The sequence below is a fragment of the Amycolatopsis sp. NPDC003865 genome (assembly GCF_053605345.1).
The window spans coordinates 1-43,458 of record NZ_JBSGJA010000043.1; the positions used below are offsets into that span (position 1 = coordinate 1).

The 43,458-nt window shown below is 73.1% G+C and carries 43 protein-coding genes; 18 read left to right on the forward strand and 25 right to left on the reverse strand.

Annotation, left to right across the window (positions count from 1 at the left end; genetic code table 11):
* Positions 1-162: 162 nt before the first annotated feature.
* Positions 163-651: a glycosyltransferase gene (locus ACWEVP_RS49155; protein WP_452069507.1), complete on the forward strand. Its 489-nt coding sequence runs from the start codon at positions 163-165 to the stop codon at positions 649-651.
* 55 nt (positions 652-706) lie between these two features.
* On the opposite strand, the gene ACWEVP_RS49160 is transcribed toward ACWEVP_RS49155, so the two are convergent.
* The 7 genes from ACWEVP_RS49160 to ACWEVP_RS49190 form a co-directional block, all read right to left on the reverse strand.
* Positions 707-1,192, reverse strand: a complete 486-nt coding sequence (locus ACWEVP_RS49160; RefSeq protein ID WP_452069508.1) for an N-acetyltransferase family protein — start codon at positions 1,190-1,192, stop codon at positions 707-709.
* Positions 1,189-1,926: an SIR2 family NAD-dependent protein deacylase gene (locus tag ACWEVP_RS49165; RefSeq protein ID WP_452069509.1), complete on the reverse strand. Its 738-nt coding sequence runs from the start codon at positions 1,924-1,926 to the stop codon at positions 1,189-1,191. Before ACWEVP_RS49165 ends, ACWEVP_RS49160 begins: the two co-directional genes overlap by 4 nt.
* Before the next feature lie 218 nt (positions 1,927-2,144).
* Complete coding sequence (locus ACWEVP_RS49170) at positions 2,145-2,339, reverse strand: ferredoxin (RefSeq protein WP_452069510.1); 195 nt, start codon at positions 2,337-2,339, stop codon at positions 2,145-2,147.
* Positions 2,336-3,466: an NADH-ubiquinone oxidoreductase-F iron-sulfur binding region domain-containing protein gene (locus ACWEVP_RS49175; protein WP_452069511.1), complete on the reverse strand. Its 1,131-nt coding sequence runs from the start codon at positions 3,464-3,466 to the stop codon at positions 2,336-2,338. The genes ACWEVP_RS49170 and ACWEVP_RS49175 overlap by 4 nt, the downstream gene beginning before the upstream one ends.
* Positions 3,463-4,020: a ferric reductase-like transmembrane domain-containing protein gene (locus ACWEVP_RS49180; RefSeq protein ID WP_452069546.1), complete on the reverse strand. Its 558-nt coding sequence runs from the start codon at positions 4,018-4,020 to the stop codon at positions 3,463-3,465. The genes ACWEVP_RS49175 and ACWEVP_RS49180 overlap by 4 nt, the downstream gene beginning before the upstream one ends.
* Complete coding sequence (locus ACWEVP_RS49185) at positions 4,020-4,964, reverse strand: FAD:protein FMN transferase (protein WP_452069512.1); 945 nt, start codon at positions 4,962-4,964, stop codon at positions 4,020-4,022. The genes ACWEVP_RS49180 and ACWEVP_RS49185 overlap by 1 nt, the downstream gene beginning before the upstream one ends.
* Positions 4,961-5,218 carry a hypothetical protein gene (locus ACWEVP_RS49190; RefSeq protein WP_452069513.1) on the reverse strand — a complete coding sequence of 86 codons (258 nt, stop codon included), beginning with the start codon at positions 5,216-5,218 and terminating at the stop codon, positions 4,961-4,963. The genes ACWEVP_RS49185 and ACWEVP_RS49190 overlap by 4 nt, the downstream gene beginning before the upstream one ends.
* Before the next feature lie 236 nt (positions 5,219-5,454).
* Here ACWEVP_RS49190 and ACWEVP_RS49195 point away from each other — a divergent pair, with 236 nt between their 5' ends.
* Genes ACWEVP_RS49195 through ACWEVP_RS49205 form a run of 3 tightly spaced genes read left to right on the forward strand, consistent with a single transcriptional unit; the run spans position 5,455 to position 8,568 of the window.
* A complete protein-coding gene (locus tag ACWEVP_RS49195; protein WP_452069514.1) occupies positions 5,455-6,327 on the forward strand; it encodes an alkaline phosphatase family protein in 873 nt (290 codons plus the stop codon).
* Between the two features lie 4 nt (positions 6,328-6,331).
* On the forward strand, positions 6,332-7,576 hold the full coding sequence (locus ACWEVP_RS49200; RefSeq protein WP_452069515.1) for an MFS transporter: 1,245 nt from the start codon (positions 6,332-6,334) through the stop codon (positions 7,574-7,576).
* Positions 7,573-8,568: a hypothetical protein gene (locus ACWEVP_RS49205; protein ID WP_452069516.1), complete on the forward strand. Its 996-nt coding sequence runs from the start codon at positions 7,573-7,575 to the stop codon at positions 8,566-8,568. The genes ACWEVP_RS49200 and ACWEVP_RS49205 overlap by 4 nt, the downstream gene beginning before the upstream one ends.
* Here ACWEVP_RS49205 and ACWEVP_RS49210 read toward each other — a convergent pair.
* Positions 8,543-9,127 carry a dihydrofolate reductase family protein gene (locus ACWEVP_RS49210; protein WP_452069517.1) on the reverse strand — a complete coding sequence of 195 codons (585 nt, stop codon included), beginning with the start codon at positions 9,125-9,127 and terminating at the stop codon, positions 8,543-8,545. The two genes, ACWEVP_RS49205 and ACWEVP_RS49210, sit on opposite strands and share 26 nt — an antisense overlap.
* Positions 9,128-9,197: 70 nt before the next feature.
* Complete coding sequence (locus ACWEVP_RS49215; RefSeq protein WP_452069518.1) at positions 9,198-9,665, reverse strand: hypothetical protein; 468 nt, start codon at positions 9,663-9,665, stop codon at positions 9,198-9,200.
* A gap of 246 nt (positions 9,666-9,911) precedes the next feature.
* Between ACWEVP_RS49215 and ACWEVP_RS49220 the strand changes: the two genes are divergently transcribed.
* The gene (locus ACWEVP_RS49220) at positions 9,912-10,862 is read left to right on the forward strand and encodes a glycoside hydrolase family 6 protein (protein ID WP_452069519.1); all 951 of its coding nucleotides are present in this window, start codon (positions 9,912-9,914) and stop codon (positions 10,860-10,862) included.
* Between the two features lie 9 nt (positions 10,863-10,871).
* On the opposite strand, the gene ACWEVP_RS49225 is transcribed toward ACWEVP_RS49220, so the two are convergent.
* Positions 10,872-12,200: a 3-hydroxybutyrate oligomer hydrolase family protein gene (locus ACWEVP_RS49225; protein WP_452069547.1), complete on the reverse strand. Its 1,329-nt coding sequence runs from the start codon at positions 12,198-12,200 to the stop codon at positions 10,872-10,874.
* 189 nt (positions 12,201-12,389) lie between these two features.
* On the opposite strand from ACWEVP_RS49225, the gene ACWEVP_RS49230 reads away from it, so the two are divergent.
* A complete protein-coding gene (locus ACWEVP_RS49230) occupies positions 12,390-13,595 on the forward strand; it encodes an extracellular catalytic domain type 1 short-chain-length polyhydroxyalkanoate depolymerase (RefSeq protein WP_452069520.1) in 1,206 nt (401 codons plus the stop codon).
* Here ACWEVP_RS49230 and ACWEVP_RS49235 read toward each other — a convergent pair.
* The 3 genes from ACWEVP_RS49235 to ACWEVP_RS49245 form a co-directional block, all read right to left on the reverse strand.
* Positions 13,592-15,670 (reverse strand): TOMM precursor leader peptide-binding protein, encoded by a 2,079-nt coding sequence (locus ACWEVP_RS49235; RefSeq protein ID WP_452069521.1) that lies wholly within the window; start codon positions 15,668-15,670, stop codon positions 13,592-13,594. The genes ACWEVP_RS49230 and ACWEVP_RS49235 overlap by 4 nt on opposite strands.
* Complete coding sequence (locus tag ACWEVP_RS49240; RefSeq protein ID WP_452069522.1) at positions 15,667-15,846, reverse strand: hypothetical protein; 180 nt, start codon at positions 15,844-15,846, stop codon at positions 15,667-15,669. Before ACWEVP_RS49240 ends, ACWEVP_RS49235 begins: the two co-directional genes overlap by 4 nt.
* A 73-nt stretch (positions 15,847-15,919) precedes the next feature.
* On the reverse strand, positions 15,920-16,456 hold the full coding sequence (locus ACWEVP_RS49245) for a TetR/AcrR family transcriptional regulator (RefSeq protein ID WP_452069523.1): 537 nt from the start codon (positions 16,454-16,456) through the stop codon (positions 15,920-15,922).
* Between the two features lie 49 nt (positions 16,457-16,505).
* Here ACWEVP_RS49245 and ACWEVP_RS49250 point away from each other — a divergent pair, with 49 nt between their 5' ends.
* Positions 16,506-17,399, forward strand: coding sequence for an NADP-dependent oxidoreductase (locus ACWEVP_RS49250; protein ID WP_452069524.1), 894 nt, complete (start codon positions 16,506-16,508; stop codon positions 17,397-17,399).
* Here the strand turns inward: ACWEVP_RS49250 and ACWEVP_RS49255 are convergent.
* Positions 17,389-18,399, reverse strand: a complete 1,011-nt coding sequence (locus ACWEVP_RS49255) for a LacI family DNA-binding transcriptional regulator (RefSeq protein WP_452069525.1) — start codon at positions 18,397-18,399, stop codon at positions 17,389-17,391. The genes ACWEVP_RS49250 and ACWEVP_RS49255 overlap by 11 nt on opposite strands.
* Before the next feature lie 30 nt (positions 18,400-18,429).
* Here ACWEVP_RS49255 and ACWEVP_RS49260 point away from each other — a divergent pair, with 30 nt between their 5' ends.
* Positions 18,430-19,578: an MFS transporter gene (locus tag ACWEVP_RS49260; protein WP_452069526.1), complete on the forward strand. Its 1,149-nt coding sequence runs from the start codon at positions 18,430-18,432 to the stop codon at positions 19,576-19,578.
* Here ACWEVP_RS49260 and ACWEVP_RS49265 read toward each other — a convergent pair.
* Genes ACWEVP_RS49265 through ACWEVP_RS49285 form a run of 5 tightly spaced genes read right to left on the reverse strand, consistent with a single transcriptional unit; the run spans position 19,567 to position 24,619 of the window.
* Positions 19,567-21,435 (reverse strand): helix-turn-helix domain-containing protein, encoded by a 1,869-nt coding sequence (locus ACWEVP_RS49265; RefSeq protein ID WP_452069527.1) that lies wholly within the window; start codon positions 21,433-21,435, stop codon positions 19,567-19,569. The genes ACWEVP_RS49260 and ACWEVP_RS49265 overlap by 12 nt on opposite strands.
* A gap of 1 nt (position 21,436) precedes the next feature.
* Positions 21,437-22,765: an MFS transporter gene (locus tag ACWEVP_RS49270; protein WP_452069528.1), complete on the reverse strand. Its 1,329-nt coding sequence runs from the start codon at positions 22,763-22,765 to the stop codon at positions 21,437-21,439.
* 25 nt (positions 22,766-22,790) lie between these two features.
* Positions 22,791-23,540: a 3-hydroxybutyrate dehydrogenase gene (locus ACWEVP_RS49275; RefSeq protein WP_452069529.1), complete on the reverse strand. Its 750-nt coding sequence runs from the start codon at positions 23,538-23,540 to the stop codon at positions 22,791-22,793.
* A gap of 49 nt (positions 23,541-23,589) precedes the next feature.
* Positions 23,590-23,778: a DUF397 domain-containing protein gene (locus ACWEVP_RS49280; protein ID WP_452069530.1), complete on the reverse strand. Its 189-nt coding sequence runs from the start codon at positions 23,776-23,778 to the stop codon at positions 23,590-23,592.
* Positions 23,771-24,619, reverse strand: a complete 849-nt coding sequence (locus tag ACWEVP_RS49285) for a helix-turn-helix domain-containing protein (RefSeq protein ID WP_452069531.1) — start codon at positions 24,617-24,619, stop codon at positions 23,771-23,773. The genes ACWEVP_RS49280 and ACWEVP_RS49285 overlap by 8 nt, the downstream gene beginning before the upstream one ends.
* An 86-nt stretch (positions 24,620-24,705) precedes the next feature.
* On the opposite strand from ACWEVP_RS49285, the gene ACWEVP_RS49290 reads away from it, so the two are divergent.
* Positions 24,706-25,146 carry a hypothetical protein gene (locus ACWEVP_RS49290; protein ID WP_452069532.1) on the forward strand — a complete coding sequence of 147 codons (441 nt, stop codon included), beginning with the start codon at positions 24,706-24,708 and terminating at the stop codon, positions 25,144-25,146.
* On the opposite strand, the gene ACWEVP_RS49295 is transcribed toward ACWEVP_RS49290, so the two are convergent.
* Positions 25,100-25,480 (reverse strand): VOC family protein, encoded by a 381-nt coding sequence (locus tag ACWEVP_RS49295; RefSeq protein WP_452069533.1) that lies wholly within the window; start codon positions 25,478-25,480, stop codon positions 25,100-25,102. The two genes, ACWEVP_RS49290 and ACWEVP_RS49295, sit on opposite strands and share 47 nt — an antisense overlap.
* A 96-nt stretch (positions 25,481-25,576) precedes the next feature.
* On the opposite strand from ACWEVP_RS49295, the gene ACWEVP_RS49300 reads away from it, so the two are divergent.
* From ACWEVP_RS49300 to ACWEVP_RS49310, 3 genes are all read left to right on the forward strand, one after another.
* On the forward strand, positions 25,577-26,518 hold the full coding sequence (locus tag ACWEVP_RS49300) for a helix-turn-helix transcriptional regulator (protein WP_452069534.1): 942 nt from the start codon (positions 25,577-25,579) through the stop codon (positions 26,516-26,518).
* A gap of 253 nt (positions 26,519-26,771) precedes the next feature.
* A complete protein-coding gene (locus ACWEVP_RS49305; protein WP_452069535.1) occupies positions 26,772-28,838 on the forward strand; it encodes an AMP-binding protein in 2,067 nt (688 codons plus the stop codon).
* Positions 28,838-29,101 (forward strand): hypothetical protein, encoded by a 264-nt coding sequence (locus ACWEVP_RS49310; protein ID WP_400886749.1) that lies wholly within the window; start codon positions 28,838-28,840, stop codon positions 29,099-29,101. The genes ACWEVP_RS49305 and ACWEVP_RS49310 overlap by 1 nt, the downstream gene beginning before the upstream one ends.
* Here ACWEVP_RS49310 and ACWEVP_RS49315 read toward each other — a convergent pair.
* Together ACWEVP_RS49315 and ACWEVP_RS49320 are read right to left on the reverse strand one after the other, a co-directional pair.
* Positions 29,086-29,685: a GyrI-like domain-containing protein gene (locus tag ACWEVP_RS49315; RefSeq protein ID WP_452069536.1), complete on the reverse strand. Its 600-nt coding sequence runs from the start codon at positions 29,683-29,685 to the stop codon at positions 29,086-29,088. The two genes, ACWEVP_RS49310 and ACWEVP_RS49315, sit on opposite strands and share 16 nt — an antisense overlap.
* Positions 29,685-30,188: a PadR family transcriptional regulator gene (locus tag ACWEVP_RS49320; protein WP_452069537.1), complete on the reverse strand. Its 504-nt coding sequence runs from the start codon at positions 30,186-30,188 to the stop codon at positions 29,685-29,687. Before ACWEVP_RS49320 ends, ACWEVP_RS49315 begins: the two co-directional genes overlap by 1 nt.
* 106 nt (positions 30,189-30,294) lie before the next feature.
* Between ACWEVP_RS49320 and ACWEVP_RS49325 the strand changes: the two genes are divergently transcribed.
* From ACWEVP_RS49325 to ACWEVP_RS49350, 6 genes are all read left to right on the forward strand, one after another.
* Positions 30,295-31,599 (forward strand): SWIM zinc finger family protein, encoded by a 1,305-nt coding sequence (locus ACWEVP_RS49325; protein WP_452069538.1) that lies wholly within the window; start codon positions 30,295-30,297, stop codon positions 31,597-31,599.
* Positions 31,596-32,981, forward strand: coding sequence for a DUF5691 domain-containing protein (locus ACWEVP_RS49330; protein ID WP_452069539.1), 1,386 nt, complete (start codon positions 31,596-31,598; stop codon positions 32,979-32,981). Before ACWEVP_RS49325 ends, ACWEVP_RS49330 begins: the two co-directional genes overlap by 4 nt.
* On the forward strand, positions 32,978-34,063 hold the full coding sequence (locus ACWEVP_RS49335) for an ATP-binding protein (protein ID WP_452069540.1): 1,086 nt from the start codon (positions 32,978-32,980) through the stop codon (positions 34,061-34,063). The genes ACWEVP_RS49330 and ACWEVP_RS49335 overlap by 4 nt, the downstream gene beginning before the upstream one ends.
* Entirely contained in the window at positions 34,060-36,240 is a 2,181-nt protein-coding gene (locus ACWEVP_RS49340; protein WP_452069541.1) for a DUF5682 family protein, read from the forward strand. Before ACWEVP_RS49335 ends, ACWEVP_RS49340 begins: the two co-directional genes overlap by 4 nt.
* Positions 36,237-37,406 (forward strand): VWA domain-containing protein, encoded by a 1,170-nt coding sequence (locus ACWEVP_RS49345; protein WP_452069542.1) that lies wholly within the window; start codon positions 36,237-36,239, stop codon positions 37,404-37,406. Before ACWEVP_RS49340 ends, ACWEVP_RS49345 begins: the two co-directional genes overlap by 4 nt.
* Before the next feature lie 75 nt (positions 37,407-37,481).
* The gene (locus tag ACWEVP_RS49350) at positions 37,482-37,604 is read left to right on the forward strand and encodes a ribosomal protein bL36 (RefSeq protein ID WP_086684836.1); all 123 of its coding nucleotides are present in this window, start codon (positions 37,482-37,484) and stop codon (positions 37,602-37,604) included.
* A gap of 148 nt (positions 37,605-37,752) precedes the next feature.
* Here ACWEVP_RS49350 and ACWEVP_RS49355 read toward each other — a convergent pair whose 3' ends face one another.
* The 3 genes from ACWEVP_RS49355 to ACWEVP_RS49365 all read right to left on the reverse strand — a co-directional run bounded on the left by ACWEVP_RS49355 (position 37,753) and on the right by ACWEVP_RS49365 (position 43,391).
* Positions 37,753-39,222 carry a flavin-containing monooxygenase gene (locus ACWEVP_RS49355; protein WP_452069543.1) on the reverse strand — a complete coding sequence of 490 codons (1,470 nt, stop codon included), beginning with the start codon at positions 39,220-39,222 and terminating at the stop codon, positions 37,753-37,755.
* 70 nt (positions 39,223-39,292) lie between these two features.
* A complete protein-coding gene (locus tag ACWEVP_RS49360) occupies positions 39,293-41,644 on the reverse strand; it encodes a polysaccharide lyase 8 family protein (protein WP_452069544.1) in 2,352 nt (783 codons plus the stop codon).
* Positions 41,645-41,954: 310 nt separating this feature from the next.
* Positions 41,955-43,391, reverse strand: a complete 1,437-nt coding sequence (locus ACWEVP_RS49365; protein ID WP_452069545.1) for an aldehyde dehydrogenase (NADP(+)) — start codon at positions 43,389-43,391, stop codon at positions 41,955-41,957.
* Positions 43,392-43,458: the final 67 nt, after the last annotated feature.

The following is a 43,458-nucleotide window of genomic DNA, read 5'->3' on the forward strand; positions in this document are numbered from 1 at the left end:
GTGGGGGGGGGGGGGGGCGGGGGCGGGCCGCCCCCGCGGGGGGGGGGCGGGCCCCCCTGTCTGGACGATCCGCGGATCGTCCAGACGGGGGCCTGGACCTGGCCGGACGAGCGGCCGCTCCCGGACGAGCTGCTGGAGTTCCTCGACGCGGGCGAGCCACCGGTGTACTTCGGGTTCGGCAGCATGCGCGCGCCGGGCGAGGTCGCCGAGGCCGCGCTCGCCGCGGCGCGGGCGCACGGCCGCCGGGCGGTCGTCGCCCGCGGGTGGGCGGACCTCGTCGCCGCCGACGCGCCCGACTGCCTCGGCATCGGCGAGATCAACCAGCAGGCGCTGTTCGAGCGGGTGGCTGCGGTCGTCCACCATGGCGGCGCGGGCACGACGACGATGGCCGCCCGCGCGGGCGCGCCCCAGGTGGTGGTACCGCAGATGTACGACCAGCACTACCACGCGGACCGGATCCGCACGCTCGCCCTCGGCGCGGCGACCGCCCCGGGCGTGCCGACGGCTTCCGCGCTGACTTCGGCCCTCGAAGTGGCGTTGCGGCCCGAGGTGGCTTCGCGGGCGAAGGCGTTCTCGGGCCGGGTGCGCGGGGACGGCGCGAGTGTCGCGGCCCGCCACCTGCTGGCGACGGTGCCGCTCGCGTCCGCCTGAGTGTTCGGTCTCCCGGGGTGCCGTCCGCCGCGGCCCCGGGAGACCGCGACGGTCGTCAGCGCAAGTCCAGCCACAGGATGCGCAGGCCGACGTCGCCGCGCTCCGGATGGCGGAACGCGCCCGGCGCCGTGCCCAGCGTGACGAACCCCAGGCTTTCGTACAGCCGGATCGCCGGGGTGTTCACTTCGACGACCGCGTTGAACTGGACGGCCGCGAACCCGCTCCGCCGCGCCCACGCGACCAGGTCCGTGGCGAGCGCGCGGCCGACCCCCGTGCCGCGCGCCTCCTTCGCCACCATCAAACTGCCGGACGCGACGTGGCTGCCGGGCCCTGGCCGGTTGGCGTACATGTTCGCCGTGCCCGTCACCCGCTCCCCCTCGACGGCGACCACCACCCGGGCCGGCGGCCGCAGCAGCCACGTCCGCCGGGCCTCGGGTTCGGTCATCGCGGGGTCGTAGGCGAACGTCCGCTGCTCGGTGACGACGTCGTGGACGATCGGCCAGATGCCCGGCCAGTCGCCGTCGCGGGCTTCGCGGATCACGCGCGGACCGCCGCGCAGAGTTCGGGGACCACCGTTTCGATGTCGTCGCGCAGCACGAAGTCGGCGTCCTCGTCGTACGGCGTGGGCTGCCGGTTGACGATCACGAGCGTCGCCCTCGCCCCCGTGGCGACCGCGCACAGCGACGCGGCCGGCTCCACCTGCAGCGAACTGCCGACGGCCAGGAACACCTCGCTCGCGGCGGCGACGTTCCGCGCGCGGCCGAGGACTTCGCCGTCCAGCCTCTGTCCGAAGAGGACGACGTCGGGCTGCAGGATGCCACCGCACCGCGGGCACCGCAGGTCTTCCTCGCGGCGCTCCAGCACCTCGGTGGTCGGGACCCGGGCCGCGCAGGCGGTGCAGCGCGTGGTGTGCATGGTTCCGTGCAGTTCCAGGACCTTCCGCGCGGCGAGGCCGGCTTTCTGGTGCAGGCCGTCGACGTTCTGGGTGAGCACCCGCACGGCAGTACCGCCGCCATCCAGATCGGCGAGGGCGCGGTGGGCGGCGTTCGGCTCGGCGCGCCAGGCCGCGTGACCGCGGTAGCCGCGCCAGAATTCCCCGCGGACCCCGGCGTCGGCCATGAAGTTCTCGACGGTGAAGGCGTTGGCGGCACCCGGCGAGCGCGTCCAGACGCCGTCCGGGCCACGGTAGTCGGGGATGCCGGACGCGGTGGAGATCCCGGCCCCGGTGAGCACGCCGACGAGCCGGGCACCACGGATCCGGTCGATGAGCTTCATACCCGGAGGTTAACGACCGGCGGGCCGCCCGGACGACCGGTTTTCCCGCCGCGATGTCACACCGGGGCCGCCCGGAACCGTGGGCCGCCCACGAACGGCGGTGCCGGTCGTCGACGCCGCGCTGAAGTCGACCGGCATCGCGCCGCTCGTCGCCGCGGAACTGCTGCGCCGCAACGCGCACACCGTCTGAACCCGTGCCGGTCGCTGCTCTCGCAGGCTCAGTCCTTCCGCAGCCGCAGCGCCAGCGCCGGGCACGCCGCCGCCGCTCGGCGGGCCTCCGCCAGCAGCGCCTGGGGTACCGGCCCGGACGCGACGATCGGGTAACCCCACTCGTCGAGGCGGACGGCCTCCGGCAGCAGGTCCGCGCACAACCCGTGCGCCCGGCACCCGATCGGGTCCACTGTCACCCTCATGCGACACGCTCCAGGGTCCGGCACCGGCCACCGGCCGTGTGCGCGACGACGTCCGCCTCGAACACCCGCAGCGCGCTGGCCGCGAGGCGGGCCGCGCCGTCCGGGTGCGCGCACGCCCCGCGGCCGCTCAGCAACGGCAGCCGGCGGGCCAGCCGGTCCGTGGCGGGACCGCCGCGCAGCAGCTCGGCGAAGTCCGCCGCGATCGCGGGAAGGCCGAACATGCACGGCCCGCACTGCCGGGCCGACTCCGCCGCCAGGAACGCCAGCACCTTCGCCGTGTACTCGAGCCCGCACACCCGGGCCGGAAGCGCGTACACCGCCGCGATGCCCGAAAGCCCGGACCGGAAGTCCGAAGTCCACGTCCCGCCGTAGCCGCCGGACAGCACCGCCCGCACCGGCTCGGTCTCACCGCCCGCCGCCGCCAGCACCGCGGCCGGCGACGCCCCCGCCGCCACCTCCACGACCCCCGGCCGCCGGACCGCGCCGGTCACCGTGACCAGCTCGGACCGCGCCGCGCGGTAGTGCCGCGGGCCCTGGAGGACCACCAAAGCCAGCTGCGCCAACGTATCGACGTTGTCCACGAGCGTCGGCCGGCCGCGCACGCCGCGTTCGCCGGGCCGCGGCGACTTGCCCAGCGGCCGTGCGTCCCCCGACGTCAGGTGGTGGACGAGCGCGGTCTCCTCGCTGGCGACATACCGGCGCGGGACCTCCTCGACGCGCACGGGCACGCGGTCGTCGCGTTCGGCGAGCGCCGCCAGGACGCTCGGCCGCACGGGGCTCCCCGCGTGCACGCAGAGCACGGCTTCCACGGCGCCGATGGCGTGCGCGGCCAGCTGCACGCCGTCGAGCACGAGGTGCGGCGACAACGTGAGCAGCGCGGCGTCCTTGTGGCTGAGCGGGTCGCCTTCGCACCCGTTCGCGACGACGATCGAACGCGGTTTCCGGGCCGAACGCAGCTTTACGGCGGTCGGGAAGCCCGCGCCGCCGCGGCCACGCAGGTCCGCCGCGGCGACCGCCTCGATCAGCCGGTCGCGGCCGTCTTCGCCGTGGTAGGCGACCCAGGGCAGGACGCCGTGGCGGCGCCGGTGGCCGGCCAGGTCGAGGCGGTGGGGCGGGAGGATGGTCATCGGGTGCCTCCGAGCGGCGAGAGCTTGCGGGTCGCGGTGTCGGCGTCCTGACGGGTGGCGCGGTAGGCGACGGCGCCGAGCACGGCCAGCACGCACAGCACGTCGAGGGCGACGATCCAGCCGTACGCGGCGTCGTCCTCGGCCATGCCGAAGCCGTGCACCAGCGCGACGGGCCAGCAGAGGTAGGCCAGCCAGTGCACGGCGCGCCAGGCCCGCGCCGGGATGCGCGTGCGCAGCAGGCTGGTGACGACGATCGCGAGCAGCAGATCGATCGCGACGGCACCGAGCCCGACCCACAGCGGCCGGTAGGCCGAGCCGAACGGCACGAGCACGTCGAGCCAGCCCAGCGGCACGTAGCCGTCGAGGATCGCCGTCGCGATGTGCGCGACGAGGAACGCGACGCTGGTGAGCGCGACGTTGCGGTGCACGGCGGCGACGGTGAAGCGGGGCCACGCCCGCGTCGCGAACCGGCCGGCGCCGAGTGCCCCGAGGACGACGACAGTGGTGAAGAGGACGAGCGAGACGAGACCGGTCGCGCGGCTGAAGTACCACATCACGCGGCTTCCCTTTCGCGGGGCCAGCCGGGCGTCGTGACGACGTCGCCGCCGGCGCCGACGAGCCGCGCGGGCAGCCGTCGCCGCGCGAGCCAGCCGGGCGCGTCCTCGCCGAGGACGACGGCGGCGGTGCTCGCCGTGTTGGCGTCCACAGTGGACTTGGCGGCGACGGAGACGGTACGCCACCGGGGTTCGGCGGCGTCCCCGGTGCGCGGGTCGACGATGTGGTGCACCGTCCGGTCGCCGTGGCGCCACCGCCGCCGGGTGGTGCCGGAGCTGGCGAGGGCGCCGTCGCGGTGCAGGGCGACGGTGGTGTCGGGCCGGACGACGGCTTCGGCGTGGTCGTCGCCGAGCGCGATCTGCCAGCCGCCGTCGGGTTCCGGGCCGGCGGTGCGCAGGTCACCGCCGAGGTTGACGAGCACCCCGCAGCCGAGCGAGGTGTGGATCCGCCGGGCCGCCCGGTCGGCGGCGAGGGCTTTCGCGGTGGCGCCGAGGTCGAGCTGAACTCCCCGCGGCAGGACGACGAGCCGCCGCGCGGGATCGAAGAGCACGCGGTGCCAGCCGGGCGCGGGAACCGGCTCCGCTCCAGCAGGTCGTGCGCGGGAACCCGGTTTCCCGCTCACGACCGAGGCGAAGTCGCGGTCGTAACCCAGGGCGCGGACCGCCGCCCCGACCGTCGGGTCCACCAGGCCGTCCGTCAACCGGGCCGCCCGCAGGGCCGCGTCCAGCGCCGCCGCCAGGAGTGCCCCGACCCGGACCTGACGCCCCGGCGTCTCGTGCAGCCGGGAAATGTCCGAATCCTCCCGGAACCGGCTGCACGCCAGGTCGATCGCGGCCAGTTCCGCCTCCAGCAGATCCACGGCCGGACCGAGCAGGGCGGGGTCGGTGACCACCACCTCCGCCGTCGTGCCCAGTGCCGGGAACGCCCGCGCCGCCGTCGTCACGACGCACCCGAGCCCGTGTGCGCGCTGCCCAACCCCGGGCTCAGCCCGCTGTCCGAAGACTGCAGCTGGTCCTGGGAACCGGTCGAGGTGGAGGTGCTGGTCGAAGTGTCGTCCGAAGCGGAGGCCGTCGAGAGGCCGAAGCCGATCGCGCCCGCCGCGGCGGCGCCCAGCACCGCCACCGTGGCCGTGACCAGTGCGGCCTTGCGCCGGCCGTGCTCGCGGCGGGCCGCGCCGCCGGTCGTGTAGGGGTCCATGGCATCGAGTCTCGGCACCGTTCCTTTGAACGGGCTGGGAGCGACCTGTCAACTCCCTGACTCTCCACAGTGGACACCTACCAAAGGAGGTTGACACCGGTGAACGGTTAACCCAGTCTTTCCCTTGTCCGCCGGAGGTTCCCTGGAGTTCACGAACCGGACCACGACACGGCACGCACCGGCCCTCCGGCGTCGGCATCATGAGGCGCCCGCACCCACCACACGCTGGAGGACCCATGATCCGCAAGCGGATCTTCGCCGTGTTCGCCGCCGCCGCACTCGTCACGGCCGGCGCGGTCACGACCTCGGTCGTCACCCGGACGGCGGAGCCGGCCGTGCAGCCCGCGGCGGCCACCGTGCCGGTGTTCGACCACATCGTCCTCGTGATGTTCGAGAACAAGAAGTACTCCTCGATCAACGGCAGTTCCAGCGCCCCCTACTTCAACACCCTCGCTTCGCAGAGCGCGAAGTTCACCAGCTCCTTCGCGATCACCCACCCGAGCCAGCCCAACTACGTCGCCCTCTTCTCCGGCGCGACGCAGGGCATCACCGACGACAGCTGCCCCGCCGACCTCGGCGCGAAGGCCAACCTCGGCCAGCAGCTGATCGGCGCTGGCAAGACCTTCAAGGGCTACTCCGAGGCCATGCCTTCGGACGGCTACACCGGCTGCTCCAGCGGCACCTACCGGCGCAAGCACAACAGCTGGGTCGACTTCTCGAACGTCCCGGCCGCGAGCAACGTCCGCTACTCGAGCTTCCCGTCCGACTTCACCCAGCTGCCCACCGTTTCGTTCGTCACGCCCGACATGTGCAACGACATGCACGACTGCTCCATCGGCACCGGCGACACCTGGCTGAAGAACCACCTCGACGCCTACGCCCAGTGGGCCAAGACGCACAACAGCCTGCTGATCACCACCTTCGACGAGGACAGCGGCACGTCGGTCAACCAGATCTTCACCAGCTTCACCGGCGCGCACGTCAAGGTCGGCAGCTACAGCGAATCGATCAACCACTACACCGTGCTGCGCACGATCGAGGCGTCCTACGGCCTGCCGGGCATCGGCGGCGCCGCGAGCAAGTCGCCGATCCTCGACGTCTGGCAGTAGCCGCGTGTACCTCGCCACCATCGGCCGCCGAGAGCACACCACCAAAGGCAAGCTCTCGGCGGTCGGCGCGAACGTCTTCGCGCTCGGCGCCGTCAGCCTGGTCACCGACGTCTCCTCCGAGATGGTCACCGCGGTCCTCCCGGTCTACCTCGTGCTCGGGCTGCACCTGAGCCCCGCCGCGTACGGCCTGGTCGACGGCCTCTACACCGGCGCGACGGCGCTCCTGCGGATCGTCGGCGGGTACGTCGCCGACCGAGTCCGCCGCCGCAAGGTCGTCGCCGGCGCCGGCTACGCGCTGTCGGCGGTGATGAAGCTCGGCCTGCTGGCCGTCGGGTCGTCGGCGGCCGCGATCGGCGCGGTGATCACGCTCGATCGCACCGGCAAGGGCCTCCGGACCGCGCCGCGCGACGCGCTGATCACCCTGTCGGCGCCGGAACCGCTGCTCGGGCGCGCCTTCGGTGTGCACCGGGCGATGGACAGCCTGGGCGCGTTCGCCGGGCCGCTGGTCGCGCTCGCCGTGCTGGCCGCGGTCGGCGCGACGAACCCCGAGGCGTTCGACGCCGTGTTCGTCGTCAGCTTCTGCGTCGCCGCGATCGGCGTCCTGCTGCTGGTGCTGTTCGTCCGCGACCACCGGACGCCGAAAGCCGCGGCGAACCCGGTGTCCCCGCGGGCGGCGGCCGCCTTGCTGCGCGGCAGCGGCGTGCGGCGCCTGCTCGTGGCGGCCTGCGTGCTCGGGCTGGCGACCGTCGGCGACGGGTTCGTCTACCTCCTGCTGCAGCACAAGGAGGACATCGCGACCGGCTGGTTCCCGCTGCTCGCGGTGGGTACCAACCTCGGCTACCTGCTGCTGGCCGCGCCGCTGGGCGCGCTGGCCGACCGGGTCGGGCGGCTCCCGGTGGTGCTCGGCGGCTACGGCGCGCTCGCGCTCGTCTACCTGCTGCTGGCCGGTCCGGTGTCCGGCTGGCCGCTGTTCGTCCTGTCGCTGGCGTTGTACGGCGCGTTCTACGCGGCGACCGACGGCGTCCTGATGGCACTGGCCGGCCCGCTCCTGCCGGAGTCGTTGCGCACCACAGGGATTTCCCTGGTGCAGACGGCGCAAGCGCTCGCGTACTTCGCCTCGTCCGTCCTTTTCGGACTGGCGTGGCAGTTCTGGGGACCGGGGCTCGCGATCGGCTTCGCCGCCGGCGCGGCCGTGCTCGCGATCGCCGTGACGTTCGTGGTCCTCTCCCCGCGGAAGGCGGCCGCGTGAAGACCCGGATCCTCATCGCGATCGCCGGCGTGGTCGTGCTGGCCGGGGCGGCGGTCGCGTACGTCGGGTTCGCGAGCGCACGGGGCCACGACGTCACCGCGACCGGTGCGGTGAGCCTCTCCCCCGGCCCGAGGCTGCTCTTCCGCAGCACCGCCGACGCCGACCGCGGCCACGTCGCCACGGTGTCGGCCACCGAGCCGGGCGGCGCGCGGACGGTGTCGCCGCTGTCCTGCAGCCGGGTCTACGCCGCCGGCGGCACCGGGCTCTGCCTGCGTCCGGACGGCGACCTGACCACCTACCAGCTGGTCGTGCTCGACGCCGGGCTGACCTCGAAGCGCGAGATCCCGCTGGTCGGGCTGCCGAACCGGGCGCGGGTGTCGGCGAGCGGCCGGATGCTCGCGTGGACGGTGTTCGTCACCGGCGACTCCTACAACGGCGGCATGTTCTCCACCCGCGCGGGCATCCTCGACACGGCGACCGGCGACCTCGCCGGCACCCTCGAGGACTACGCCGTGACGCTCGACGGCAAGCCGTACCAGGCGGCGGACCTGAACTTCTGGGGCGTCACGTTCACCCGCGACGACCGCCACTTCTACGCGACGATGTCGACGGCCGGACGCCGCTACCTCGTCGAGGGCGACTTCGCCGCGCACACGGTCCGGACGTTGCGCGAGAACGTCGAATGCCCGTCGCTGTCACCGGACCAGACGCGCGTGGCGTTCAAGTCCGCTGTGGACGGTGACCCGGCGCGCGGGTGGCGGCTGTCGGTGCTCGACCTGGCGGCGGCGAAGGTGACGCCGCTGGCCGAGACCCGCAGCGTCGACGACCAGCCGGCGTGGCTCGACGACCACACGATCGGCTACAGCGTCCCCCGCGGGCCGGGCCACGCGGACGTCTGGTCGGTCCCGGCCGACGGCTCGGGCGCCCCGCGGCTGCTGATCCCGGAGGCCGAGTCCCCGGCGGCGCTCAGCGACGCCGGTAGTGGGCGATGAGCACACCTTTCGTGGTCGTGACGCTGCGGGTGAGCGTGAACTCGGTGAGCGGCGCCGGTCCGTCGAAGAGACGGCGGCCTTCGCCGAGGGTCAGCGGGCAGATCAGCAGCGTGTAGCGGTCGACGAGGCCGGCGGCGTGCAGGCTGCGCACGAGCGACGCGCTGCCGACGACGGAGAGGTCCCGGCCTGGCTCGGCCTTCAACCCGGCGACTGTCTTCTCGGCGTCGCCGGGCAGGAGGATCGAGTTCTGCCAGGCGCCGGCGTCGGCGAGGGTGGTCGAGGCGACGTACTTGGTGACGGCGTTCAGGTGCGTGGTGAAGGGGTTGCCGTCGTCGCGGTGCGCCCAGGCGGTGACGAAGTCTTCCCAGGTCCGGCGCCCGAAGAGCATGTCACCGGGTCGGTTCATGCCTTCGGCCATCTCCCGGGCCATGACGTCGTCCTGGTACCGGGTGCCCCAGCCGCCGTGGGCGAAGCCGCCGCGGGTGTCCTCGTCGGGCCGGCCGAGGCCTTGCACGACGCCGTCGAGGGTGACGTTCATGGTGACGTGGATCGAGCGCATCCCGGTGTCCTTCCGTTCGGGGAGCTGGTCACCTCCTGTACGAACGGCGGACCCGGGGATCGACAGCGGGTCAGTCCATTTTGCGCAGACCGTCGAGGATGCGCTGCATCAGCTCGGTGTCCGGGGCGGCGAACGCCAGCCGGGGCACGAGGAAGCGGCCCGACGGCGGCCGTGGTGGCGGGAGCGTGCGCGGCACCCGCCACGGCAGCCGGTCCGGGGACGAGTCGCGGCCCGTCTGCTCCGGGATCGGCAGGGTCGGCAGCGCGATCGTGCCCGCCTCGGCCAGCCGCACCGCCGCCTGCTCGAAGCGGAGGCGGGCCTGGATGCCGGCCACCGTCCAGTCCGGCTCGGTGTCGGCACCGGGGTCCGTCCGGCGGGGACGGCGTTCGAGCGCGTACGCCCAGGCGGCCGCGGCGAGCGCCGGCAGCAGCAGGCCGGCGACGATGGCGAAACCGGGCAGGTCCGCGGCCATCAGGAGGCCCCGGCGACGGGTAGCAGCATGGCGTTCACTTCCGGACTTGCGGTTCTTCCGAAGCATGGCCGACACCTGGATATTCGACGTGAACGAATGTTTTCGCGGACCCCGGAGCCCCATCATGAACGAGGGGCAACGCTCCCGCAAGCGGCCGAACGGGGTGCCCCGTCCGGGCGGTGAAACAGCAGGTCAAGGCCGGTTTTCGGGTAGCCGGAACGAGCCCCTCACCTGGTAGTACGGCCCGCGGCGGGATCCGGTTCACTTTCCTTTTTGTACGTTCCCTGTACACCGCCTCGGCACACTCGCCGAATGCGCACAACGACCCTCCTCGTGGCCGCCGCGCTGGCGCTCGCCGGGCTCGCTTCCCCGGCCGTCGCCGCCGACGGCACCCCGCTCGAGAAGACGAACGGCTTCTACGTCGACCCGGACTCCAACCCGGCGGTCTGGGTCCGCGACCACCCCGGCGACAGCCTGGCCGGCCCGATCCGGACGGCGATCGCGACCAAGCCCGGCGCCCGCTGGTTCGGCACCTGGAGCGGCGACATCCGCGCGTCCGTCGACCGGTACACCTACGCCGCCGACCTCGCCGACAAGCTGCCGGTGCTGGTCGCCTACAACATCCCCGGCCGTGACTGCGGTGGCGACTCGACCGGCGGCGCGGGCAGTCCGCAGGCCTACCGCGACTGGATCTCCGCGTTCGCCGACGGCATCGGCGGCAAGCCGGCCGTCGTGATCATCGAGCCGGACGCGCTCGCCCAGCTCGACTGCCTGCCCGGCGACGCCCGCCAGACCCGCCTGGACCTGCTGGACTACGCGGCGGCGCAGTTCGCGCAGAAGGCGCCGAACACGTGGGCGTACCTGGACGGCGGCAACGCGACCTGGATCCCGGCGGCGACGATGGCCGCCCGCCTGCGGTCGGCGGGTGTGCAGTCCATCCACGGGTTCGTGCTGAACGTGTCCAATTTCTCCACGACAGCCGACTCGACGACGTACGGCAAGGCGGTCGACGCGGCCCTGGGTTACGCGGCACCGTTCGTGGTGGACACCAGCCGCAACGGCAACGGCCACGGCACGGACAGCGAGTGGTGCAACCCGCCGGTGCGCAAGCTGGGCACCCCGTCCCAGCTGGGCGGCGGCCCGGAGATGCAGCTGTGGATCAAGGTCCCGGGCGATTCCGACGGCAGCTGCGGCTACGGAACGGGCATCCCGGCAGGCACGTTCAGCCCGGCCCTGGCCACCCACCTGATCACCGGCGACTGACCCGAGGGCTCAGGTCAACGAGCAGGTGCGGGCCAGGTCGGCGGGGGTCGCGCCGGACGGGACGGGGATCGTGGCCGACGCCGGTGGGCGCACCCCGCGCAGCCAGCCGCCCAGTGCGTCGAACGCCGTGCGGAAGCACGGGCCCAGCGGCCGCAGGCGGTCCGGGTAAGCGTCGACCAGCCCGTCGACGTGGTTGCCGCCCTCCACCCGGTAGTAGCGGTGCAACGCCCCGCGCCCCGCCGCCGTGATCATGCGGTCGTAGACGTCGGAGTCCCGCGTGATCGGCAGCAGGGTGTCGAGCGTGCCGTGCAGGGTGAGCAGCGGCTTGCCGATCCGCCCGGTCAGCGAGATCCGCTCCACCGCCCGGGTCACCGACGCGGGCCGGGACGCATACGAGTAGTCCGCGTCACAAGACGGCGTTCCCGAGGCACAGAAAGGAATGCCCGCCGAAAGCGAGCCGTCGAACGACGGGTCTACCTCTTCCCGGTAGATCCGCTGGGTCAGGTCCCAGTAGACGCGGTAGTGGTAGTCCCACAGGAACTCCGAGCCCGGCGCGAATCCCGCGTCCAAAATGGACTGGTGCGCCGAAGCCGATCCCGCCGCGTAAGCCGGGTACGCGCGCAGAGCGGGCGGCAGGAACGTCAGCAGATTCGGTCCATCGGCACGCCACAGCGTCCCCTCCCAGTCGACGCCCCCGTCGTAGAGCCACGGCCGGTTCTCCAGCTGCCACCGCACGAGGTAGCCGCCGTTGGACAGCCCCGCCGCCAGCGTGCGCGTGACCGGACGGCGGTAGTGCGCGACCGCGGCCGCGCGGGCCGCCAGCGTCAGCTGCGTGACGCGCGTGTTCCACTCGGCCAGCGCGTCGCCCGGCCGGACGCCGTCGTCGTAGAAGGCCGCGCCGGTGTTGCCCTTGTCGGTCGCGGCGAACGCGTAGCCCTCGGCCAGCGCCTGGTCGCCGATGGCGCGGTCGTTCGCGTACTGGCGCCGGACGCCCGGCGAGCCGGAGACGACCAGGCCGCCGTTCCATCGGGACGGCAGCCGCAGCACGAACTGCGCGTCGTGGTTCCAGCCGTTGTTCGCGTTCGTCGTCGACGTGTCCGGGAAGTACCCGTCGACCTGGACGCCGGGGACGCTGCCGTACGTCGGCAGCCCGGCCGACGTCAGCCCGGCCCAGTCGGCCTGGACCGTGTGCCCGGACACGACCGTCCCGGTCGTGGTCAGGTCGTCCAAGCAGACGGAGACGGACTTTTCGGCGCCGGGCACGGTGACCCGGCAGTCCCCGGCCGAAGCCGACGCCGAAGCGGGCAGCCCCGCCGCGAGCGCCCCCGCCAGAACCACAACCAGCCATCTGCGCACGGTCCACCTCCGGTCTCGATGAAAGAGAACCCAAGCGCGTGCGCCCGGCGAGAGCCACCCCGGCGGTCACCATGAATCGCCGCCGGGATGTGGTGGCAGGACACATGGTCCGGACCGCGAGACCGACCTAGCGTCGCTGGAAACCCTCTCAACGACGAGAAGGACTTCCCCATGCGCAAGCTCGCCTTCGCCGGACTCGCCGCGATCACCGCCGCCGTGCTCACCACCGTCGGGGTGGCGAGCGCCGATCCACCGCCGTCGTCCCTGGTCCAGGTCTCGAACTTCGGCGCCAACCCCGGCGCCCTCGCGATGTACACCTACACGCCGTCCGGGCTCGAAACCGGCCGGCCGGTGGTCGTCGCCCTGCACGGCTGCACGCAGGGCGCGTCGGACTACTACGCCCATTCCGGCTGGCCCGAGCTGGCCGACAAGTGGCGCTTCGAGGTCGTGTTCCCCCAGCAGTCGACGTCGAACAACTCGCTCAAGTGCTTCAACTGGTTCTCCACCGCCGACGACACCCGGGGCAACGGCGAGGCCGCCTCCGTCAAGGCCATGGTGGACAAGGCGATCGCCGACCACGGCTCGGACCGCTCGCGGGTGTACGTCACCGGCCTGTCGGCGGGCGGCGGCATGACGGCGGACCTGCTCGCGGCCTACCCGGACGTCTTCGCCGGCGGCGGCATCGACGCCGGGCTGCCCGCGCAGTGCGCCACGAGCGTCACCGAGGCGACGAACTGCCAGCAGAACAACCAGAACCTGACGCCGGCGCAGTGGGCTTCGAAGGCCAAAGCCCAGTACCCCGGCTACGGCGGCCCGTGGCCGCGCGTCGCGATCTGGCAGGGCACCGGCGACTACACGGTCTACCCGGTCAACGGCACCGAGCTGCGTGACCAGTGGACGGCGGTGCACGGCGTCTCCCAGACCCCGACGAGCACCCAGTCCCTGCCGGGAAGCACGACGCTGACGAACTACGCCGACAAGGTCCAGCTGTACTCGATCGCCGGGATGGGCCACGGCACCGCCGTCGACCCGGGCACCGGCGCGACGCAGTGCGGCAGCACCGGCGCGTACTTCCTCGCGGGCATCTGCTCCAGTTACTACACGGGCGTGTTCTGGGGCCTGGACAAGGCTTCCGGCGGCACCACGACGACTCCGCCGGCGACGACCACCACGACGTCGACGTCCACCCAGCCGTCGGGCACCTGCGTGAACGCGAGCAACTACGCCCACACGCAGGCGGGCCGCGCGCACCAGATCTCCGGCCAGGTCTACGCGAACGGCTCCGACCAGGCCATGGGCCTGTGGAACACGTTCACCACGCACGCCCTGCGCGAGACGTCCCCGGGGTACTGGGTCCTCGCCGACGGGCAGTGCTAGAGGAAGATCGGGAAGGGGTTGAGGTCGTCGTAGCCACGCGGCTCGGTCAGCCGGCCGAGCCGCACCGGCACGTCGTAGAGCCGGCCGGGCGCGAACCGCGCCCACAACCCGCGCATCCCCGGCACGATCACCTTGACCACGGGCAGGCCGATGTCCGGACGCGTCTGGTCGAGCACGAACACCTCGAGCCCGGCACGCTCCAATTTCGCCCGCACCGGAAGGACATCCGTCGGCGCACCGGCCGCGGACGGCGCCGGGAGCAGGTAGGGCTGGTCGGCCACCGACGCCTCACGCAGCCAGCGCGCCGCGTCCGGGTCGTCCCCGAACCGGCCGTCGAGGACCGCGGGCATCAGCTGGTTCAGCTCCGTCAACGCGCGCCGCAGCGCGACCGCCGGGTCCGGGTGCGCGCCGAAGCCCAGCATGATCTCTTCGGGCGGTTCGGTGCGCCGGGACACCGCGGCCACCACCGGCACACCGAGGTCGGACGTCACGTCCAGCGCCCACACCTCGCGGCCCAGCCCGGCGTACACCTCGCGCAGCTCGACGGTCCACGGGTCGCCGGGCAGCTCGACGCCCGGCTGCCGGGTGCGGTTGTACCACCAGAGCGCGACGGCGTCGCGCTCCACGACCTCCAGCATTCCGCGCGCCACCGCGTCTTCGAGGGTGCTGCCCGCCGCGCTGCCGTTCGAATCGGCCACTACGGACGCCGGCCCGGGTGCACCGAAGTACAGCAGGGCGGTCGGGAACAGCCGGTGCTCGCCGCGCGTGAGCGACCACACCGGCGTCCAGTCCAGTTCGGCGTCCTCGTCGAAGGGCTCGCCGACGAACTGGAACGGGCCGTGCCGCGCGTTCCCGCGCACCCGGTCCGCGACTTGCCGCGGGTGGAAGAGCTGGCAAGTGTCGGGGTGCACCGCCTGGTCGCCCAGTGAGCGGAAGCCGGCGCGCACGCGTTCCTCGTCGCCGTCGTACCGGGCGCTGTGCCGTTCGAGCGCTTCGCACAACGCACTGACTTCGGCCTGTAGCGGCGTAACGCCCTTGCCGCCGTTCTCCGCGCGCAGCGCCGTCTCCAGCCGGTCCGCGCCCCGCAGCCCCCGCACGACGTTCGGCCCGGACCGGACGGAGTTGAAGAAGGCCGGCCCGTCCCGCCTCAGCTCCTTGACCACGCCGGTCAGCGGGCTGACCAGGTGGCGATACGTCTCGAGCACCTGTTCCGGCGGCGCCGCGCGGCGCCCGCCGAGCACCACGGGGCGGCGGGTCCGCTCGCGGACCAGTTCCGGGTTCCCGCAGGACGCGCACTGCGGGCGGACGCGCACCTCGTGCCGTTCCCCGGTCAGGTCCCGGCTGTCGAACGTCCACAATGCACGCTGGCCGGGGTACCGCTGCCCGGCCAGCCACTTGACCGCTTCCAGCGCCACGAGGCCGACCGCGACGGCCGACAGCGCCGGGAGCGTGACCTCGGGGCGCGGGACCGGGCCCGGCAAGCCCAGCGCGTCCCGCACGTGGGCTTCAGCCGCCCGGTTGCCCCACAGCCGCGTCGCGAGGCAGTGCCAGCAGGGACCGGTGCCGGGGGTGAAGAACGGGCCGATCCACACCCGCGCACCGATGGTCCTGGCGAGCAGCCACGGCCGTCCGGTCGCGCGGTGCTCGGCGTCCACTTCGGACAGTGCCGGGTCGAGGTAGTCGCCGCACAGCACCACGGTCAGGTCGGCGTCGCGGTCGACGACCGTCAGCCCGGCCGCGCGGAAAGCCTCGGGCCCCACGCCCACGAGCGCGACGGTGCCGGACTTCGGCTCGACACCGACCGCGTCCCAGTAGGCCGTGCCGGGCGTCCGCAGGCCGATCAGCTGCTCCTCGGCGAGCCGCGCCAGCACCCCGGTGGCTTCCTCGGCGGGGACGTCCTCGGGCAGGTCGCGGCGGAGGGCGGCGAGGTCCCGGGTGCCGTCGAGCAACGGGACCAGCGCTTCGACGTGGGGCCCGCGCACCGCCGTGGTGCCGTCTTCGGACAGCACGTAGACCGCGTCGCCGGGCACCACCGCGGTGGTGAGGTGCCGCTTGAACCCGACCAGGCCGGTCACCCGGTGGCCGTGCCCCGTTCCGGACCGTCGGTCAGGCAGGGGCTGACCGAGCCCCACACCGACAGCAGCTGGGTCCCGGCCGTCGCAAGGCCGTCGAGCGGGACCACCGTCAGCCCCGGCACCTCGGCCGGCCCGGTCCCGAACGCCGCCGCGAGCGCGCTTTCGAACTCGTTCACGAGTCCTCCTTGGTCGGTGCGTCCGGCCATCCTCACCCGGTCGGCCGGGTACCACCAGGTCCGGACGGGCGAATCAGTTCAGCAGCCCGGTCAGCAGCACCGAAGTCAGCCGCCGCGCCGACTCGCCCGTCCGCGCCGACGTCAACGCCGTCAGCGCGAGCCGGACGTCCTCGATCGTCACCCGGGGTCGCAGGACGCCGTCGGCGCGGGCCCGCTCGACCAGCCGCGCGAACGCTTCGGCGTGCGCGCGGCGCCGGTCGGCGAACTTCGGGCCGCTCAGCACTTCGGCGAGTCCCGGCTCCTCGGCCCGCCACTCGCCGAAGCGGTGGAACGTGCGGGTCAGCGCGCGGCGGCTGTCGGGGTCGGCCATCGCGGCGCGCAGCTGCCGTTCGCACCGGTCCACCTGGCCGTCGAGCACGGCGGCGAGGAGGTCGGCGCGGGACGGGAAGTGCCGGTGGACGGTCGCCGGCGCCAGGCCCGCGCGCCGCGCGATCTCCCGCACCGGCAGGTCCGGGCCGTGGCGCGCGAAGGCCGTGTGCGCGACCGCGACGAGGTGACGGCGGTTGTGTTCGGCGTCCGCCCGGCGTTTCCGAGTCAGTTCGTCGGCCACGGTTCTCACTTCCCGTTCGACGCGGCTGATCTTTCCTAGCCTAGGCGCCGTGTTCGCAACCCGGTTCGAGCGGTTCGGCCCGCCGGAAGTCCTGTCGGCAGGCGAGGTTCCGGAGCCGCACGCCGGTCCCGGCGAGGTCCGGATCCGCGTGCGGACGGCCGGGGTGTCCCAGGTCGACCTGGCGATCCGCGCGGGGAAGTCGCGGTCGCCGATCGCTCTGCCGCACGTCCCCGGCGTCGACGCGGCGGGTGTCGTCGACGAAGCGGGCCCGGGAGCCGAGGTCGGCGACGAGGTGTTCGGCGCGGTCGACGTCGCCCGGCTCGGCGGCGCAACCGCCGAGTTCGCCGTCCTCGCGTTCTGGGCCCCCAAACCGCCGTCGATGCCGTGGGAGCAGGCCGGCGCGGCGGCCTCCGGCATCGAGACGGCCACCCGCGCACTCGACCTCCTCGACGTCCGCGACGGCATGACCCTGCTGGTCGACGGCGCGTCCGGCGGCGTCGGCAGCCTCGTGGTGGGGCTGGCCCTCGCGCGGGGTGCGCGGGTGCTCGGGACGGCCCGCGACCTCGAGTTCGTCGAAAGCCTGGGCGCGACGCCGGTTCCGTACGGACCCGGCTTGCCCGCCCGGGTGCCCGGCCGGGTCGACGCGGCCCTCGACGTCGCGGGGAAGGGCTCGCTGCCGGAGCTGGTCGAGCTGACCGGGACGCCGTCGTCGGTCGTCACGCTCGCCGACTTCACCGGCCCGTCCCACGGCGTCCGCGTGTCGACCGGGGTGCTGGGTGGCGAGCCGGACGGGCGCCACGGCCTCGTCCAGGCGGGAAAGCTCTTCGCGGAGGGCCGGTTCCGCGTGCCGGTCGAGGCGGTCTTCACCGACGCGGCCGCCGCGCACGCCGCCGCCGAACGCGGGCCACGGCGGGGAAAGCTCGTGGTGAAGGTCAGCGGGTAGACGTCCGGACCGTCGTCGCCCACTCCGCGGGCCGGTCGGCCACCCGCGAGCCGAGCGCGATCAGGGCACAGTCCCGGCCCTGGTCGAACAGCGACTGCGCGACGGTCGTGAGCCCGGCGCGCCCGGCGTCCGGGTCGTCGTCCCACCCGGCGACCGCGAGGTCCTCCGGCACCCGCAGGCCGCGGCGGCGCGCAGCGTCGAGGACGGCGAAAGCGAGCTGGTCGCTCATGGCGATCACCGCGTCGGGCTCGGTGTCGAGGAGCGCCTCGGCCTGCTTCGCGGCTTCGTCACGGTCGTTGCGCGCGACGACCGCCACCGGCAAGCCGTTCGGGTCGCCGAGGTGGTCGTAGACGCCTTGGAGCCGCTCCCGCGTGACGGGGAACGCGATGGTTTCCGGGGCCGGCGCGGTTTCCAGCCGGGGACGGCGATCGCGGTCGAAGGGGAAGCTGAGCACGGCCGGCCGGCGCGCACCGGCGAAGGTGCGGGCGGCGAGTTCCCGCGCGGACGCCCGGTTGTCGATGGTCACCACCCGCGCGCCGGCGAACGCGGGGCCGCCGTGGATCGCGACCGGCTTGCCGAGCCCGCTCACCACGTCGAGCACGGGATCGTCGTCGACGGTCGTCCACACGATGTAGCCGTCGACCGACGCCGACCGGACGCGTTCGGCGTCGTCCCCGGCGCCGGTCGTCGGGATCAGATTGAGACCGCTGCCGCGCTCGCGGCACACCTCGGCGACGCCGGAGAGGAACCGGCGGGCCTGCGGGTCTTCGAAGGCGTAGGCGAGGTGCTCGCCGAGCACGACGCCGATGGCGCCGTTGTGCCGGCGGCGCAGCGACCGCGCGGTGGGGTCCGGCCCGCGGTAGCCCAGCTCGGCGGCGACCTCGCGGACGCGGCGCAGCGTTTCGGGCGCGACCCGGTCGGGCTGGTTGTAGCAGTACGACACGGTCATCGCCGAGACCCCGCACCGGCGCGCGACGTCGGCCATCGTCGGTCTGGACATGGGGCCACCCTAGCTGTGTATCGTTAAACAATGCTCGTCGAACCCCGGACGAGGCTGGCACTGGGCGCGCTCGGCGCCGCCTGCTTCGTGTCCGTGACCTCGGAGAACCTGCCCGTCGCGCTCCTGCCGCAGCTCGCGTCCGGGCTGGGGGTGAGCGATTCGGCGATCGGGCTGCTGATGACCGGGTACGCACTGGTCGTGGCGGTCTCGGTGGTGCCGCTGGTCGCGCTGACGTCCCGCTGGGACCGCCGGACGACGGCGCTGGTCACGCTCGGGATGATCGTGGTGTCCAACGTGGTCCTGGCGGTCGCGCCGGACTACGGCGTCGCGATCGCGGCCCGGCTGGTGGCGGCCGCGGGCCACGGCGTGTTCTGGTCGGTCGTCGCCTCGATGGCCGCGCGGCTGCTCGGGCCCGGCCGGGGCGGCCGCGCGACGGCGGTGGTGTTCGCGGGCAACTCCCTGGCGTTCCTGTTCGGGCTGTCGGCGAGCTCGTGGCTCGGCGCGACCCTCGGCTGGCGGCTCGCGGTCCTGGCGGTGGCGGCGGTCGCGGCGGTGACGGCGCTGGTCATCCGGGTGACGGTCGCCCCGATGCTCGCCGTCGCCCCCGCTTCCGGCTCCCGGATCACCGTCGACCGCGCGCAGTTCCCGGTCAACGTGACGACGCTGCTGGTGGTGACCGGGCACTTCGCGGCGTTCACCTACATCACGGCGATCATCGCGCGGTACGTCCACCTCACCGGTCCGGCGACTTCGGCTCTGCTCTTCGCGCACGGAGTGGCGGGCCTGCTCGGCCTGGTGCTGATCGGCCGCCACATCGACCACCACCCGCGCGCGACGGCGCTGGTCACGACGGCCGGGCTCGCGATCTGCATGCTGGGCCTGCTGGTGTCCTCGGGACCGGTGGTCGCGGGGACGGCGATCGTGGCCTGGGCGGGTCCGGCGGCGGGGATCGGCGTGGTCCTGCAGGCGGCGGTCCTGCGGGTGGCGAAGGACCGGCCGGACCTGGCTTCGGCGGTGTACATCGTGGCGTTCCAGATCGGCATCGCGGCGGGCGCGGCACTGGGCGGGCTGGGGCTGGACCACGGGATGGTGCCGGCGGCGGTCCTCATCGCGGCGGCGGGCGGCCTGACATCGGCGATCGTCGTGTGGCGGTCGAAGGCGTTCGCCTCAGCCACCTAGGCGGTGCACCCGCAGGGCCAGCTGGATCTCCAGGGCCCGGTCCGGCGCCTGCCAGTCCTCCCCCAGCAGCGACGCCACCCGCTCCAGCCGTTGCACCACCGTGTTCACGTGGACGTGCAGCACGTCCTTCGTCCGTGCCAGCTGCGATCCGCTCGCGAAGTACGCCCGCAGCGTCGCCACCAGTTCGGTCCCCCGCCGCGCGTCGTAATCGAGCACGGGCCCCAGCGTCTGCCGGACGAACCCGTCCAGGTCCGCGTGGTCGCCCAGCAGCTGCCCGAGAAACCCGAGCCCCGCCATCGCCGCGCCTTCGCCGGTGCGGCCCAGTGCCAGCAACGCCCGGACGCAGCGCGCCGCCTCTCCGTGCGCCGCGGCGATCGCCGACGGGCCGCTCGCCGGGCCCGCCGCCCCCACCGTCACCGGGCGGCCGGTCGCCGCGCCGAGGTCGGCCGCCACGCGGCGGGCCAGCTCGTCCGGGTCACCCGCGCCCAGCAGGACGACCTCCTCCGCGTGCACGCCGACCAGCGTCGCGTGCCGGGCGGCCGCGCTCGCCAGCCGCCGTCGCGAGCCGCCGTCCGCGTGCGCGACCAGGACCGCGTGCGGCGCCGACAGGTCGATCCCCAGCCGGCGGCCCCGCGCGAGCAGCGCCCGCGGGTTGCGGTCGGGCGCGGTGAGCAGGTCGGTCAGCAGCTCGCCGCGGACCTCGTCCTCGGCCCGGACCACCGACCGCCGCAGCATGAGCAGCAACGCCGTCACGACGCCGGCGCGTTCGAACAGCCGCCGATCCGGGTCGCTCAACCCGTCGGGTCCGGTCAGCACCAGGCTGCCGAGCAGTTCGGGACCGGCCTGCACGCCACACACCCACGCGTCCTTTGTGGACACCGCCCGTCCGGCCGCCCGGGCCGCCGCGAGCGCGTCCGGGTCGAGGGGCGCCGGGGAAGCCGAGCTGGCCAGGAGCGTGCCGTCGGCGTCGTACACCGTGAGGTCGCCGTGCAGCACGCCGGCGACCGCCGCGGCGACGTCGGGCAGGTCACCGCCGCGCAGCACCAGGTCGGTCAACCGGTCGTGGGCGTCCTGGGCGCGTTCCATCGCCTCGGTGTGCGCACGGATGGTCGCGTTGGCCTCGTTGAGCTCCGCGACGGCCCGGCGCGTCTGGTCGAGCAGGTTCGCGCTGTCCAGGGCGATCGCCGCGTGGTCGGCCAGCGACGACAGCAGCGCCACCTCGTCGGGGCTGAACTCCCGCGTCGCGCGGTCGGACGCGAACAGCACGCCCAGCACCTTCGGCCCGATGGCCAGCGGGACGCCGAGGATCGCGGTCAGGCCCTCGTCCTTGACGCCGGAGTCGATGTGCCGGGTGTGCTTGAACCGGTCGTCGTTGAAGTAGTCGGCCGTCGCGTACGGCCGCGCGGTCTGCGCGACCAGCCCGCCGAGACCCTCCCCCATGCCGAGCACGATCTGCTGGAACTCCGCTGACACGGACCCGTCGCTGACCCGCACGTACGTCTTGTTCTCGGCTTCGCGGTTCAGCGACAGGTAGGACACGTCGACGTTCAGCAGCGCCCGCGCCCGCCGGACGATCGACCGCAGCACGGTGTCCGGATCGGACAGTGCGGCGAGCTCGCTCGCGGTGTCGAACAGCGCGCCGAGCTGGGCCTCGCGGCGCCGGTGCTCGGCGAGCGTCTCGCGGATCCGCAGCGCCAGCTCCCCCGCGCTGGCGAGCGCGGCCAGGTCGGCCGCGCCGAGTGTGCCTTCGGCGCGGGCGGCCACGACGACGTGCGCCAGCTGCTCGCTGCTCGCCCCGGAGGCGAGCAGGTCGAGCAGCCGGCGCAGCGCGTCGGAAGGTGCGGTCACGGCCGTCATGCTAGGGCGAAACGGCCGCCGTCTCCGCCTGGACGTCGTCGTCGTGCAGAGATTCGCCGCGCGTCTCGCGGGCCGAGAGCAGCGCGATCACCGTGAGGACGCACATCGCGGCGACGTACAGCGACACCGGCACGGTGCTGCCCCACGCGGAGAACAGCGCGACGGCGATCAGCGGAGCGACGGCGCCCGCGGCGATCGACGACAGCTGCCCGCCCACCGAGAGGCCGGTGTAGCGCACCCGCGTCGGGAACTGCTCGGCGAAGAACGCGGCCTGCGGGCCGTACATCGCGCCGTGCAGCACCAGCCCGACGGTCGCGGCCAGCACGATCACCGCCGACGACTTCGTGTCCAGCAGCGCGAAGAACGCGAAGCCCCACAACGCCATCCCGATCGCGCCGAACAGGTAGACCGGCCGGCGGCCGACGCGGTCGGACAGCGCGCCCCACAGCGGGATCGTCACGAAGTGCACGGCCGAGCCGATGAGCACCGCGGTCAGGCCGACGCCCTTCGGCAGGTGCAGCCCGGTCGTGACGTACACGAGGATGAACGCGGTCAGCACGTAGTACGAGACGTTTTCCGCCATCCGCGCGCCGATCGTGATCAGCACCTGGCGCCAGCTGTCGCGGAAGACCTCGACGACCGGCACGTGCTTCTCGGCGCGGCTCTCGGCCTGCTTCTGCGCGGCCAGGAACACCGGCGACTCCGCGACGGCCAGCCGGATCCACAGCCCGATCAGCAGCAGCACGCCGGAGAGCAGGAACGGGACCCGCCAGCCCCACGACAGGAACGTCGCGTCGGACTGGGTGGCCGAAAGGATCGCCAGGACGGCGGTGGCCAGGAGGTTGCCGCCGGGCGCGCCGCACTGCGGCCAGCTCGCCCAGAAGCCGCGGCGGCGGTCGTCGCCGTGCTCGGAGACGATCAGGACGGCCCCGCCCCACTCACCACCCAGCGCGAAGCCCTGGACGAGCCGGAGCAGCGTGAGGAGCAGAGGGGCGGCGACGCCGGCGCTCGCGTACGTCGGCAGGACGCCCATCAGGCACGTCGACCCGCCCATCAGCACCAGGCTGACGATCAGGAGCTTCTTGCGGCCGAGCCGGTCGCCGTAGTGGCCGAAGACGAGGCCGCCGATCGGGCGGGCCAGGAACCCGACGGCGTAGGTCAGGAAGGCCAGCAGCGTGCCGGTGAGGGGGTTCGCCGTCGGGAAGAACAGCTTGTTGAAGACGAGGGCGGCGGCCGAGGTGTAGAGGAAGAAGTCGTACCACTCGATGGTGGTGCCGATCAGGCTCGCGCCGACGATCTTGGCGATCGCCGACCGGTGGGGTTGGCTCACTGCGGGCTCCACTTCCTTGTGGGTTTCAGGCGGCTGTCCAGCCACCGTCGAGCGGGATGGACGCCCCGGTGACGTGGCCGGCGTGCGGCGAGCACAGCCACGTCACCAGGGAAGCGACGTCGTCGGTTTCGATGAGCTTCTTGATGGCGGCGCGTTTGAGGAGCACTTCGGAGACGACGTCCTCGCGCGGGATGTCGTGCTCGGCGGCCTGCGCGTCGATCTGGTTGTCGACCAGCGGGGTGCGAACGTAGCCGGGGTTCACGCAGTTGCTGGTGACCCCGTGCGCGGCGCCTTCGAGGGCGGCGACCTTCGAGAGGCCTTCGAGCCCGTGCTTGGCGGCGACGTAGGCGGCTTTGTAGGGCGAGGCCCGCAGCCCGTGGACGCTCGACATGTTGACGATCCGGCCCCAGCCCCGCGCGTACATCGCGGGAAGGACGTGCCGGATCAGCAGGAAGGGCGCGGTGACCATGAGGGACTGGATGCGCGTGAAGACGTCGGGCGGGAAGTCTTCGAGCGGAGCGACGTGCTGGATCCCGGCGTTGTTGACGAGGATGTCGGCTTCGGCGGGGAGGCCGTCGATCGTGGTGGGATCGGTGAGGTCGGCGGCGTGCGCCCAGCCCCCGACCTCGGTGGCGGCGGCTTCGGCGCGGTCGGAGTCCAAGTCGACGACGTGCACCTTGGCCCCGGCCGCGGCGAGAGCCCGGACGCAGGCCAGGCCGATGCCCGAGGCCCCGCCGGTGACGAGGGCGGTGCGCCCGTCCAGATCGCTGGTCATGGACGGGAACGGTAAGCGTGACCCCGGTCGCGGGCTATGTGCGCGGGAGCTACACCTGGCGAAGATCCGATGGGTCTCGCGTACATACGCTGATCACGAAGGCATCCCACGATCGGGTGGAGATTTCGAGGGTGCCGCCGGCGCGGTCCTTGGTGTCGCGGATTTTTGCCGCAGGTCCGAGCGCCACTTCGACGCAGTTGTCCTTGCCTGAATAGCGGGAGATCCGCCACTCACCCATCCATGCCTCCGAGTTCGGCGATCACCTCCTCGATGAGCGCGCAGCTCTCCTGCTCACTCAGGGCCAGCGCCGCCAAGGTCTTGGCGGCGGCCCGGTAGTCGGCGACCTGCTCCGCAGCGTAGAGGTAGGCGCTCGCCCGGAATTGCTCCACGAACACGATCGACGGCAGCCGCTCGAAGTCGAGGATCGCGAAGGGACCGCAAAGCCCTGGATGGCACTGCACACTTCCGCGGAGGACCTGCAGCGAGATGTTCCGCCGCCGCGACAGGTTCAGCAGGAGCCGCAACTGGTCGCCCATGACCGGTGGCTCGATGAACCCCGGCCGCAATGTCGCCTCGCCGAGAACCACTCCGTACGGAACCGGGTAAGGACCGGTGAGCACTTGCCGGCGAGCCTGCCTGGCCACGGCCTGCCGCTCGACCTGCTCGGCCGGCAGGCCGAGGCCCGCCAGCACGATCCGGGTGTAAGCCGGGGTCTGGAACAGTCCCGGCACGAACACCGGCTCCCAGCCGAACATCGCACTCGCCTCACGCTCGTACTCCACGTAAGTGAAGTTCTTGCGGCCGGGAATCAAGTTCTCGAGCCAGCTGACCTCGGCCGCGTTCTTGGCGAGGTCGAGGAGCCGGGCCCGTTCCCCAGGCTCCACCACGAGCACCCCCAACAGCAGCCCCACCTGCTCCACCTTGGGAATCCGCTTCCCGTACTCCCAATTGGACAGTTCCTGCGGAAGCACGCCGATCAACCTCGCCAGCTCGCGCACGCCGAGGTTCCGGGCCGTCCGACAGGACCTGAGCCCGAAGCCGAGCGCTCTCGCCCGGGGTGTCGCGAAGGGTGTCGCCATGAGCGCATTCTGTCACCGGGGTCCGACAGTTCCCGCGGCCGCTCGTCGGCTGGTGTCACAAATCCGCGTCAGGTTTCCTGCAGGTCATGGACCCGGACCACGCCCTCCTGACCCGGCTGCGCGACCTGGCCGAGACGCTCCCCGGCGACCTCGCCTGGCTCACCGGCCCGCCCCTGCGCGCGGACGGCATGCGCGATCTCGGCGAGCGCCTCACCTGTCTCGGCGCGGACCTCGTCAGCCGCGCGGGCGCGCTCGACGACATCGCCGCCGCCCGCCTGCCCGCCCACGGCTGGATCCCCGAGTGCGGGCCGGATCCGCGCCGCCGTCTCGCGCACTACGTCGGCCGCGGCGAGGTCCGGCTCGGCCTCATCTACTACGCGAGCTGCGGCGCGGGCTGCTTCCCGTTCTACGGCACCGATCCGGCGGACAAGACCGTCCGGCACGAGCGGTGTGACAAGTGCGTGAAGGAGGCCTACCGCCTCACGAGCGTTCCGCCAGCACAGCGAGGTAGTGCGCGTTCGTCATGACGCCGAGGACGTTCCCGAAGGGATCGACGACCGACGCCGTCACGAACCCGGGTCCCCGTTCGGTGATCGGCTCGTGCTCCTTCGCGCCCAGTTCCTTCAGCCGGGCGACGGTGGCGTCGAGGTCGTCCACGTGCCAGTAGACGATTTCGCCGCTCGCCCCGCCCACGCTCGCTGGGACGTACTTGCGGTCGATCAGCCCGAGTTCGTGCCGGTAGTCCCCGATCCGGAACTCGGCGTACCCGGGACGCTGGAAGTACGGCTCGATCCCCAGGAACTCGGTGTACCAGGCCTGCGCGGCCGCGTGGTCGTCGGCGAAGTACGAAACAGTGGCCATTCCTCGCAGCATTTCTGCTCCTCTCAAGCGGTCTGACGCCATCATGCGGAGCCAAAGTGCTCATCAAGCGAGCACTTTGTTTGCGACACTGGCGCCATGCGCGCCGACCGTCTTGTCGCCACCTTGCTGCTGATGCAGACGCGCGGCCGCGTCACGGCCGCCGAGCTCGCCGCGGAGCTGGAAATCTCCGTCGCGACGGCCCGCCGTGACCTCGAAGCCCTCTCCACCGCGGGCGTGCCCGTCTACCCGCAGCCGGGCCGCGGCGGCGGCTGGCAGCTGGTCGGCGGCGCGCGCACCGACCTGTCCGGCCTGACCGCACGCGAGTCCCAGGCCCTCTTCCTGCTGGCCGGGCCGGCGGCGGCCGCGTCCCCCGAGGTCAAGTCGGCCCTGCGCAAGCTGATGGGCGCGCTGCCCGGCACGTTCCGCTCCGGTGCCGAGGCGGCCGCGGAGGCGATCGTCGTCGACCCGGCCGGCTGGGGCGAGCGCGTGAAGGAGCGGCCGCCGATGGTCGAGCTCCTGCGGGACGCCGTGATCGCACGCCGGCGCGTCCGGTTCACCTACGGCGGGCGCGAGCGGCTCGTCGACCCGTGGGGCCTGGTCGACAAGGACGACGTCTGGTACCTCGTCGCAGGGACCCCGGCCGGGCGACGGACGTTCCGGGTGGACCGGATCGCGGCGCCCGTCCCGACCGAGGAGCCCGCCGATCGCCCGGCGGACCTCGAACTGGCGAAGGTGTGGGACGAGGTCGTCGAGGAGATCGAGAAGCGCCGGTCGCCGCTCACCGCGGACGTGGTGCTCGACCGCCGTCACTTCGGCGTGCTGCGCGACCGGTTCGGCCGGCACTGCGAGCTGGTCGCGGACCTGCCCGGCGACCGGGTCCGCGCGCGGGTCGCGGCGCCCGCGCCGATCATGATCGCGCAGGAGCTGGCGGGGTGGGGCGCACTGGTCGAAGTGGAGGGTCCCGAGTCCGTGAAGGCCGAACTCGCCCGGCTGGGCGCGGAGCTGGTCGCCCGGTATGCCCCCGCATGTCCTGAATGAGTCATCCAGGACGCCGGACGTCTTGAATGAGTCATTCCGGACGCCCACGGAGGCCTGCGCACACAGCCCGTGGCCGTTATGCTCGGTGAACGGCGTTAATCACTCCACAGTGGACACTAGGAAGACCTACTACGAGTGTCCGTTACTCTCCGGTATCTGGCCGTTCGGAGTATCCGGGATCACCCGTTTGCTGTTACTGTGACGTCTCCGTGACCTGAACGTGTGTTCGGTGACACTGCGGTGAGGGCAGAAGATGCGTGACGATGTGGTCGAGGCGAGTGCCGTGGTCGGGCACACGCCGGATGTGGTGTGGCAGATCGTCGGTTCGCCGGAGTGGTATTCGCGGTTCGTGCCGGAGATCGCCGGGTGCGAGATCGTCGAGCACGCCGCGCGTGGCCGGGGGCCCCGGGGCGTGATCCGGATCGTGCCCGAACGCGGGCCGATGATGGAGGCGCAGGTTCAGGCCGTCGTGTACCGGCCGGGCGAGCACGTCGTGTGGTGCGGCGTCCCCGACGAGGGCACGTGGGTCTCGCTCGAGCTGAGACCCCTGGCCGGCGGCAAGACCGAGCTGTTCGTCCGGATGATGCTGCCGCCGTCGCACGTCGATCTCGTGTCGTCGGTGAAGAAGGACGTCCGTGCCCTCGCCCGGCGCCTCGACCTGCACCTCGCCGGCAAGCCCGATCCCGACGCCGACCGCGACGGCAACAAGGCCACGAAGCTGCGCACCACGAGCGTCCTGGTGCGCGCCGGCGTCCTGTCCGCGGGCCGCCCGGACAAGATCGCCCGCCAGCTCAGCTCGCTCGCCCAGTGGGGCGCCACCATCGCCGGCGGCTACCAGGCCGCCGCGGCCCGCGTCCCCGACGAGCCCGCCCTGCACGACGAACGCAGCCTCCGCACCTTCAAGCAGGTCCAGGAGCGCAGCGACCGGCTCGCGAACGGCCTGAGCGAGCTCGGCGTCGGCGAACGCGACCGGATCGCGCTGATGTGCCGCAACCACGCCGCGATGGTCGAGTCGTTCGTCGCCGCCAGCAAGCTCGGCGCCGACCTGATCCTGCTCAACACGGGCCTGTCCGCGGCTTCGGTCAAGGACGTCATCGCCGAGCACCAGCCGGCGGCCGTGCTGGCCGACGACGAGTTCGCGCAGACCATCGCGAACGTCCCGGGCGAGTTCGCCCGGATCAGCACGTGGCCGGACGCCGAGACCGGCTACCCCACCGTCGACGAGCTGATCCACGCCGCGCCCGCCGACCCGCCCAAGCCGGTCGAGCGGCCGGGCCGCGTGGTCGTGCTGACGTCCGGGACCTCCGGGACGCCGAAGGGCGCCCGGCGCCCCACGCCGAAGGGCATGGGGACGGCCGCGGCGATCCTCGACCGGATCCCGCTGCGCGCCGGCGACCGGATCCTGGTCGCGGCGCCGCTGTTCCACAGCTGGGGCCTGGCCGCGATGCAGCTCGGCATGGCGCTGCGGGCGTCGCTGGCGCTGATCCGCAAGTTCGACGCCGAGGAGACGCTGCGGGCGATCGCCGAGCAGAAGTGCGACGCGCTGTTCGCCGTGCCGATCATGCTGCAGCGCATCATGGACCTGCCCGAGCGCGTCCGCGCGCGCTACGACCTGTCGTCGCTGCGGATCGTCGCGAGCAGCGGCTCGGCGATGTCCGGCTCGTTCGTCACGCAGTTCATGGACACCTTCGGCGACGTCCTCTACAACTTCTACGGCTCGACCGAGGTGTCCTGGGCGAGCATCGCCGCCCCGGCGGACCTGCGCGCGGCGCCGACCACGGCGGGCCGCTGCCCGCTCGGCACGCGCGTCGCGATCCTCGACGAGGACCGCAAGCCCGTCCCGCCCGGCGGCGAAGGCCAGATCTTCGTCGGCAACGACATGCTGTTCGACGGCTACACGAACGGCAAGGACCCGGCGCGCGCGGCGGACCTGATGGCCACCGGCGACGTCGGCTACCTCGACGCGGCGGGCCGCCTGTTCGTCACCGGCCGGGCCGACGAGATGATCGTGTCCGGCGGCGAGAACGTGTTCCCCCGCCCGGTGGAGGAAGCGCTGGTGGCCCTGCCCGGCGTGCACGACGCGGCGGTGGTCGGCGTGGCGGACGCGGAGTGGGGCCAGCGCCTGGCGGCGTACGTCGTCCCGCGGCGCGGCGCCTCGCTGCACGCGGAGGACATCCGGGCCTACATCCACCAGCGGCTGGCCCGGTTCGCGGTGCCGCGCGACGTGTACTTCGTGCCGGACCTCCCCCGCAACGCGACGGGCAAGATCCTCAAGCGCCTGCTGCACGACGACACCTGGCCGGTCTCCACCGAGTACTGATGCCCGAGCACACGCCGGACGGCCGGTACATCGTCGTGAACGGCCGCCGGTGGCGCGCGACGGACCCGGAGATCCCGGACGACGTCCGCGACCGCCTGCAGAAGCACCTCATGGCGGCGCGGCGCGTCCAAGACCGAGCCCGCACGCAGACGGCGAAGGTGGCGCTGGGTGAGCGCGGTGAACCGTGGTGGGAGCAGACGTCCGAGCAACGGCGGGCGCGCTGGGAAAGCGGCCTCGCCGAGCTGGATCAGCCGACCGGCTGACGCAGCACGGTCTTCAACTTCGCCGGCTCGGTCCGGCGCGGGTCGCCGAGGTAGACCTCGTGGTGCAGGCCGGCCGGCTCGAGTCCTTCGCGCTCGAGGAACTCGCCGTGCAGGCGGGCGAGCAGCGGGCCTTCGTCGTCGTACGAGCCGATGTGGAGCGCCTGCGCGCACCGGCCCTCGCGCAGCTTCTCGAGCCGGACCGGTGCGTCGATCTTCTTCTTGCGGCGCACCGATTCCCGGGCTTCCTCGACGGCGTCCTCGCCGATCCACGCGGGCTGGCAGATCAGCATCGTCCACTGCCAGGACGCCTTCGCGCGCACGGTGAACGCGGCGTAGTCCTCGGCCCACCACAGGCCTTCCAGCGGGCCCACGACGAAGTCCTCGCCGGTGCGCTTCGCCGTCATCTTGATCGTGTATGCGAAGGCGTAGAGCGCTTCGACGGCTTTCCGGTAGCTCTCCGCCGTGTTCGGGTCGCCCCGGCCGTCGATGGCGAGGAACTGCTGCTCGGGCACGTCGAGCAGCGCCCAGTCGGTGTTCTTCGGCGCGTACAGCCGCTTCAGGTCCTTCTTGACGTCGTAGGGCATCAGGACAGTCCTCTCAGCCAGGCGGCTTCCGCTTCGAGCTGGGTGATGGAGTAGTCGAAGATCGCCCGGACGAACGGCGGGGCGTCCGCCGGCGCGGCCCGGCGCACCTCGGCCAAGCGCTCCTCGACGGCTTCGGCGCGCCGGGCCAGCGCGGCCGCGAGCCTGCCGGGCGGGATCGCCGGGCTGGTGGCCAGCCCGACCAGCACCGGCGGGTGCACCGGGCGCAGTTCGGCGATGGCCGCCTCCGCGGCCGCCGCGCAGGCACGCCGGCCCGCGTCGGTGGCCGTGTACGTCTTCTTGGCCTTCGCGTGGGCGCGTTCTTCCGCGACTTCGGCGACCAGGCCGCGGTCGCGGAGTTTTCCGAGGACGTAATAGATCGAACTGAAGCCGAGGGCGGTCCACTCGCGCATGCCGCGCTCCGACACGACTTCGTCCAGCTCGTAGCCGTGCCTCGGCCGTTCGACGACGAGGCCGAGGACGGTCAGCTCCGAGTCGGTCAGCACGTCTCTACTCTAGCACTAGAATAGTCGGGTTCCGGAAATTGTCGGTGGGTGCTGGCATGCTTCAGCGAGTACCGGAAAGCGAGGGCGGACAGTGGGGGGACAGGTGGTGACGGCGGTGCCGTGGACCGCGGAACGCGTGGCCGGGCTGGCGCCGGATCCCGCGTCGGAGAAGGCGGGCCGGGCGCTGGCCACGCCGGCGAAGTGGTCGGGCGCGGGTGCGTCCGAAGACGCCGTGTGGGGCTTCTGCCAGGGCAGTGGCAAGAAGCCGTACCAGACGTGCGTCGAGCTCGCCGAGCCCGCGTTCCGGTGCTCCTGTCCCAGCCGGAAGTTCCCGTGCAAGCACGCACTGGGGCTGTTGTTGCTGTGGGCGGCGGGAAAGATCGATTCGGCCGCGCCACCCGAGTGGGTGCACACGTGGCTGGCCGAACGCGCCGACCGAGCCCGGCGCGCGGAGAAACGCGCGGAGGCCGCCGGGCCGAAGGACGAGGAAGCGGCCGCCCGGCGGGCTTCGGAGCGGGCGGCGCGCGTCGAAGGCGGCGTGGCGGAGCTGAAGATCTGGCTGACCGACCGGATCGGCGCCGGGTTCGCCGGGTTCGAGCGCAGCGGCGGCGAGGAGCTGCGCACGGTGGCGGCGCGGATGGTCGACGCGCAGGCGTCCGGCCTGGCGGGCGGGTTGCGCCGGGCGGCGGGGATCGTCGGCCGCCGCGACTGGCCGGAGGCGTTGCTGGGCGAGCTTTCCCTGGTGTACCTGCTGGCGGATTCGGCGACCCGGCTGGATTCCCTGCCGCCGTCCCTGGCCGAAACCGTGCGGACGCGGCTGGGCTTTTCGGTCGAGACGGCCCGGGTGCTGGACAGCGGCGAGCGCGTGTCGGACGAGTGGCTGATCACGGGCGCGGCGGACGAGGAGAACGACCGGCTGCTGACGCGCCGGACGTGGTTGCGCGGGCGTGCCACGGGCCGGGACGCGCTGGTGCTGTCGTTCGCGCCGCCGGGCCGTCCGCTGGATTCTTCGTTGCCGCCGGGCCATTTCCTGACCGCCGAGCTGGCGTTCTACCCGGGTGCCGCCCCCTTGCGCGCGCTGGTGGTGGAGCGCGGCATCCCGTCGGCGGCGCCGGAAGCTTCGGGCGGGTCGATTTCGGAGGCGCTGGGATCGTACGCGCGGGCGATGGCGGCGGACCCGTGGCTGGAGCGCTGGCCGGTCCTGCTGTCGGGTGTCACACCGGCAGAACACGGCGGCGGCTGGTGTCTGTCCGAAAAGGACGGAACGGCGCTGCCGCTGGTGCCGTACGCGTGGCCGTGGTCGTTGCTGGCGATGTCGGCGGGCCGTCCGCTGACGGTGGCCGGCGAGTGGAGCCCGGCGGGACTGCGGCCGTTGACCTGCTGGCACGAGGACCGGGCGGTGCGGCTGTGAAAGCCTGGGAAGACCTCGTCGGCACCGCGCTCCTGGGCACTCGCCGCCGCACGCTGGACCCCGCGTCCCAGCCGCCGGCGGTGCAGGACCTCGTCCAGGACCGCACCGACCCCGCCGAACAGCTCCTCACCGCGGCGGCCGTCCTCACCACCTACCGCCGGGCCGGCCGGCAGCCCTTGCACGACGTCCGGCCGCTGCCCGTCGCGGCCCCGGACGAGCGTCCCTTCGTGCCGCCGCCGGCCCGGGAACGCCTGGCCCGCCTGCTCGCCGCCAGCCATCCCGATCTCCTCCTGGAGTGGCTCGGCATCGTCGCCGGCACGGACTACCGCGTCCCGCCCGAAACCCTCCCCCTGCTCGCCGAAGCCGCCCGGAGCAAGGCCGCCCTGCGGGGTCCGCTGGTCGCGGTCGCCGGGTCCGTCGGGGCGTGGCTCGGGCAGCGCAACCCCGACTGGTCCTACCTCTGCGCGCCCGCGGAAGAAGCGGCCGACGTCTGGCAGTACGGCAGCCTCGCCCAGCGCCGCCGCTGGCTCGCCGCCAAGCTCGCCCAGGATCCGTCGGCGGCCCGCGAAGCCCTCCTCGGCTCCTGGAAGAGCGAACCCGCCGACGTCCGCGCGGACTTCCTCGGCGTGCTCGCCGGCCACCTCGTCGCCGAGGACGAGGACTTCCTCGAAGCCGCTCTCACCGACCGCGCCGCGGCGGTCCGGGAACGGGCCGCCGAACTGCTCGGCCGCCTGCCCGGCACGCGGTACGGCGAAGGCATGGCCGAACGCCTGCGGCCGCTGGTCCGCCGCCGGGGCCGGGTCCTGGAAGTCACTGTCCCGCAAGGCGAACGCGGCGACGGCACCGTCCGGCTGCGCACGCTCGTCGCGGCCGCTCCCCTGTCCTTCTGGACCGAGTTCGGCCCGCCCGCCGAGGTCGTCCGGATGACCGTCGAGGGCTGCCCGGCCGGCGTCCTGCGCGACTCGTGGGCCACCGCGGCGCTGCGCCAGCGCGACGAAACCTGGGCGCAGGCCCTGATCGGCGCCGACCCCGGCGGCCGCACCACGCCGCCGCTGCTCGGCGTGCTCGGGCCCGCCGGCCAGGCCGCCACCGTCGGGCACCTGATCGGCCGGCTGCCCGTCGAGTCGTTCGCGCGGCTGGTGCACGAGCTGCCCCGGCCGTGGACGAAGGAGCTGGGCACCGCCCTGCTCGACTGGATCGCCCGCCAGGACGACCACCGCCTGGTCTCGCACGCCGCCGTCGTGATCGCCCGCGCGGTCCCGCCGCAGTGCCTGCGCCACCCGCTGGCCACCACCCGCCTGACCATGGACGCCGGGCCGTGGCGCCGGGCGCTCACCGAAACGCTGAACTTCCGCCGCGAAATGTACGAGGAGCTCGCATGACCGCCCCCACCGTCCTCCGGCCGCACGCCGAACAGGACCACGCCGCCGAGCTGGCCGCGCTGGCCGCCGCCGATGACCGGGCCAAGCCGCCCCACTGGAACCTGTCCCCGTGGGCCGTCGTCGAGTACCTGCTCGGCGGCACCCTGCCGGACGGCACCGTGATCACCCCGAAGTACGTCGGCCCGCGGCGGCTGATCGAGGTCGCCGTCGCGACGCTGGCCACCGACCGCGCGCTGCTGCTGCTCGGCGTGCCCGGCACGGCGAAGACGTGGGTGTCCGAGCACCTCTCCGCCGCGATCAGCGGGGACTCGACGCTGCTGGTGCAGGGCACCGCGGGCACGTCCGAGGAGTCGATCCGCTACGGCTGGAACTACGCCCGGCTGATCGCCGAAGGCCCGAGCGCCGCCGCGCTGGTCGAAAGCCCGGTGCTGCGCGCGATGCGGGACGGCAAGCTCGCCCGCCTCGAGGAGCTGACCCGCATCCCGGCCGACGTCCAGGACTCGCTCATCACGATCCTGTCCGAGAAGACCCTGCCGATCCCGGAGCTGGGCACCGAGGTGCAGGCGCGCCCGGGCTTCAACCTGATCGCGACGGCGAACAACCGTGACAAGGGGGTCAACGAGCTGTCGAGCGCGCTGCGGCGGCGGTTCAACACCGTCGTGCTGCCGCTGCCGGACAGCGCCGAGGCGGAGGTCGAGATCGTCAGCAGGCGGGTCGCCGAGCTGGGCACGTCGCTGCAGCTGCCCGCCGAAGCCGCCGAGCTGGCCGAGATCCGCCGCGTGGTCACGGTGTTCCGCGAGCTGCGCTCAGGCCGCACCGAAGACGGCCGCACGGCGGTGAAGTCGCCGTCCGGCACGCTGTCGACGGCCGAGGCGATCAGCGTGCTCACCGGCGGGCTCGCGCTGGCGGCCCATTTCGGGGACGGCGTGCTGCGCCCGCACGACGTCGCGGCCGGCATCCACGGCGCGGTGGTCAAGGACCCGGTGGCCGACCGCGCGATCTGGATCGAGTACCTCGAAACGGTCGTCCGCGAGCGCGACGGCTGGGCCGACTTCTACCGGGCCGGTCAGGAGATCTCTTGACCACTCACCTGCTCGGCATCCGCCACCACGGTCCGGGATCCGCCCGGGCCGTGGCGACGCGGCTCGCCGAACTGGAGCCCGACGTCGTGCTGATCGAGGGTCCGCCCGAAGCCGACGCCCTGGTCGAGCTGACCGAAGACCCGGCCATGCAGCCGCCGGTCGCGTTGCTGGCGTACGCGACCGACGACGTCTCGCGCGCCGCGTTCTGGCCGTTCGCCGTCTTCAGCCCCGAGTGGCAGGCGCTCACCTACGCGCGCGAAGCCGGGATCCCGGTGCGGTTCTGCGACCTCCCGGCCGCGCACACGTTCGCCGCGGGCCCGGACGAGCACGCGGGACCGCCGGTGGACCCGCTGGCGCTGCTGGCCTCGGCCGGTGGCTACGACGACCCGGAGCGCTGGTGGGACGACGTCGTGGAGTCCCGGCGGGACAGCGAAAACCCGTTCGAGGTGATCGCGGACGCGATGAAGGCGGTGCGCGAGGACGAGGACCCGCCGCGCGGGAACGAAGCGCGGCGTGAGGCGTACATGCGCTCGGTGCTGCGCCGCACGCGCAAGGACGGCTTCGAGAACATCGCCGTCGTCTGCGGCGCGTGGCACGTGCCCGCATTGGCCGATCCGCTGCCGCCGGCGTCGCACGACTCGTCCGTCCTCAAAGGACTGCCGAAGCGGAAGGTCGCGTGCACCTGGGTCCCGTGGACCCACGGCCGGCTCGCGACGGCCAGCGGCTACGGCGCGGGCGTGCGGTCGCCGGGCTGGTACCACCACCTCTTCACCACGGCCGAAGACGTCACCACACGCTGGCTGGCCGGGGTCGCGGCGGTCCTGCGGGAGGAGGACCTGCCCGTCTCGACCGCGCACGTCATCGAGGCGGTCCGGCTCGCCGACACCCTGGCCACGCTGCGCGGGCGGTCCTCGGCCGGGCTGGCCGAGGTCACCGAAGCCACCCGGTCGGTGCTGTGCGGCGGCGACGAGGTGCAGGTCGAGCTCGTCACGCGGCGGCTGGTGGTCGGCGAACGGCTCGGCGAGGTGCCCGACCGGGTGCCGCAGCCGCCGCTGGCCGCGGACCTGACCGCGACGGCGAAACGCCTGCGGCTGAAGAAGGACCCGATCGTCAAGGAGCTCGACCTCGACCTGCGCACGCCCGGCGGGCTCGACCGTTCGAAGCTGTTGCACCGGCTCCGCATCCTCGGCATCGAATGGGGCAGCCGGGAGGCGTCGGCGCGGCGGAACAAGGGCACGTTCCGGGAAACCTGGGCGCTGGCCTGGGAGCCGGCGTTCGAGGTCGACCTGGTGGCGGCCGCGGTCTACGGCACGACCGTGCCGTCGGCGGCCACCGCCGCGGTCCGCGGCGCCGTCGAGGGCACGCCCCCGCTGGACGAGGTGACCACGGCCGTCGAGAACTGCCTGCTCGCCGACCTGCCGGAGGCGCTGCCCGAGGCGCTCGCGGCGCTCGACGCGCGGGCGGCGGCGGACGCGGACGTCGCGCGGCTGATGTCGGCGCTGCCCGCGCTGGCCAGGGCGACGCGCTACGGGAACGTGCGCGGCACCGACACCGGCGCGCTGCGCGCGGTCGCCGACCGCATGCTCGACCGGATCTGCGCCGGCCTGCCCCCGGCGACGCACGGGATCGACGACGACGCCGCGGCCCGGATGGCCCAGCTGGTCGACGGCGTGCACGACGCGACGTCGCTGCTGGGCGAGGAGGCCAAGGAGCGCTGGCTCGCGGCGCTGGCGCGGCTGGCCGAACGGCCGTCGCTGCCGCCGCTGCTGGCCGGGCGCCTCACCCGGATCCTGCACGATGCCGGGCTGCTCGACGCGCTCGACATCGAACTGCGGCTGGGCCGGGCGCTCACGCCGGGCATCGCGCCGTCGGCGGGCGCGGCGTACGTCGAGGGGTTCTTCGACGGTGGCGCGCTGCTGCTGGTGCACGACGAAGGTCTGCTGCGGGTGATCGATGCGTGGCTCGCGGCGATCCCCGCCGATGTCTTCACCGAGGTGCTCCCGTTGCTGCGCCGGACGTTCGGCGCGTTCAGCGGGCCCGAGAAGCGGGCGATCGGGCACCGGGCGGCCGGGCTCGACGGCACCGCGGCGGTCGTCGCGGCAGCCGAGGAACTGGACGAAGACCGGGCGGAGCGCGTGCTGCCGGTTCTGGCGACGCTGTTGGGGGTGGGGGCGTGAGCGCGGATACGGAACGCGCGCGCCGCTGGCGGCTGGTGCTCGGCGCCGAGGGTGCGGGTGAGGGGTCGGGGCTGGCCGACGCCCAGCTGTCCGAAGAGGACAGTGGCGTCGACGCGGTGCTGGCCGCCCTCTACGACAAGCCGGACGAGGAAGCGACGGGCGGGCCGCGCAGCGCCAACCTCGGCGCGTCGGCACCGCGGGTCGCGCGCTGGCTGGGCGACATCCGGCGGTACTTCCCGAGCACGGTCGTGCAGGTGATGCAGCGCGACGCGGTCGACCGGCTGGGGCTGACCCGGATGCTGCTGGAGAAGGAGCTGCTGTCGGCGGTCGAGCCGGACGTGCACCTGGTCGGCACGCTGCTGTCGCTGAACGGCGTGCTGCCGGAGGAGACGAAGGAGACCGCGCGCGAGGTCGTCCGCAAGGTCGTCGAGGAACTGGAGGAGCGGCTGGCCGAGCGCACCCGGGCGGCGATCAAGGGGGCGCTGGACAAGGCGTCGCGCACGCACCGGCCCCGCCCGGGCGACGTCGACTGGGCACGCACGATCCACCGCAACCTCAAGCACTACTCCCCCGAGCTGCGCACGATCGTGCCGGAGCAGCTGATCGGCTACGGGCGGCGCCAGCAGGCGGTGCAGCGGGACGTGATCCTGGCGGTCGACCAGTCGGGGTCGATGGCGGAGTCGGTGGTGTACTCGGGGTTGTTCGGTGCGGTGCTGGCGTCGATGCGGGCGTTGCAGACGTCGTTCGTGGCGTTCGACACGGAGGTGGCGGACCTGACCGAGCACCTCACGGACCCGGTGGACGTCCTGTTCGGCACCCAGCTGGGCGGCGGCACGGACATCAACCGCGCGATCGCATACTGCCAGGGCCTGGTGGGCCGGCCCGAGCGGACGCTGCTGGTGCTGATCAGCGACCTGTACGAGGGCGGCGACGAGGAGGAGCTGCTGCACCGGATCGCCGAGCTGGTGGGCGCGGGGGTCCAGGTGGTGACGCTGCTGGCGCTGTCGGACTCGGGAGCGCCGTCGTACGACCACGAGAACGCGGCGGCGCTGGCGGAGCTGGGCGTCCCGGCGTTCGCGTGCACGCCGGACCAGTTCCCGGAGCTGATGGCAGCGGCGGTGAGGGGTGATGACCTGCAGTCCTGGGTGGCGCGTGAGACCAGCTGAGTTGCGGAATGAAACTGAGGGGCGGGTAGTTGAGGGGGATGTGGGACGCAGATCCCGCAGGAAGGACGGCTCGCCATGAAGGTCCGCAGCTCGATCCGCTCGCTCGCCCGCCAGCCGGGTGCTCAGGTCATCCGCCGGGGGACGAAGGTGCTGGTGATCAACAAGGACAACCCGCGCAACAAGGCCCGCCAGGGCTGACAAGCGCCGACGGGGGTGTACGCGCGGCCGGGCCGGACGGCCCGGCCGCGGCGGTCTCGGCGACCGGCCAAGCGGCCAAAGCCAGGCCGCCCCGCGCAGCACAGCCACGCGGCCAGCTCCACGGCCGACCGGCAGCCCGCCGAGCCGCTCAGTGCGTTGCCGCCGCCCGGTCTTCCGCGCGGCCGAACCGCATCACCCCGTCGTCGACCCGGCCCAGCCGCATGTCCGCGAAGTCCAGCAGGTAGTTCTGCCGCATCAGCCAAGGCCGCCTCTCGCCCTGCTTCGGCAGGCCCGGGGCGGCCCTCTTGATGTACCCCGACGCCAGGTCCACGATCGGCCGCGGCCGGCCCGCCGCCGCGGCCGATTCCTCGTCCGGTGCGCAGAACGCGTAGCCCCGCCGGTCCAGGTACTCCAGCAGCCGGCACACGTACTGGGACGTCAGGTCCGCCCGCAGCGTCCACGAGTTGTTCGTGTACCCCACGCACCACGCCAGGTTCGGCACGCCCCCGAACATCATCCCCTTGTACGCCCGCTGATCACCCGGTACGACAGCGCGGCCGTCGACCGTCAGCGCGATCCCGCCGAACGCCACCAGCCGCAGCCCCGTCGCCGTCACGATGATGTCCGCGTCCAGCGAACGGCCCGACTCCAGGGAAATCCCGGAAGCCGTGAACCGCGCGATCCGGTCGGTCACGATGTCCGCCTTGCCCGAGCGCAGCGCCCGGAACAGGTCCGCGTCCGGCACCAGGCACAACCGCTGGTCCCACGGGTCGTACGACGGCACGAAGTGCGGGTCCACCGGGATCGACGCCGGCAGCTGCGCGGCCACGCGCTTGCGCAGCGCCAGCGACGCCCGGCGCGGCAACCGCCGCATCAGCTGGAAGAACAGCGTCCCCAGCACCACGTTCTTGCCGCGCACCACCCGGTGCGCGAGCTTCTCCGGCAGCAAGGCCCGGATCCGGTCGGCCAGAGCGTCGCTGCCCGGCCGGGCCACGATGTACGACGGTGACCGCTGCAGCATCGTCACGTGCGAGGCCTGCCCGGCAAGCGCCGGGACCAGCGTCACCGCCGTCGCGCCGCTGCCGATCACCACCACCCGCTTGTCCGTATGGTCCAGCGACTCCGGCCAGTGCTGCGGGTGCACGATCTCCCCGGCGAACTCCGCGCGGCCCGGGAAGTCGACCACGTGCCCGGACTCGTACGAGTAATAACCACTGCACAGGTACAGGAACCGGCACGTGAACGTCGCGCCGTGCGCCGTCGAGACCGTCCACAGCGCCGACGAAGACGACCACGACGCCCGCACCACGCGGTGGCCGAAGCGGATCCGGTCGACGATCCCGTGTTCGGAAGCCGTCGAGCGGATGTAGGACAGGATCGACGGGCCGTCCGCGATCGCCTTCGGGTCCCGCCAGGGCCGGAACGGGTAACCGAGGGTGAACATGTCCGAATCGGATCGGATGCCCGGGTACCGGAACAGGTCCCAGGTTCCGCCGATCGTGTCCCGCGCCTCGAGCACCGCGTACGTCTTGCCCGGCAGCCGCTCCTGCAGCCGGCAGGCCGCGCCGATCCCGGACAGCCCGGCCCCCACGATCACGACGTCGACGTGTTCGGTCATGGATTCCAGCCTAACCGAGCTGGGGACCCCGCCGGACCGGGTCGGGGCACCGGCCCGGCGGGGAGGACCACTACAGCCGCACCACCGTCGTGGCGCCGAAGGTGCCCTTCAGCGGCACCGTCACGGCTTTGCCGCGCACGGTCACCGTCACGCTGTCCTGCGTCTGCGTCGGGTCCGACACCGCCAGCTGACGCCGCCCGACCGCCACCGAAGCCGGTCCGGACACCCGCACGTCACCGGCCGAGCCGGCGGCGAAGAAGTTCGCCAGCACCGTGCCGTCGGCGACGCGCACCGCCTGCACCACCGCGGTGTTCGAGAGCACGCGCCACGCCCACGACGCCGTCAGCGTGCCGATCACCGACGCGCCGGGCAGGACCGCGTACGCGTAGGTCGCGTCGACCGGCTTCACGCCGTGCTCCAGCACCAGCTTCTGGTACCGGCGCGTGTTCGGCGTCGTGGTGCCCTTCGTGTTGGCGCCGGTGTCGATGTCGCGCCAGGCGCCGGTGCGGTCCTCGCGCAGCGCCGTCACCGAAGCGTCGTCCAAGAGCGCGTACCCGCCGACGTTCTCCAAGTGCAGCCAGCGCGTCCGGCGCAGCGCCGAGACCTTGCCGAGGTCGGTCGGGACGCGCCGGCCGTCCGCGAGCAGCGCGCCGCGGCCGCCTTCGCCGAGGTTGCGGTTCTCGATCGTCGTGCGCACTGCGCTGCCGGACGTGCTGGTGATCCCCGCGCCCAGGCAGACGATCCCGGACGGCGTGAAGAACCACGACTTCTTCGCGACCAGGGAGCCGTCCCAGGACTTGAAGTCGAGCGCGTAGGCGCCGGTGCGGGCGTCCCAGCGGACGCCGCCGGTGTGCGCGTTCGGGCCGACCGGCACGCCGCCGAACTTCGGGTCGACCGGGCCGTCGTTCTCGGTCGTGCCCGGCAGCAGCAGCGGGTCCACGGTGGGCCAGTAGGCGTCGGTGTAGTGGCCCTTGGCGTTGGGTAGAAAGGTGTAGAGCACGCCGTCGCCGACGTAGAACCCCTTGAGGTTCTGGCCGTTGATGGACTCGTAGCGCGAGATCCGCGTCGAGCTGACGCCGAGGGACGCCGACCAGTCGTCGGTGACGTGCACCATCCGGTCCTGCTGGCCGAAGACGCGGTGCGTCGCGGTGACCCGCGCGGGGCGCGCGCCCGAGGCCAGCATGTCCTGCGCGAACTCGATGCCCGGCGTCGCCACCAGGTCCGGCCCCGGCGCGAACCGCTCCGGGTCGGGGATCTTCAGGAACGGCGCATACGTGCCTTCGTTGATCCACTTGGCGGCGAGCGCGTTGAGGTCGGTCTTCGTCTTGCCGGACGCCGTGCGGGCCAGCACCAGCGTCGCGACCGTCAGCTGGTGGCCGATGTCGTGGCCGGTCTCGCCCTGGCGCGAGAGCATCCGGCCGCGCACCGGCTCCATCAGCGCGCCCGCGTAGACGAACGGCGCGAAGCTGTCCGCCACCAGCGCGTAGATCTTGTCCTTCAACGGTTGCGGCAGCGCGTACTCGGTGCCCGCCGTGACGTGGATGGCGCCGGCGAGCGCGGTGAGCAGGACGGTGCCGTAGTGCCCGGGGTACGGGATGGTGTCGTGCTGGATGAACGAGCCGTCGACGTGGAAGCCGTCGCCGGCCGCGCGGTCGAGCTTGGCGACGACGCTCGCCGCTCCCCCGCCCGCGACGTCGGTGAGCGCGTCGATGCCCGTCTTGATCCAGGCGGTGTCGCCGAGCAGCGCGCCGGACACGATGGAGATGAGCGCCTTGTCCGCGCGGTTCGCGCCGGTCTCGATCACCGACGCGTTGTTCGCGCGCAGGTTCGGGTTGCCGACGAACCGCTTCACCGGAGCGAGGTAGCGGGCCAGCTGCTCCGCGGTGAGCTGGTCGGCGACGACCGACAGCGTGTGCAGCAGATAGTACGGGATGCCGATCTCGTAGGTGTACCAGTTGCCGATCTCGCCGACGTTCTCGTTGTACTGGCTGGCGTAGATGAGCTCGAGCGCCGCCTTGATCCGGTCGAGCACCACCGGATCGCCGGACAGCGCGGCGCCAGGGGTGCCCCAGTCGACGGCGATCGCGCGCAGCCGGGCGTACATCGACGTCGTGTAGTCGCTGCCCGGGCCGAGCGGCAGGTCCGTCCACAGTGGAGCACCACCGCCGGCGACGGACAGGCTCGCGTTGTACGCCTTGGCGACGCGGCCCAGGTTGACCAGCGCGGCGGTGCGTTCCGGCGACGGCCGGTTGATGCCGGTCTGCAGCTGCCGGTAGGCGGCGACGATCGGCGCGGTCGCGACGGGCACCCCGCCCGCGGCCGCGGGCTTCCCACCGGCGGCGAAGGCCGGACGGGTGAGCAGCACGGTCGAAGCGGCCGCCAGCGCGCCGCCGCGCAGCGCGTTTCTCCGGTTCACGGGCATGGCAATGCCTCCCAGGAAGACATCCTCGGCTTACAGGGAACGGGATTCAGTTGTGCGGCGGCGGTTTCCGGCACCGGAAACTGTCGGTGCCGGGCGATAGGCTGGAAACGGGGGGCGCCCCCGCGGGCTGCGGGTTGGCGGCGCCGGAATTGTCGGTGCCGGCCGGTAAAGTGGAAACTGGGGGGCGCCCCCGCGGGTTCGAGGGCTGCGGGTTCAGCGGCACCGAAACTGTCGGTGCCAGACGGTAACGTGGAAACCGGGGGCGCCCCCGCGGGCCGGCCGGGTCAGCGGGTCCGCGGGAGCGGCTCGGTCAGCGGGAGCCGTCGGTGCGGCGGGGCAGCTGCCAGGGGTTGGCCTCCTGGAGGGGTTCGGGCAGCAACGCGTCCGGAAAGCCCTGCCACGCGAGCGGCCGCAGGAACCGCTCGATCGCCGCGGTGCCGACGGACGTCGTGGTCGGGGCGGTCGTCGCCGGGTATGGGCCGCCGTGCTCCTGGGCCCAGCTCACCGTCACGCCGGTGGGCCAGTCGTTCCACAGCAGCCGCCCGGCGATGCGGGCCAACGCCGGCAGCACCGGCCGGATCCAGTCCGCGTCGGACTCCTCGCCGTGGATCGTGGCGGTGAGCCCCGGTTCGATCACGTCGAGCAGGCGCAGCAGCTCGGCCTGGTCGGCATAGGTGACGATCAGCGACGCCGGCCCGAAGCACTCCTCGTGCACCGTGTCGCCGCCCTCGAGGAACTGCTTGCCGGTCGTCGCCAGCAGTGTCGGGGTGAACGCGGGCGCGGAAGAATCCGACGACGACACCACCTCGACACCTGGGACCTCCTTCAGCGAAGAAAGCTTGTCCGCGTAACCGGAAGCGATGCGGTCGTTGAGCATCGGCTGCGCCGCGGCACCGGCCAGCGCCTCCTGCAGCACCGAGGTCAGGTTGTGGTCCTCCGGCAGGAACAGCAGCCCCGGCTTGGTGCAGAACTGCCCGGCGCCGAGGGTGAACGACCCGGCGTACCCCTTCGCGACGGCCTCCCCGCGCGCGGCGATCGCGGCCTCGGTCACCACGACCGGGTTGACGCTGCCCAGCTCGCCGTAGAACGGGATCGGCCGCGGCCGCGCGTTCGCGATGTCGAACAGCGCCCGCCCGCCGGGGATCGACCCGGTGAACGACGCCGCCGCGATCCGCGGGTCCTTCAGCGCCGTGACACCTTCCTCCTGGCCGAAGATCACGTCGAAGATCCCCTCGGGCGCGCCCGCGCCGACCAGGGCTTCGCGCAGGATCCGGCCGGTCAGCGCGGACAGTTCGGGGTGGCCCGGGTGCGCCTTGAGGATCACCGGGCAGCCCGCGGCGAGCGCGGACGCCGTGTCGCCGCCCGCGACGCTGAACGCGAACGGGAAGTTGCTGGCCGCGAACACCAGCACCGGGCCGATCGCGGTCTTGACGCGGCGGATGTCCGGACGCGGGCCCATCGGCCAGTCCGGGTCCGCGTGGTCGACGGTGGCGCCGAGGAACTCGCCGTCGGTGAGGACCTCGCCGAACAGGCGCAGCTGGAACGTCGTGCGCTTCAGCTCGCCGGCCAGCCGCGGGGTGGCCGGCAGGTGGGTCTCCTCGTGCGCCAGCGGGACGAGGTCGCCGGCGGCGGCGTCGAGGGCGTCGGCGGCCGCGACCAGCCAGCGGGCGCGCTCGGCCGGGGTGGCCGCGGCGGCGGGGCGGGCGGCCGCGGCGGCGGATCTCGGCGACCCGGGGCACCGGCCCAACCCCGCGCTCGGCCCGGTCGACCGCGCTCCCTTCTACGCGCTGAAGATCTTCCCGGGTGATGTCGGA

What these genes read in the sequence shown, in the direction of transcription:
- ACWEVP_RS49180 (WP_452069546.1), bottom strand. Translation starts at nt 4,020, where the DNA reads ATGTGGTACTTCAGCCGCGCGACCGGTCTCGTCTCGCTCGTCCTCTTC.
- ACWEVP_RS49170 (WP_452069510.1), bottom strand. Translation starts at nt 2,339, where the DNA reads ATGAGGGTGACAGTGGACCCGATCGGGTGCCGGGCGCACGGGTTGTGC.
- ACWEVP_RS49190 (WP_452069513.1), bottom strand. Translation starts at nt 5,218, where the DNA reads ATGGACCCCTACACGACCGGCGGCGCGGCCCGCCGCGAGCACGGCCGG.
- ACWEVP_RS49280 (WP_452069530.1), bottom strand. Translation starts at nt 23,778, where the DNA reads ATGGGTGAGTGGCGGATCTCCCGCTATTCAGGCAAGGACAACTGCGTC.
- ACWEVP_RS49315 (WP_452069536.1), bottom strand. Translation starts at nt 29,685, where the DNA reads ATGCCCTACGACGTCAAGAAGGACCTGAAGCGGCTGTACGCGCCGAAG.
- ACWEVP_RS49255 (WP_452069525.1), bottom strand. Translation starts at nt 18,399, where the DNA reads ATGTCCAGACCGACGATGGCCGACGTCGCGCGCCGGTGCGGGGTCTCG.
- ACWEVP_RS49260 (WP_452069526.1), top strand. Translation starts at nt 18,430, where the DNA reads ATGCTCGTCGAACCCCGGACGAGGCTGGCACTGGGCGCGCTCGGCGCC.
- ACWEVP_RS49295 (WP_452069533.1), bottom strand. Translation starts at nt 25,480, where the DNA reads ATGGCCACTGTTTCGTACTTCGCCGACGACCACGCGGCCGCGCAGGCC.
- ACWEVP_RS49265 (WP_452069527.1), bottom strand. Translation starts at nt 21,435, where the DNA reads ATGACGGCCGTGACCGCACCTTCCGACGCGCTGCGCCGGCTGCTCGAC.
- ACWEVP_RS49355 (WP_452069543.1), bottom strand. Translation starts at nt 39,222, where the DNA reads ATGACCGAACACGTCGACGTCGTGATCGTGGGGGCCGGGCTGTCCGGG.
- ACWEVP_RS49285 (WP_452069531.1), bottom strand. Translation starts at nt 24,619, where the DNA reads ATGGCGACACCCTTCGCGACACCCCGGGCGAGAGCGCTCGGCTTCGGG.
- ACWEVP_RS49215 (WP_452069518.1), bottom strand. Translation starts at nt 9,665, where the DNA reads ATGCTTCGGAAGAACCGCAAGTCCGGAAGTGAACGCCATGCTGCTACC.
- ACWEVP_RS49175 (WP_452069511.1), bottom strand. Translation starts at nt 3,466, where the DNA reads ATGACCATCCTCCCGCCCCACCGCCTCGACCTGGCCGGCCACCGGCGC.
- ACWEVP_RS49350 (WP_086684836.1), top strand. Translation starts at nt 37,482, where the DNA reads ATGAAGGTCCGCAGCTCGATCCGCTCGCTCGCCCGCCAGCCGGGTGCT.
- ACWEVP_RS49210 (WP_452069517.1), bottom strand. Translation starts at nt 9,127, where the DNA reads ATGCGCTCGATCCACGTCACCATGAACGTCACCCTCGACGGCGTCGTG.
- ACWEVP_RS49275 (WP_452069529.1), bottom strand. Translation starts at nt 23,540, where the DNA reads ATGACCAGCGATCTGGACGGGCGCACCGCCCTCGTCACCGGCGGGGCC.
- ACWEVP_RS49230 (WP_452069520.1), top strand. Translation starts at nt 12,390, where the DNA reads ATGCGCAAGCTCGCCTTCGCCGGACTCGCCGCGATCACCGCCGCCGTG.
- ACWEVP_RS49335 (WP_452069540.1), top strand. Translation starts at nt 32,978, where the DNA reads ATGACCGCCCCCACCGTCCTCCGGCCGCACGCCGAACAGGACCACGCC.
- ACWEVP_RS49310 (WP_400886749.1), top strand. Translation starts at nt 28,838, where the DNA reads ATGCCCGAGCACACGCCGGACGGCCGGTACATCGTCGTGAACGGCCGC.
- ACWEVP_RS49300 (WP_452069534.1), top strand. Translation starts at nt 25,577, where the DNA reads ATGCGCGCCGACCGTCTTGTCGCCACCTTGCTGCTGATGCAGACGCGC.
- ACWEVP_RS49360 (WP_452069544.1), bottom strand. Translation starts at nt 41,644, where the DNA reads ATGCCCGTGAACCGGAGAAACGCGCTGCGCGGCGGCGCGCTGGCGGCC.
- ACWEVP_RS49290 (WP_452069532.1), top strand. Translation starts at nt 24,706, where the DNA reads ATGGACCCGGACCACGCCCTCCTGACCCGGCTGCGCGACCTGGCCGAG.
- ACWEVP_RS49305 (WP_452069535.1), top strand. Translation starts at nt 26,772, where the DNA reads ATGCGTGACGATGTGGTCGAGGCGAGTGCCGTGGTCGGGCACACGCCG.
- ACWEVP_RS49165 (WP_452069509.1), bottom strand. Translation starts at nt 1,926, where the DNA reads ATGAAGCTCATCGACCGGATCCGTGGTGCCCGGCTCGTCGGCGTGCTC.
- ACWEVP_RS49195 (WP_452069514.1), top strand. Translation starts at nt 5,455, where the DNA reads ATGATCCGCAAGCGGATCTTCGCCGTGTTCGCCGCCGCCGCACTCGTC.
- ACWEVP_RS49220 (WP_452069519.1), top strand. Translation starts at nt 9,912, where the DNA reads ATGCGCACAACGACCCTCCTCGTGGCCGCCGCGCTGGCGCTCGCCGGG.